General features: G+C 32.8%; 52 protein-coding genes and 1 pseudogene (2 of these 53 only partly in view). 27 read left to right on the forward strand and 26 right to left on the reverse strand.

What is annotated here, in order from left to right:
• On the reverse strand, nucleotides 1–299 hold the 5' portion of the coding sequence (gene leuS, locus CFPG_RS03645; RefSeq protein ID WP_012573656.1) for a leucine--tRNA ligase. Its footprint begins 2,458 nt before the window's first position; only the first 299 of its 2,757 coding nucleotides appear in the window; it begins with the start codon at nucleotides 297–299; its stop codon lies off the left edge, out of view.
• 711 nt (nucleotides 300–1,010) lie between these two features.
• On the opposite strand from leuS, the gene sufB reads away from it, so the two are divergent.
• Nucleotides 1,011–2,468, forward strand: a complete 1,458-nt coding sequence (gene sufB, locus CFPG_RS03650; protein WP_012573657.1) for a Fe-S cluster assembly protein SufB — start codon at nucleotides 1,011–1,013, stop codon at nucleotides 2,466–2,468.
• A gap of 2 nt (nucleotides 2,469–2,470) precedes the next feature.
• Here the strand turns inward: sufB and CFPG_RS03655 are convergent, their stop codons facing one another.
• The gene (locus tag CFPG_RS03655) at nucleotides 2,471–3,214 is read right to left on the reverse strand and encodes a lysophospholipid acyltransferase family protein (protein ID WP_041572555.1); all 744 of its coding nucleotides are present in this window, start codon (nucleotides 3,212–3,214) and stop codon (nucleotides 2,471–2,473) included.
• 110 nt (nucleotides 3,215–3,324) lie between these two features.
• Here CFPG_RS03655 and CFPG_RS03660 point away from each other — a divergent pair, with 110 nt between their 5' ends.
• The 10 genes from CFPG_RS03660 (at nucleotide 3,325) to CFPG_RS03705 (ending at nucleotide 16,354) form a co-directional block, all read left to right on the forward strand.
• Nucleotides 3,325–4,716 carry an aspartate kinase gene (locus CFPG_RS03660; protein ID WP_012573659.1) on the forward strand — a complete coding sequence of 464 codons (1,392 nt, stop codon included), beginning with the start codon at nucleotides 3,325–3,327 and terminating at the stop codon, nucleotides 4,714–4,716.
• Between the two features lie 81 nt (nucleotides 4,717–4,797).
• Entirely contained in the window at nucleotides 4,798–6,564 is a 1,767-nt protein-coding gene (locus tag CFPG_RS03665) for a phospho-sugar mutase (RefSeq protein WP_012573660.1), read from the forward strand.
• 50 nt (nucleotides 6,565–6,614) lie between these two features.
• Entirely contained in the window at nucleotides 6,615–7,367 is a 753-nt protein-coding gene (gene sufC, locus CFPG_RS03670; RefSeq protein ID WP_012573661.1) for a Fe-S cluster assembly ATPase SufC, read from the forward strand.
• Entirely contained in the window at nucleotides 7,351–8,700 is a 1,350-nt protein-coding gene (sufD, locus tag CFPG_RS03675; RefSeq protein WP_012573662.1) for a Fe-S cluster assembly protein SufD, read from the forward strand. The genes sufC and sufD overlap by 17 nt, the downstream gene beginning before the upstream one ends.
• The gene (locus tag CFPG_RS03680) at nucleotides 8,688–9,926 is read left to right on the forward strand and encodes an aminotransferase class V-fold PLP-dependent enzyme (protein ID WP_012573663.1); all 1,239 of its coding nucleotides are present in this window, start codon (nucleotides 8,688–8,690) and stop codon (nucleotides 9,924–9,926) included. The genes sufD and CFPG_RS03680 overlap by 13 nt, the downstream gene beginning before the upstream one ends.
• A gap of 28 nt (nucleotides 9,927–9,954) precedes the next feature.
• The gene (gene mutL, locus CFPG_RS03685) at nucleotides 9,955–11,703 is read left to right on the forward strand and encodes a DNA mismatch repair endonuclease MutL (protein WP_012573664.1); all 1,749 of its coding nucleotides are present in this window, start codon (nucleotides 9,955–9,957) and stop codon (nucleotides 11,701–11,703) included.
• On the forward strand, nucleotides 11,700–12,404 hold the full coding sequence (locus tag CFPG_RS03690) for a CDP-alcohol phosphatidyltransferase family protein (protein ID WP_012573665.1): 705 nt from the start codon (nucleotides 11,700–11,702) through the stop codon (nucleotides 12,402–12,404). The genes mutL and CFPG_RS03690 overlap by 4 nt, the downstream gene beginning before the upstream one ends.
• A gap of 193 nt (nucleotides 12,405–12,597) precedes the next feature.
• Nucleotides 12,598–14,370, forward strand: coding sequence for a heavy metal translocating P-type ATPase (locus CFPG_RS03695; RefSeq protein WP_265347972.1), 1,773 nt, complete (start codon nucleotides 12,598–12,600; stop codon nucleotides 14,368–14,370).
• Nucleotides 14,371–14,456: 86 nt separating this feature from the next.
• Entirely contained in the window at nucleotides 14,457–15,581 is a 1,125-nt protein-coding gene (gene dnaN, locus CFPG_RS03700; protein ID WP_012573667.1) for a DNA polymerase III subunit beta, read from the forward strand.
• Nucleotides 15,578–16,354, forward strand: coding sequence for a 3'-5' exonuclease (locus CFPG_RS03705; protein WP_012573668.1), 777 nt, complete (start codon nucleotides 15,578–15,580; stop codon nucleotides 16,352–16,354). Before dnaN ends, CFPG_RS03705 begins: the two co-directional genes overlap by 4 nt.
• A 15-nt stretch (nucleotides 16,355–16,369) precedes the next feature.
• Here CFPG_RS03705 and CFPG_RS03710 read toward each other — a convergent pair whose 3' ends face one another.
• The 3 genes from CFPG_RS03710 to CFPG_RS03720 are packed head-to-tail and all read right to left on the reverse strand — an operon-like array spanning nucleotide 16,370 to nucleotide 19,607.
• Nucleotides 16,370–17,821, reverse strand: a complete 1,452-nt coding sequence (locus tag CFPG_RS03710) for an MFS transporter (RefSeq protein ID WP_012573669.1) — start codon at nucleotides 17,819–17,821, stop codon at nucleotides 16,370–16,372.
• Nucleotides 17,822–17,858: 37 nt separating this feature from the next.
• Nucleotides 17,859–18,527: a bifunctional 4-hydroxy-2-oxoglutarate aldolase/2-dehydro-3-deoxy-phosphogluconate aldolase gene (locus tag CFPG_RS03715; RefSeq protein ID WP_041572424.1), complete on the reverse strand. Its 669-nt coding sequence runs from the start codon at nucleotides 18,525–18,527 to the stop codon at nucleotides 17,859–17,861.
• A gap of 33 nt (nucleotides 18,528–18,560) precedes the next feature.
• Entirely contained in the window at nucleotides 18,561–19,607 is a 1,047-nt protein-coding gene (locus tag CFPG_RS03720; protein ID WP_012573671.1) for a sugar kinase, read from the reverse strand.
• A 301-nt stretch (nucleotides 19,608–19,908) separates the two neighbouring features.
• On the opposite strand from CFPG_RS03720, the gene CFPG_RS05535 reads away from it, so the two are divergent.
• Together CFPG_RS05535 and smpB are read left to right on the forward strand one after the other, a co-directional pair.
• Nucleotides 19,909–20,286, forward strand: coding sequence for a hypothetical protein (locus CFPG_RS05535; RefSeq protein WP_265347974.1), 378 nt, complete (start codon nucleotides 19,909–19,911; stop codon nucleotides 20,284–20,286).
• Between the two features lie 10 nt (nucleotides 20,287–20,296).
• On the forward strand, nucleotides 20,297–20,758 hold the full coding sequence (gene smpB / locus CFPG_RS03730) for an SsrA-binding protein SmpB (RefSeq protein ID WP_012573673.1): 462 nt from the start codon (nucleotides 20,297–20,299) through the stop codon (nucleotides 20,756–20,758).
• 357 nt (nucleotides 20,759–21,115) lie between these two features.
• Here the strand turns inward: smpB and pyrI are convergent, their stop codons facing one another.
• The 7 genes from pyrI to CFPG_RS03765 form a co-directional block, all read right to left on the reverse strand.
• Complete coding sequence (gene pyrI / locus CFPG_RS03735; RefSeq protein WP_012573674.1) at nucleotides 21,116–21,574, reverse strand: aspartate carbamoyltransferase regulatory subunit; 459 nt, start codon at nucleotides 21,572–21,574, stop codon at nucleotides 21,116–21,118.
• A 283-nt stretch (nucleotides 21,575–21,857) separates the two neighbouring features.
• Nucleotides 21,858–22,436 (reverse strand): GTP cyclohydrolase I FolE, encoded by a 579-nt coding sequence (gene folE / locus CFPG_RS03740; protein ID WP_012573675.1) that lies wholly within the window; start codon nucleotides 22,434–22,436, stop codon nucleotides 21,858–21,860.
• A 64-nt stretch (nucleotides 22,437–22,500) separates the two neighbouring features.
• A complete protein-coding gene (locus CFPG_RS03745; RefSeq protein ID WP_041572427.1) occupies nucleotides 22,501–22,692 on the reverse strand; it encodes a hypothetical protein in 192 nt (63 codons plus the stop codon).
• Nucleotides 22,693–22,943: 251 nt separating this feature from the next.
• A complete protein-coding gene (locus CFPG_RS05175) occupies nucleotides 22,944–23,372 on the reverse strand; it encodes an SPOR domain-containing protein (protein WP_012573676.1) in 429 nt (142 codons plus the stop codon).
• 21 nt (nucleotides 23,373–23,393) lie between these two features.
• Nucleotides 23,394–24,149, reverse strand: coding sequence for a triose-phosphate isomerase (tpiA, locus tag CFPG_RS03755; protein WP_012573677.1), 756 nt, complete (start codon nucleotides 24,147–24,149; stop codon nucleotides 23,394–23,396).
• 15 nt (nucleotides 24,150–24,164) lie between these two features.
• Nucleotides 24,165–25,229, reverse strand: coding sequence for a chorismate synthase (aroC, locus tag CFPG_RS03760; RefSeq protein WP_012573678.1), 1,065 nt, complete (start codon nucleotides 25,227–25,229; stop codon nucleotides 24,165–24,167).
• A 49-nt stretch (nucleotides 25,230–25,278) separates the two neighbouring features.
• Entirely contained in the window at nucleotides 25,279–26,454 is a 1,176-nt protein-coding gene (locus CFPG_RS03765) for a MalY/PatB family protein (protein WP_012573679.1), read from the reverse strand.
• A 186-nt stretch (nucleotides 26,455–26,640) separates the two neighbouring features.
• Here CFPG_RS03765 and CFPG_RS05540 point away from each other — a divergent pair, with 186 nt between their 5' ends.
• From CFPG_RS05540 to CFPG_RS05550, 6 genes and pseudogenes are all read left to right on the forward strand, one after another.
• Complete coding sequence (locus CFPG_RS05540) at nucleotides 26,641–26,850, forward strand: hypothetical protein (RefSeq protein ID WP_265347975.1); 210 nt, start codon at nucleotides 26,641–26,643, stop codon at nucleotides 26,848–26,850.
• 105 nt (nucleotides 26,851–26,955) lie between these two features.
• Nucleotides 26,956–29,403, forward strand: coding sequence for a bifunctional aspartate kinase/homoserine dehydrogenase I (thrA, locus tag CFPG_RS03770; RefSeq protein ID WP_012573680.1), 2,448 nt, complete (start codon nucleotides 26,956–26,958; stop codon nucleotides 29,401–29,403).
• 145 nt (nucleotides 29,404–29,548) lie between these two features.
• On the forward strand, nucleotides 29,549–30,757 hold the full coding sequence (locus CFPG_RS03775; RefSeq protein ID WP_012573681.1) for a cofactor-independent phosphoglycerate mutase: 1,209 nt from the start codon (nucleotides 29,549–29,551) through the stop codon (nucleotides 30,755–30,757).
• Nucleotides 30,758–30,859: 102 nt separating this feature from the next.
• Nucleotides 30,860–32,173 carry a threonine synthase gene (thrC, locus tag CFPG_RS03780; protein WP_012573682.1) on the forward strand — a complete coding sequence of 438 codons (1,314 nt, stop codon included), beginning with the start codon at nucleotides 30,860–30,862 and terminating at the stop codon, nucleotides 32,171–32,173.
• A 552-nt stretch (nucleotides 32,174–32,725) separates the two neighbouring features.
• Nucleotides 32,726–33,463, forward strand: a pseudogene (gene trmB / locus CFPG_RS05545) (tRNA (guanosine(46)-N7)-methyltransferase TrmB); the annotation flags it as partial.
• Nucleotides 33,464–33,529: 66 nt separating this feature from the next.
• Nucleotides 33,530–34,858, forward strand: coding sequence for an ATP-binding cassette domain-containing protein (locus CFPG_RS05550; protein WP_265348065.1), 1,329 nt, complete (start codon nucleotides 33,530–33,532; stop codon nucleotides 34,856–34,858).
• Between the two features lie 42 nt (nucleotides 34,859–34,900).
• Here CFPG_RS05550 and glgP read toward each other — a convergent pair whose 3' ends face one another.
• Nucleotides 34,901–37,465, reverse strand: coding sequence for an alpha-glucan family phosphorylase (gene glgP, locus CFPG_RS03795; protein WP_012573684.1), 2,565 nt, complete (start codon nucleotides 37,463–37,465; stop codon nucleotides 34,901–34,903).
• A gap of 26 nt (nucleotides 37,466–37,491) precedes the next feature.
• Nucleotides 37,492–39,147 carry a glycogen/starch synthase gene (locus CFPG_RS03800; protein ID WP_012573685.1) on the reverse strand — a complete coding sequence of 552 codons (1,656 nt, stop codon included), beginning with the start codon at nucleotides 39,145–39,147 and terminating at the stop codon, nucleotides 37,492–37,494.
• A gap of 104 nt (nucleotides 39,148–39,251) precedes the next feature.
• On the opposite strand from CFPG_RS03800, the gene CFPG_RS03805 reads away from it, so the two are divergent.
• A complete protein-coding gene (locus tag CFPG_RS03805) occupies nucleotides 39,252–40,040 on the forward strand; it encodes an amidohydrolase (RefSeq protein ID WP_012573686.1) in 789 nt (262 codons plus the stop codon).
• A 135-nt stretch (nucleotides 40,041–40,175) separates the two neighbouring features.
• Here the strand turns inward: CFPG_RS03805 and dxs are convergent, their stop codons facing one another.
• Both dxs and CFPG_RS03815 read right to left on the reverse strand, forming a co-directional pair.
• Nucleotides 40,176–42,074, reverse strand: a complete 1,899-nt coding sequence (gene dxs / locus CFPG_RS03810) for a 1-deoxy-D-xylulose-5-phosphate synthase (protein WP_012573687.1) — start codon at nucleotides 42,072–42,074, stop codon at nucleotides 40,176–40,178.
• A gap of 252 nt (nucleotides 42,075–42,326) precedes the next feature.
• Entirely contained in the window at nucleotides 42,327–43,751 is a 1,425-nt protein-coding gene (locus tag CFPG_RS03815) for a CCA tRNA nucleotidyltransferase (RefSeq protein WP_012573688.1), read from the reverse strand.
• Nucleotides 43,752–44,361: 610 nt separating this feature from the next.
• Between CFPG_RS03815 and CFPG_RS03820 the strand changes: the two genes are divergently transcribed.
• Both CFPG_RS03820 and ispF read left to right on the forward strand, forming a co-directional pair.
• Entirely contained in the window at nucleotides 44,362–44,982 is a 621-nt protein-coding gene (locus CFPG_RS03820) for a fumarylacetoacetate hydrolase family protein (RefSeq protein WP_012573689.1), read from the forward strand.
• 32 nt (nucleotides 44,983–45,014) lie between these two features.
• Complete coding sequence (gene ispF, locus CFPG_RS03825) at nucleotides 45,015–45,518, forward strand: 2-C-methyl-D-erythritol 2,4-cyclodiphosphate synthase (protein ID WP_012573690.1); 504 nt, start codon at nucleotides 45,015–45,017, stop codon at nucleotides 45,516–45,518.
• A gap of 559 nt (nucleotides 45,519–46,077) precedes the next feature.
• Here ispF and CFPG_RS03830 read toward each other — a convergent pair.
• Entirely contained in the window at nucleotides 46,078–46,263 is a 186-nt protein-coding gene (locus tag CFPG_RS03830; protein ID WP_041572428.1) for a hypothetical protein, read from the reverse strand.
• A gap of 191 nt (nucleotides 46,264–46,454) precedes the next feature.
• On the opposite strand from CFPG_RS03830, the gene CFPG_RS03835 reads away from it, so the two are divergent.
• The 3 genes from CFPG_RS03835 (at nucleotide 46,455) to CFPG_RS03845 (ending at nucleotide 50,199) form a co-directional block, all read left to right on the forward strand.
• Nucleotides 46,455–47,327 carry an electron transfer flavoprotein subunit beta/FixA family protein gene (locus CFPG_RS03835; RefSeq protein WP_012573691.1) on the forward strand — a complete coding sequence of 291 codons (873 nt, stop codon included), beginning with the start codon at nucleotides 46,455–46,457 and terminating at the stop codon, nucleotides 47,325–47,327.
• A 3-nt stretch (nucleotides 47,328–47,330) separates the two neighbouring features.
• The gene (locus CFPG_RS03840; RefSeq protein ID WP_012573692.1) at nucleotides 47,331–48,350 is read left to right on the forward strand and encodes an electron transfer flavoprotein subunit alpha/FixB family protein; all 1,020 of its coding nucleotides are present in this window, start codon (nucleotides 47,331–47,333) and stop codon (nucleotides 48,348–48,350) included.
• 139 nt (nucleotides 48,351–48,489) lie between these two features.
• Nucleotides 48,490–50,199: an acyl-CoA dehydrogenase family protein gene (locus CFPG_RS03845; RefSeq protein WP_012573693.1), complete on the forward strand. Its 1,710-nt coding sequence runs from the start codon at nucleotides 48,490–48,492 to the stop codon at nucleotides 50,197–50,199.
• Between the two features lie 1,094 nt (nucleotides 50,200–51,293).
• Here the strand turns inward: CFPG_RS03845 and CFPG_RS03850 are convergent.
• On the reverse strand, nucleotides 51,294–51,698 hold the full coding sequence (locus tag CFPG_RS03850; protein WP_012573694.1) for a hypothetical protein: 405 nt from the start codon (nucleotides 51,696–51,698) through the stop codon (nucleotides 51,294–51,296).
• Nucleotides 51,699–51,888: 190 nt separating this feature from the next.
• On the opposite strand from CFPG_RS03850, the gene CFPG_RS05340 reads away from it, so the two are divergent.
• Nucleotides 51,889–52,206: a hypothetical protein gene (locus CFPG_RS05340; RefSeq protein ID WP_083754409.1), complete on the forward strand. Its 318-nt coding sequence runs from the start codon at nucleotides 51,889–51,891 to the stop codon at nucleotides 52,204–52,206.
• 859 nt (nucleotides 52,207–53,065) lie between these two features.
• Here CFPG_RS05340 and CFPG_RS03855 read toward each other — a convergent pair.
• The 8 genes from CFPG_RS03855 to CFPG_RS05565 all read right to left on the reverse strand — a co-directional run bounded on the left by CFPG_RS03855 (nucleotide 53,066) and on the right by CFPG_RS05565 (nucleotide 56,637).
• The gene (locus tag CFPG_RS03855; RefSeq protein ID WP_041572429.1) at nucleotides 53,066–53,278 is read right to left on the reverse strand and encodes a hypothetical protein; all 213 of its coding nucleotides are present in this window, start codon (nucleotides 53,276–53,278) and stop codon (nucleotides 53,066–53,068) included.
• A gap of 400 nt (nucleotides 53,279–53,678) precedes the next feature.
• A complete protein-coding gene (locus CFPG_RS03860; RefSeq protein WP_265347977.1) occupies nucleotides 53,679–53,969 on the reverse strand; it encodes a hypothetical protein in 291 nt (96 codons plus the stop codon).
• Nucleotides 53,970–54,186: 217 nt separating this feature from the next.
• The gene (locus CFPG_RS03865; protein ID WP_265347978.1) at nucleotides 54,187–54,582 is read right to left on the reverse strand and encodes a hypothetical protein; all 396 of its coding nucleotides are present in this window, start codon (nucleotides 54,580–54,582) and stop codon (nucleotides 54,187–54,189) included.
• 200 nt (nucleotides 54,583–54,782) lie between these two features.
• Complete coding sequence (locus tag CFPG_RS03870) at nucleotides 54,783–55,028, reverse strand: hypothetical protein (protein WP_265347979.1); 246 nt, start codon at nucleotides 55,026–55,028, stop codon at nucleotides 54,783–54,785.
• Between the two features lie 2 nt (nucleotides 55,029–55,030).
• On the reverse strand, nucleotides 55,031–55,252 hold the full coding sequence (locus CFPG_RS03875; protein ID WP_041572432.1) for a hypothetical protein: 222 nt from the start codon (nucleotides 55,250–55,252) through the stop codon (nucleotides 55,031–55,033).
• 389 nt (nucleotides 55,253–55,641) lie between these two features.
• The gene (locus tag CFPG_RS05555) at nucleotides 55,642–55,779 is read right to left on the reverse strand and encodes a hypothetical protein (RefSeq protein WP_265347980.1); all 138 of its coding nucleotides are present in this window, start codon (nucleotides 55,777–55,779) and stop codon (nucleotides 55,642–55,644) included.
• A gap of 320 nt (nucleotides 55,780–56,099) precedes the next feature.
• Nucleotides 56,100–56,261: a hypothetical protein gene (locus CFPG_RS05560; RefSeq protein ID WP_265347982.1), complete on the reverse strand. Its 162-nt coding sequence runs from the start codon at nucleotides 56,259–56,261 to the stop codon at nucleotides 56,100–56,102.
• 202 nt (nucleotides 56,262–56,463) lie between these two features.
• Nucleotides 56,464–56,637, reverse strand: coding sequence for a hypothetical protein (locus tag CFPG_RS05565; protein WP_265347983.1), 174 nt, complete (start codon nucleotides 56,635–56,637; stop codon nucleotides 56,464–56,466).
• Nucleotides 56,638–57,468: 831 nt separating this feature from the next.
• Between CFPG_RS05565 and CFPG_RS03885 the strand changes: the two genes are divergently transcribed.
• A protein-coding gene (locus CFPG_RS03885; RefSeq protein WP_012573696.1) for a recombinase family protein crosses the window boundary here: on the forward strand, nucleotides 57,469–57,671 show its start. Its footprint extends 421 nt past the window's final position; only the first 203 of its 624 coding nucleotides appear in the window; it begins with the start codon at nucleotides 57,469–57,471; the stop codon falls past the right edge of the window.

A 57,671-nucleotide genomic window follows, 5' to 3' on the forward strand; every position in this document is an offset into this window, starting at 1 on the left:
GTAGTTATAGACGGATGCTGACCTGTTTGAATAGCGTATTGTTCGGCTGGAAGTCCATAAGCATCGTAACCCATAGGATGCAATACATTAAAACCTTTTAATCGTTTGTAACGGGCATAAATATCAGAAGCAATATATCCAAGTGGATGACCGACATGTAACCCTACACCAGACGGATAAGGAAACATATCCAATACATAATATTTCGGTTTATTCCTATCTATATTTACCTGATAAGTACGATTTTCTTTCCAATATTTTTGCCATTTTTTTTCTATAGCATCAAAATCATATTTCATAGCTTCTTTGTAATAAGTCTTTATTCAAGCATATTAACATTATGTTAAATAACATATCCCACTCCCAAAGTGGTCTAACCTCCAAGTTACAAGTTAGATTTAGATGCAAAGCAAAAAAACATATTTGACATTTGCAAGATCTATCGATGTTAAAAACATTCGAAATTATCTTCTAATATACCTCACGAGAAAATTCTTCCCGTTTTCTTTCCTCGATGTCATCTATGGAAGTATAGAAGACGCTTTCACTCCCAATGCATTAGTTATATTTATACTCCTCAGCTAGATCTATACTAGATTCTATGACCGTACTTAGAATAGATACAGAGATTATCGTACACATCTGAATAAAATTACAGTGTATAAAAAGTCTCTAACTTGAACAACATAAGAGAAATAGATTTCCTACACTTGGCTGTGAGTTCCTTGTTTGATCTTCCCTCCATATCCCTTACATTTCAGAATCTCTTGTTGATACATTGATGATGTAACTTATCCTACGGATAGAGTAAACTGGTTACGAACCAGCATTTCCAATGAAAAATTTAGAACAGCCACTTTGTGCCACTATCACTTATACTCCTACTGTAACAAGAGTACTTAGTGGTGCAAACACCCATCAATCTCTCCAATAAAATAAGACATCATTGTTTGAAACAAAAAATGACTAATTTTGGATGTTTCAAGCCAATCATTTAGAAAAGTTTTTCCATGCCAGATAAAGAAAATCCAAATGATACAATGTTGCAAACATTTGCAGATAAAGACTATGAATATGGTTTTACTTCAAATGTAAGTACAGAATTAATCCCTTACGGATTAAGCAAAGATGTTATTTGTCTTATCTCTGCTAAAAAAAACGAGCCAAAATGGTTACTCGATTTTCGCTTAAAATCTTATTATTATTGGTTAAGGCAACAAATGCCTACTTGGACACATCTCAAGATCCCACCTATCGACTATCAAAACATTATTTATTATGCTGCTCCTAAACCCAAAGGAAAATTACAATACCCTGATGAAATTGATCCAGAATTGATTAAAACATTCAATAAATTAGGGGTTCCCTTACAGGAACAGAAAATTTTTTCTGGTACAGCTGTAGATGCTGTAATGGATAGTATTTCAATTAAAACAACTTTTAAAGAAAAATTAGCAGAAAAAGGCATTATCTTTTGTTCTTTTAGTGAGGCAGTTCAAGAATATTCCGATTTAGTAAAAAAATATTTAGGTAGTGTAGTGCCTTATCGTGATAATTTTTTTTCTGCATTAAATTCAGCTGTATTCAGCGATGGCTCATTCGTATTTATTCCTAAGGGAATAAGATGTCCAATGGAATTATCTACATATTTTCGTATAAACGCTATGAATACTGGCCAGTTCGAACGAACTCTAATCATAGCAGAAGAAGGTTCTTATGTTAGTTATTTGGAGGGATGCACAGCCCCTATGCGGGATAAAAATCAATTACACGCTGCTATTGTTGAAATAATTGCATTGGATCATGCTGAAGTAAAATATTCAACTGTTCAAAATTGGTATCCAGGAGACAAAAATGGGAAAGGCGGAATCTACAATTTTGTAACTAAACGCGGGATTTGCAAAGGAGCATTTTCCAAAATTTCATGGACACAAGTAGAAACCGGTTCATCTATTACGTGGAAATATCCAAGTTGTATTCTTGCAGGAGACAATTCTATCGGTGAATTCTATTCGGTTGCCGTTACCAATAATTACCAACAAGCAGATACTGGAACTAAGATGATACATTTAGGTAAAAATACTCGCAGCAGAATTGTATCCAAGGGGATTTCAACAGGAAAAAGTCAAAATAGTTATCGTGGATTGATTCATATTAGTAAAGAAGCAAAAAATGCACGCAATCATTCGCAATGTGATAGTTTATTACTAAGTGATACTTGTGGGGCACATACTTTTCCTTATATGGATATCAAAAATAATTCAGCAGTTGTAGAACACGAAGCCACAACTTCTAAAATTAGCGAAGACCAATTGTTTTATTGTAACCAACGAGGTATTTCCAAGGAGAATGCGATAAATCTAATAATAAACGGATATGTTGAAGAAATACTAAATAAACTTCCCATGGAATTTGCAATGGAAGCCCATAAACTATTACAAATTACTTTAGAAGGAAATGTAGGGTAAGACTACTCACTCCTATATTGTTCCCAGAGTGAAGATTCTATCTTCTTCCAAGCTTTATCGCTCAGTAAATGAATATTGGGTGCCATTGGTATTAAATCTGCCGTGCTAATGGGGTCATGAATTATTATTTCCATTCTATGAGGACAAATAAAAATAGTATTCCGAGGCATCACTTCATATGAACCATTAAGTGTAATTGGGACAATTGGCAATTGGAGATCCAATGCTATGCGAAAAGCACCATTTTTAAATTTTCCTAATTTACCTGTTGCTGTACGAGAACCTTCCGGAAAAATAGCAATAGAAGCACCATTTTTAAATTTCTCTTTGGCTTCATAAATAGCTTTTACTCTTGTCATTGGTGATGAGTCATCCACAAAAATAAAACCAGACAATTCACAAGCCTTACCTACAAAAGGTATCTTCCGCAAACTCCGTTTCATAATCCATTTGATTGGAATACCCAGATAACCAAAAATTAGCCAACAATCATAAATTCCCTGATGATTAGCAACAAAAACATAAGATTGATTTTTCTTCAATTTCTCCTTACCAGTTACTTTTATTCTACAAAAGGTAATTATACAATTAAATCTCGACCATATCTTACATGGGTAGTAGCTAAAAACCTTTTCACTACCTAGCAAGCATCCTATTACAGTAACAATAGCCACTATTATAGTGAATAATAAAAATAACGGTAACCAAATAAAAATTTGATACAAAGAAATGAAAAACTTTCTCATAGCTACTATAGCATAAAACCACAATATAGTTCCTACAGGTTTACTATAAATAATTAAATTTACAAAAAATTATGAATGGAGTTTTACTAAAAAACTTTTAAAAGTCAAAAATGTTTACAGTAGAAAAAATTGGCGGAACGTCAATGTCACATTTTGAAAGATGTCTAAATAATATCATCAAACGTAACCGAACAAAAGAGATAATGTACAACCGTATTTTTGTAGTTTCCGCCTACAATAATGTAACAAATTGGTTATTAGAACATAAAAAAACAGGAGAACCAGGTATTTATACTTATTTCCTTAACAATGAAGAATATGAAATAGCTCTCGACACCTTCTATAAAAGATTACTGAATATCAATCAATCATTAGAATCCATTGGTCTAAATTTAACAGAAGCCAATAATTTTATTAAATATCGTATAAAACAAGCAAAAATATATCTATCCTCTATGCATCAAGTAATTGCATCAGGGTATGTAGAAAAAATTAATATTTACTTGGCAGCAAGGGAAATACTGGCTTCTTTGGGAGAAGCCCATTCTGCTTGGAATTCGGTTAACATTCTAAATAACAATAGTATTAATGCCACATTCATAGATTTATGTGGTTTTGACGACAATGAATTTTTGACTATTGAAGAACGAGTCCATAAAGCTTTTGAGGGAATTGATTTTTCCAAAACTCTTTGTATAGCTACTGGCTATACAAAGGGTGTAGAAGGAATTATGCGAGTTTTCGACAGGGGATATTCTGAAGTTACTTTCAGTAAAATTGCAGTAGCAGTTAAAGCAGATGAAGCAATTATTCATAAAGAGTATCATCTCTCAAGTGCTGATCCTAATATAGTAGGAGTAAACAAATCCATCCCAGTGGGAAGAACTAACTATATCATTGCTGATCAACTAGCAGATTTAGGTATGGAAGCTCTTCACCCAAGAGCAGCCAAACCATTAGAATTAGCTGGAATAAAAATTCGAATCAAAAACACATTTGAACCAGATCATCCGGGAACTATTATTTCCAATGACTATATTTCACCCAACCCTAAAATTGAAATTGTCTCTGGCACTGATAAAGTAATTGCTTTTGAAGTTCATGACCCTTTAATGGTAGGTGAGGCAGGATATGATTTGAGAGTTATGCAAATCATGAAAGAACATAACATCAGTTATATTCTTAAATCTACCAATGCCAATAGCATTACAATAGTTGTTTGGGATAAACCTAGTACATATATCATGTTAAAAGAGATGGAGAAACAAGTTTATCAACTAACTATTCGTCCAGTAGCAATTGTATGTGCAATGGGCACTAATATTGCTCATCCGGGTTTTCTATATAAAGGAGCGAAAGCATTAAGTGACCAAAACATCAACATTGAATGCTTTGGTCAGTCACTCATGCAAGTAAATATGCAATTTGTAATTCCTCGCAACCAATATGCAGAAGCCGTCAAAGCATTGAATATGGCTCTTTGTCTGAACAAGAATGATTAAAACGATTTTTCTATTGCTTTGATCAACAAAGTATAGAAAGCATGGTTTTTATGTTATATTTGCGTATTATAAAACTTTTACATGAATCACAATTTTATGGATAACTCTTTAGTAGAGCAAGTGAGAATGAAAGCAATTGGATGGCTTTCAAGCGATTACAATGAAGAGACTCGCAAAAAAGTGAAAGAACTTCTAGAAAAAGAAGATCCGACTGATTTAATAGAAGCTTTTTATAAAGATTTAGAATTTGGCACGGGAGGACTCCGTGGTATCATAGGAGTTGGAACGAACCGAATGAATATTTATACAATAGGATTCGCTACTCAAGGATTAGCAAATTATTTAAAAAAAGAGTTTGGTCGATTGGCAGAAATTAGTGTTGTTATCGGTTACGATTGTAGGAATAACAGTCAATTATTTGCTAAACGAAGTGCAGAAATTTTTTCTGCAAATGGGATTCGTGTTTATTTGTTCTCCGCATTACGTCCCACACCAGAGATTAGTTATACTGTCAGGTATTTGAGATGTCAAAGTGGTATTTGCATCACTGCATCACATAATCCCAAAGAATACAACGGTTATAAAGTTTACTGGAACGATGGAGCACAAGTAATCGATCCACATGATAAAAACATTATTGAGGAAGTAAATAGGATTACTCCGGAAGATATTAAAAAGTTAAACGAAAATTGCTCACTAATTCAATTAATAGACAATAAGATTGATGAGAAATATATCAAAGACTTATTAAATATTTCCATTTCTAAAAATGCTATTCTCCGAAATAAGGATATCAAAATTGTTTATACACCTCTCCATGGGACAGGTGTTACTTTAATTCCACAAGTTTTATCACTGTTGGGTTTTAAAAATATTATCCGTGTTCCAGAACAAGATATCGTTAGTGGGGATTTTCCAACCGTACAGTCTCCTAATCCAGAAGAAGCGTCAGCTTTACTATTAGCAATAGAGAAAGCAAAAGTAAATGGTGCAGATATCGTAATGGCTTCTGATCCAGACGCAGATCGCATGGGGGCTGCTATTCGTAATGAAAAAGGAGAGTTCATTCTTCTAAATGGCAATCAAACATTGTTAATCTTTATTTACTATTTAATTGCTCGATGGAAAGAACAAGGGAAACTCAAAGGAAATGAATATGTAGTCAAAACTATTGTATCTACTGATACAGTTAAAACAATAGCTGAAACTAATAATGTGCAATTATATGATGTCTACACGGGGTTTAAATGGATTGCCAATATTTTGAGACAAAACGAAGGAAAGAAAACTTTTATTGGAGGTGGTGAAGAAAGTTATGGATTTCTTGCCGAAGATTTTGTTCGTGATAAAGATGCTGTCAGTGCTTGTATGTTATTTGCAGAGATTGCTGCATGGGCAAAAGATAATGGCAAAACAGTTTATGAATTACTTCAAGACATTTACGTAGAATACGGTTATTCGAAAGAAGTCTGTATTTCTGTAATTAAACAGGGGAAATTAGGAGAAGAGTCTATTGTAGTAATGATGAAGAATTATAGAAATAATCTACCAACTGAATTGGCAGGATCTAAAATAATTCTTGTCAAAGATTTTTTACAATTAACAGAAATGCGTATTATGAATGGAGCAAAGCAATTGAATAAATTAGATATGTCGACTGTTTCCGATGTATTGCAGTATTTCACGGAGGATGGCACAAAGGTCTCTATTCGTCCAAGTGGAACAGAGCCAAAGATTAAATTCTATATTGAAATACACAGCAAAGTAAATTCTCGTCAAGAAATTGCAATGGCAGAAACAGCTGCAAAAACCAAGATAGAGGCTATTCGCAAATCATTAAAATTGTAGTGATTTAGATTATTTCTCAAAAATAAATTAACCCTGGTTATCGAACACGTATGCTGGTAATAGAAAATTTGCACGCTTCCGTCAATGGAAAAGAAATATTAAAAGGTCTGAATTTAAATGTACATGCAGGAGAAATACATGCAATTATGGGCCCAAACGGTTCAGGGAAAAGTACGTTGTCGGCAGTACTAGTTGGAGATCCAGCCTATAAAATTGTCGAGGGGAAAGTCATTTTTGAAGGGGAAAACTTACTGAAACTTTTGCCTGAACAACGTTCACACTTAGGATTATTTTTAAGTTTCCAATATCCAGTAGAACTACCTGGTGTAAGTACAATAAATTTTATACGTACTGCAGTAAACGAACATCGAAAACACAAAGGAGAAGAAACTCTTTCTGCTGGCGAGTTTCTAAAAATTATGCGTGAAAAACAATCTATCGTTCAATTAGATAAAAATCTAGTAAATCGTTCAGTAAACGAAGGTTTTTCAGGAGGAGAAAAAAAACGTAACGAAATTTTTCAAATGGCAATGCTTAATCCAAAATTAGCAATTTTGGATGAGACAGATAGTGGTCTAGATATTGATGCTCTCCGTATTGTTGCCAATGGAGTTAATCAACTAAAATCATCAGATAACGCAATTATTATAATTACACATTATCAACGTTTATTGGAATATGTTCATCCTAACGTAGTTCACGTGCTGTACAATGGTAGGATCATCAAAACCGGGGATGCATCTCTAGCGTTAGAGCTAGAAAAAAAAGGATATGATTGGCTAAAAAATGAGACGATATATTGATTTTTTTAAGACTCAAAAGGTAACAATAGAAAAATTTTGCAATTCTCTCTTAAATTCTCATCGAGAGAAAGCACTTGAAAACTTTCAACATTTAGGGTTTCCCCCAAATGTAGAAGATCATCGATGTACAAATATCGATGTTGCTACATTATTAAAAGAGAACTCAAGACTTTATTTAGATTTATCAGGTAAAAAAATTAACCCCAATACGACTCTTTATTACAATGTTCCTCAGCTAATTTCTTGCATTCAACACTTCGTAATAAATGGGTATTTTTTGGAGCACGAAAGAAAAAAGAACGAGGATAAACAAAAATTGCCAGAATGTTTTTTTTCTGGGAGCTTGAATACATTTGCCAAACAATATCCGGATATATTTTTAAAGTATTATAACCGTCAATCCAGTTTTCAAGGAGATGGATTATCTGCTTTCAATACAATGTTTATTCAAGACGGATATGTATTATATATTCCGAAAAATGTTATTGTTAAAACACCTATCCAACTAACTAATATACTTAATAGTAAAGTTGATTTAATGGTTAATAGAAGAAATTTGATCATTCTTGAACAAAATGCACAAGCAAAATTGTTAATTTGCGACCATACTACTAATGAAAACCCAACCTCTGCGTTTGTACAAATTACTGAAATATATCTTGAAGAACGATCTGTACTCGACTTTTATGAATTGGAAGAGAGTAGTAAAAAAACAATTCGTCTAACTCACAATTTTGTTTGTCAAAAGGAATCTTCTAAGCTAGTAATAGATACTATTACATTAAGGAATGGTATCACACAAAATAACTATACAATAGACTTGAAAAAGGAAAATGCAGAAACTTATATTTACGGAGTAGCTATTGCTGACGAAAAACAGAAAATTGATAACTGTACACTTATTTATCATAATGCTCCAAAATGTTATAGTAACGAATTATTCAAATATGTACTGGACGAAGAATCAATTGGCGCTTTTGTTGGAAAAATTGTTGTCAGTCCTAACGCTTATAAGACAAAAGCTTATCAAAGTAACCGTAGTATACTAGGTAGCAATACTTGCCAAATGCATTCTAAACCTCAACTGGAGATTTACACTGATGATGTAAAATGTTCGCACGGAATGAGTATAGGTCATTTAGATGAAACTGCTTTATTTTATATGCGATCACGAGGTATCCCTGATAATGAAGCTCGTTTTTTATTAAAAACAGCTTTTGTCTCCGATATTTTGGGAGGAATTAGTATAAAAGGTTTGAAAAAACGACTACAATTATTAGTAGAAAAGCGTTTTAAAGAAAGATTAATAAAATGTCAAAGATGCACGCATTAGATGTCAACAACATACGCAAAGATTTTCCAATTCTATCACGAGAAATTTATGGGAAACCATTAGTGTACTTAGACAATGCAGCTACTACCCAAAAACCTTTAGTGGTAATTCAAAAAATAAATGAAGTGTACACAACAATTAATGCTAATATTCATAGAGGAATTCATTATTTGAGCCAATTGGCAACAGAATCGTACGAAGAAGCAAGAAAAACGGTTCAGAGATACATTAATGCTCCGAATTCTAACGAAATTGTATTTACACGAGGAACGACTGACTCTATTAACTTACTAGCAAGTAGTTTTTGTCGTTCGCAATGTCACAAAGAAGATGAGATTATCCTAACGGCTATGGAACATCATGCGAACATTGTACCATGGCAAATTCAAAGTGATATTAATGGTATTAAACTAAAAATAATACCCATTACAAAAACAGGAGAAATCCGATTAGAAGATATTGAATGTTTAATTTCTCTCAAAACAAAACTCATTGCTGTAATATCAATATCCAATGTTCTAGGTACTATTAATCCAATTACCGATATTATCCAATTAGGGCATAGTTATAATATTCCAATAATGATTGATGCAGCTCAATCTGTACAACACGTATCGACAGATGTCAAATTATTAGACTGTGATTTTATGGTTTTTTCTGCACATAAAATGTATGGTACACCTGGAGTAGGTGTTTTATATGGCAAAGAAAATTGGTTAGATAAACTTCCTCCCTATCAAGGTGGAGGAGAAATGATTGCGGATGTCACTTTTGAGAAAACTATTTTCAATGAACTTCCTTTTAAGTTTGAAGCAGGAACTCCTAATTATGTGGGAGTAATTGCTTTGGGTGAAGCTATCCGATATATCGAAAAAGTAGGTCTTAACAATATTTGTTCTTACGAACAATTCTTATCAAACTATGCAACCAATCAGTTAGAACAAATACCTAATATAAAGATTTTTGGTACTTCTCAACATAAAGGTCCAATTATTTCTTTTTTAGTTGATAATATTCACCATTACGATATGGGAATATTGCTTAACCAATTAGGAATTGCTGTAAGAAGTGGTCATCATTGTGCTCAACCACTTATGAACACTCTAGGGATTGACGGAACTGTTCGTGCTTCTTTTGCTTTTTACAATACAAAAGAAGAAATAGATATTTTAGTTAATGCTCTCCGACATATTATTTCTATTTTTTCTAAAAGAATCAGGACCTAAACTCACTAATTTCAGTATTAGCATTTCTATGGATATTATTCATTTATTGCCTGACTCTATTGCTAACCAAATTGCTGCGGGAGAAGTTATTCAGAGACCTGCGTCAGTTGTAAAAGAATTAATAGAAAATGCAGTAGATGCAGCAGCAGACAATATTCAAATAATCATCAAAGATGCTGGACGTTCACTAATTCAAGTAATAGATAATGGGCAAGGTATGTCAAAAACAGATGCCCGCCTTTCATTCGAAAGACATGCTACTTCCAAAATTCATAGTGCAAAAGATTTATTTGCACTACGGACAATGGGCTTTCGGGGAGAAGCATTGGCTTCTATCGCAGCAGTTGCTCAAGTAGAATTGAAGACTCGTCGAAAAGAGGATGAAATAGGAATATTTATTCGAATATCTGCTTCTAAAGTAGAAAAACAAGAAACTGTTGCAATTCATTCTGGAAGTAGTTTTTCCGTAAAAAATCTTTTTTACAATATACCCGCTCGGAGAAAATTCCTCAAATCTAATGAAATAGAATTTAAAAATATTTTAGTTGAATTTGAACGAGTAGCACTGGTTAATCCTCAAATTACTTTTACCCTCAGGCATAATAGTAGAGAAATCATTTCACTTCCAATCTCAAATTTGAAGCAACGGATAACCAATCTAATGGGAGGGAAAATAGCACAAAATTTGCTCCCAATAAATATTAACACTTCGTTTATTCAAATTTACGGATTTATAAGTGTACCTACAGCAAGTAAAAAAAGAGGTGCTTTGCAGTATTTTTTTGCAAATGGCAGATATATGCGTCATGCTTATTTTCACAGAGCAGTAATTCTAGCTTTTGAACCTTTTATCCCTATTGGAGACCATCCTAACTACTTCCTCTACATAAAAATCGACCCTGCAAGTATTGATATTAATATCCATCCAACTAAAACAGAAATAAAGTTTGAAAACGAACAAATGCTCTTCCAAATAATTTTCTCTGCAGTGAAGGAAGCTATTGCAGTTCCTACCTTAGAATTTGACCAAGAGAAAGTAATTGATATACCAAGCTATAGAGGAAAAGAAATACAAATAACTCCTCCTATAATTCAGATGTATTCGGATTATAACCCTTTTAGCGATAAATATGTGTATGAAAATTCACAAATAAATTGGAAACAATCATGTCTTAAAAATCAAACCAATAATACTGAAGGTACTGCTGAACGTATAAAAACAACTTATTTACAGTATAAAGGAAAATATTTAATTCTTTCTCTCAAATCTGGGATAATATTTATAGACCAGCGAAGAGCACATATTAGAATTCTTTTTGATGACTATATAAAGCGGATAAACCATAAACAAGGAATTTCCCAAAGACTTCTTTTCCCTGAAAAAATTTCTTTTACACCTAAAGAAATAACTATATTACCCTATATTTTAGACGATTTAGCATTCATTGGTTTCGATTTGAAAGATCTGGGAAACAATATTTATTCAATTAATGGCATCCCAGCTGGATCGGAAAACATAGATATAATTGCAACTCTTCAAGAAATAATAGATAAAATTCTCACTACAAGCTGTGAAATTAAAGAAGAAATAACGGAATCCTTGATTCTTGTTTTAGCTCAAAAAACAGCTATTAATTATGGAAATTTTTTTTCAGAAGAAGAAATCCATACACTAATTGCAAGACTTTTTTCGTCTACTTCGCCAAAGTATACTCCGGATGGTAAATTAATTATATTTATGCTATCGGAAGAAGAATTAAATAAACGATTTTTATGAATTATATTCCTAATATAATTACCTGTTTGAACCTATTGTTTGGATGTATAGCTTCTGTGATGAGTCTGGATTTTGCAGATCAAAAAAAAGCATTTTTTTTTATTCTTCTTGCCTGTATTTGCGATTATTTAGACGGATTATCTGCCTTTTTACTAAAAATTCAATCTAAATTAGGTGCAGAATTAGACTCCTTAGCAGATATAGTTAGTTTTGGAATAGCTCCTTCGTGTATTGTTTACACTTTTTTAAAATCAATCAATAATTCTGTAATTACACCCTATTGTGCTTTTCTATTAGCTATTTTTGCAGCATTACGGCTAGCACACTTCAATATTGATACTCAACAAACAATTTCTTTTTTAGGCTTACCTGTTCCGGCTTCAGCTCTGTTTTGGGCAGGACTTATACCCTCTTGTCATATTTTTTCTTTTAACTATTATTATTCTACTACCATTACTATTTTGACACTTCTATTAGTATTTATTTTCTGTTTCTTAATGGTTTCTTCTTTGCCAATGATTTCTCTCAAGTTTAAAAAACCCCTAAAATGGAAAAATAACGTTTACTCCTTTTATTTGATATTTATTTTTATTGCCCTTTATATTTTATTTCTAGTATTCAGTATGCCTTTTTTAGGAATTAGTTTAATAATTGTTTTTTACATCATACTGTCTATTATAAATAGTATAACCAAGTTTTAAACTTTATATATTTTTATTTACTCCATCTATAAATATGAAATTACCTTTAAACAATAACAATTTCTTATACTTAATAAATTTAACAATAGTAGTATTTATACTAGAAATATTTTCACATTTTGGGATAAATATCCCATTCCCTTATTCTCCTATCATATACAGCATATTTATCTTAACCTCCGGATGGAAAATTTTGATAAACGGGATAGAATCATTATTTAAATTCAATTTTGGAAGTATTAATCTCCTAATATTAATAGTTATACTTGCTGCCTATTATCTTGGAGATTATACAGAAGCAGCAGCAGTAATTGTATTGTATGCATTAGGAGAAAAATTGGAAAATACTGGAATTGAAAATAGCTTGTCTACAACCAATCGTTTGATTAATAATATTCCAAAAACAGTATTAGTTAAAAATGTAGGCTATTCTATTCCAATAGACACAATAAAAGTGGGGACTATTATCCAAATAGAACCGTATAAGCAAATTCCTTTAGATGGAATTATAGAAAAAGGTGAAACTCTAATAGATGAATCTTTTATTACAGGCGAACTACTTCCTGTATTCAAAACTAAGGGAGACAACGTTTTTGCCGGAACATGGAATAAAAATAGAGAAGGATCAAAAAGCAAAGGAAACGATGAATTTATAGAAATTCGCACTACAAAAGAATACAAAGATTCTATTTTTTCAAAAATCGTTTCACTTGTTAAAGAACCCCATAGAAACCAATCAAATGCACAAAAATTTATAGAAAAATTTGCAAGAATCTATACACCAATTGTTATTTTTTGTGCCATATTATTAATTGTAATACCTGTATTTTTTCTACATAGAAATTTTCAACAATGTTTACATCAATCCATTATGTTATTAATTATTTCTTGTCCATGTGCATTGGTTATTTCAACACCTGTAGCAATCTATGCAGCACTGGGCAATGCTTCCTCTAAAGGAGCTTTAATAAAAGGAGGCAAATTTCTTGAAATTCTTGCTCTTATAAAAGTTGTAGGATTAAATAAAACAGGGACCATAACTTATGGGAAACCAATTATTTCGGATATAATTCCATTGAATGGAATTAGTAAAGAAGAGTTATTTAATTGTAGGGCTAGAACAGAATTACTTTCTAAATATCCTCTTGCACAAACAATTGTAAAAACTTCAAAAAAAGAAGATTTTATTCCTCACAAAGGAATAATATTTGAAAACATAGTCTGTGAAAAAGGCAAATCTCAAGGTACAATTTGCAAAGGAAAATTAATTTTAGTCGGTAAGACTTTTATTGAAAAAAATTATCTCATAGATAAAGAAACAAGAGAAATTATTAATAAGTTGTCTATAGAAGGTAAGACAAGTGTTATTATTAGTTGTGAAGAAAAAATAAAGGGTATATTCGGATTAAGTGATGAAGTGAGACCGCACATTGATGAAATTATTAATGAATTGCAAAATATGGGTATAAAAATAGTAATAATAACTAGTGATAATCAACAATCTACACAATATGTAGCTGATAGATTACATATTAAAAATGTATTTGGTGAACTTTTACCCTATGACAAAGTGGAAAGAATTAAAGAATTAAAACAAAGATATAAATATGTTGCAATGATTAGTGATGAGGTTAACGATTTACCAGCTTTGGCTTCTTCTTCAGTAGGTATTGCTATTGGTACATCCGGAAGTGATAAAGCAATTGAGGTTGCCGACATTGTTTTGATGAACAACAAATTATCTTTATTACCTTTTCTTATCCGTCTTGCTCAAAAGACACTAAAAACTATTCGATGGAATACATTCGGAGCAATTGCGACAAAATTTATCTTTATCCTACTAACTTTTATAGGTTATAATAATTTAGTGCTAGCAATTACAGCTGATGTAGGAATAACATTAGTTGTGGTCCTAATTAGTTTAAGACTAATTCAATACCGCTTTCATGATACTACAAACAAATGAAATAGAAAAACTCTTGTGCTTAAATAAATATTTTTGCATATTTAAGGAATTTATACATAAATTTGCCCTAAATATAAAACAGGAATATGAAATTTATCATACCAGGTAATGTATTGCTCGGTTATTTACAAACAGTCGGGAAAGTTATTGCAACTAAAAATATTATTCCAATTTTAGATTGTTTTTTGTTCCAACTATCAGATAATCAATTAACTATTACAGGAGCTGATGCCGAAACACGAATTACCACTACTTCCGAAGTACTCAATGCAGAAGGAGAAGGGAAATTTGCCATCCCATCTAAAAATCTACTGGATGCACTAAGAGAACTTCCAGATCAACCCATTACTTTCGTAATAAATGAAACGAATAACGAAGTATTGATTTACTACGAAAATGGGAAATACAGTTTCATTGCCCAAAATGGAGATGAATATCCTACAAGCAAACCTTTGCAAATAGAAGTTCATGAATTAATTATCAAAACAAAAGACTTATTGAACGGTATTTCCAGTACTCTCTTTGCGTCCGCTCATGACGAGCTCCGCCCGGTTATGAATAGCATATTTTTTGATATGGATCCAGAGCGTGTCATTTTTGTTGCTTCCGATGGACATAAATTAGTCCGTCTCAAAAATTCAAGATTATCTGGAAATAAATCTTCTTCATTTATCCTCCCTAGAAAACCAGCTAATCTATTAAGAACTATTCTTCTACGTGAAGAGGGTGAAACAGTCATCAATTTTGATCTCAATTATATTCATATTATTTTGCCTCATTTCACACTAATAAGTCGTTTAATTGAAGGACATTATCCTAACTACAATGCAGTCATTCCAAATGAAAGCCCATACAGAATAATTGTAGACAGATTAAACTTTCTCAATGCTCTAAAACGTGTTACCCTCTTTTCTAATCCGGGTAACAGTTTGATCAAACTGCAAATATTGGCTAATAAGATTTTTATTACAGCACAAGATATTGATTATTCCATCGCTGCTGAGGAATTAGTTCTTTGCAATTATGAAGGTAATGAAATAACTATTGGTTTTAAAGGAACTTACCTGATTGAAATGTTAAACAATATTTCATCAAATGAAATCATTTTCGAACTGGCAGATGTAACACGAGCAGGCTTAATTTTACCTAAAGAAAATAAAGAAAATGAGGATTTATTAATGTTATTAATGCCAATGATGCTAAAAGAATGAAATTGAACTTGAAAAGGCCTATCGTCTTTTTTGATTTGGAAACGACGGGAACAAACATTATTTCAGATCGTATCGTGGAGATTTCTTATTTAAAAGTGATGCCTAACGATGAAAAAGAAATTAAAACACGAAGAATTAATCCAGAAATCCCCATTCCAAAAGAAGCAAGTGATATACATGGTATTACAAACGAAGATGTAAAAAATGCTCTCCCATTTAAAGCAATAGCTAAATTATTGGCATCTCAAATTGAGGGATGTGACTTAGCAGGTTATAACTCTAATCGTTTCGACATTCCTATTTTAGCGGAGGAATTTTTACGAGCAGGAATAGATGTCGATTGGACGAAACAGAAATTCGTAGATGTTCAAACTATTTTCCACAAAAAAGAACCACGTACTTTACTAGCTGCACTCAAGTTTTATTGTAATAGAGACTTGGAAAACGCACATAGTGCTGCAGAAGATGCGAAAGCAACTTATGAAGTATTAAAAGCTCAATTGGATAAATATCCTGACCTGCAAAATGATATCATTTTTCTTTCCAACTATTCTTCTTTTAATAAAAAAAATGTTGATTTTGCAGGACGTATCGTATACAACGAAAAAAAACAAGAACTTTTTAACTTTGGTAAATATAAAGGACTTCTTGTAGAAGAAGTCTTACGTGAAGACCCTTCCTATTACAATTGGATTATGCAAGGAAACTTCTCACTTTATACAAAAAAAGTTTTCACTAATATCAAGTTAAGACAGGCATTCGGAAATAAATGAATTTAATTTTATATATTAACCAATAATTGGTTTATATACAGGGACGAGTATTTTCATAATGACCCAGCTAATTAAATAAGCAATTGCACAAGTACAAAAAATAATAAAATATCCTGCTGATTCTCCTTTAAATCCTCCAAAAATTATTTGATTATTACTAGCATAATCAAATAATTTTCCTGCTGTTTTTTGAATAAAAAAAGAACCAATTCCACCAGCCATCCCTCCAATACCAGTGATTGTCGCAATAGCTTTTCTAGGGAACATATCTCCAGTAATTGAAAAAATGTTAGCAGACCAAGCCTGGTGCGCAGCACCAGCAACTCCGATAAGAATAACCGGCAACCAATATGTATATGTCCCCAATGGTTGAACAAACAAAGCTACAAGTGGAATGAAAGCAAATATCAACATTGCTTTCATTCTACCAGCATATGGATTCATTCCTTTTTTTTCTATAAAAAAAGTGGGTAACCATCCTCCAACAATAGATAACATAACAACCATATAAAGAATTGTAAGTGGAAATATTTGAGCTTTACCTTCTAAACCAAATACAGTTTGCAAATACTTTGGTATCCAAAAAAGATAAAACCACCATACACCATCGGTCATAAACTTACCCACCGCAAATGCCCATGTCTGTTTAAACTGGAAACAACGCAAAAAAGATAACTGCGCTTCTTGCATCGTTTCAACAATATCTTCCGAATATTTATCCTGCCGAATATATTCCAATTCGGCTCTATTTACTCTCGGATTCACCTCTGGTTTCTTATAAAGAAATATCCAAAATCCCATCCAAATAAATCCCAAAAAACCAATGATAATAAAAGCCATTTCCCAACCCCATATAGAGGAAATATAAAGAATGACAGCTGGAGCTATCATTGCACCTATTGTAGCCCCAGAATTAAAAATACTCGTAGAAAACGCTCTATCTTTTTTAGGAAAATATTCAGCTGTAGCTTTAATGGCCGATGGAAAATTACCAGCCTCTCCAAATGCCAAAACCAAACGAGCACAAAGAAACAAGGTGACACTTATAGAAATTATTGACTCAGCATTAGACTTTTTAAGCACAGCAATAATATCTCGCGTCTTGTCAAAACTGACAAACCATTCTCCACCTACTTCACCCAAAGTAATTACAGCACAAAATGCATGCAAAAAGGCACCTATTGACCATATTCCAACTGCCAAAAGGAATCCCTTTTTAGTACCTAACCAATCTATGCAATGTCCTATAAACAACATACTCACAGCATAAAATAACGAAAACCAAGCAGTGATACTACCATAATTATCATTTGTCCAACCAAATTCCGGTCCAATATATTTAGGCCAAGTTAACGACAAAACTTGCCTATCAAGATAATTAATAGTAATAGCCCCGAAAAGCATTACACAAACCACCCACCGATATTGTGTCTTCTTTTCATGTAAATATTTATTAATTGTTTCCAAATAAAGTGTAGATAGTTAAATATTAATACAATTTTAGTTACTCCATTACCTCATTAAAAATTTTCAATGCATAACTGCACATCTCACTAATTTTATTCCATTCTCTATTTACAATAGTTTCTTTTGGAAAAAAACTAGATCCTATTCCTACACAAGTTGCTCCTGCACTAAACCAAGATTTAATATTATCTTTTTCAGGTTTTACTCCACCGGTCACCATCAATAGCGACCAAGGCATAGGGGCTTTTATACTTTTTACAAAAGTAGTCCCTAATAAATCTCCAGGGAAAATCTTACATAAATCACAACCTACTTCCTGAGCTAATCCAACCTCGGAAACAGAACCACAACCCGGAATATAGGGTACCAACCTTCTATTGACTACTCGCGCCACATCGGAATTAAACAGAGGACTTACAATAAAATTTGCCCCCAATTGGATATAAAGTGAAGCTGTAGGAGCATCCACAATTGAACCTACGCCTAAAATCAGTTCAGAACATTCTTTATTTACAAATTTACTTAATTCACCAAATACTTCATAAGCAAAATCTCCTCGATTAGTAAACTCAAATACCCGTATCCCACCTTTGTAACAAGCTTTTACTATATTCTTCGTTATCTCAATACTACTATGATAAAAAATAGGTACTATACCCGTAGCAGACATGGTGCTTAATACTTGTATTTTACTAAACCTTGCCATTTTTATTATATATATATATATACCTAAAATATCTTATCGAGAAATACGTCCCAAACCATCACCTTTCACTAGTTGTTCCACTTCTTTAAGAGTTACAATGTTAAAATCTCCATAAATTGTATGCTTCAAAGCAGAAGCAGCTACAGCAAAATCCAAAGCTTTTTGATTATCAGTAGGATAAGAAATCAAACCATAAATCAATCCTCCCATAAAAGAATCTCCTCCTCCTACTCTATCTACAATATGGGTAATATCATATTGTTTGGATTGATATAATTTACCTTTCTCAAACAAACATCCTCCCCATACATTATAATTGGCATTAATAGAAGCACGTAATGTAATAATTATCTTTTTTACCTTTGAAAACTTAGTTTGTAACTTTTCGCAAACTGATTTAAATGCTTCTGCATTTATTTTATCTTTAGCTTTTTTTACATCAACCCCATTTGGACAAATACCAAACACTTTTTCTGCATCTTCTTCATTTCCTAAAATGATGTCGCATCTAGATACAAGCTCAGGCATTACTTCAGAAGCAATTTTACCCCATTTCCACAAATTTTTCCGATAATTCAAATCACAAGAAACAGTTATTCCCAATTCATTAGCTACTTTAATAGCTTCTAAACAAACATCGGCAGCCCCCTGTGATAAAGACGGTGTGATTCCTGTCCAGTGGAACCATTTCGCTTCTTCAAAAATCTCTCGCCATGTAATTATACCTGGATGAATATGTGCAAAAGTCGAAGATGCTCGATCATATATCACTTTGGATGCTCGAGCAACAGCACCAGTTTCCAAAAAATAAATACCCATCCGACCTTCCCCTCTATCTCTAATAATATAATTTGTTCCAACATTATACTTTCGTAATTCAGCAATACACCAGTCGGCAATATCATTTTTTGGCAACAAAGTAACAAATTCAGTTGGAATACCATAATTAGCTAATGAAACAGCCACATTTGCTTCTCCTCCACCAAAGGTAGCATTTAAAGTAGCAGACTGTACAAATCGTAGATGATCAGGAGTAGCTAACCGGAGCATAACCTCTCCAAATGTTATTACTTTTTTCATTACTTCTCCAAGTTTTAATTCTTTTTTTGTTAACGTAAATATATGTAATTTAAGAAAAAATTACACCATAATAATGTTTGCCGTTTATAATTTTTTTCTAAAAAATTGTATGCTAAAAAATCTCTTTATTTTGCTTTTTCGATTGATCATAAACCCTTCTTTTGAATGGAAAATTCTGTACAAAAAACAAAAAATCAAAAATAAAAATCTTTACAAAAATTATTTATTCTTAATTATCTGTCTAATAACTCTCACATCTTTTATTAGTACGTGGATGATAAAAAAAAATTTAGATATACAGTTGATACTAAAACTAATTCTTAAAGAAACATTAACCTATGGAGGTGAATTTTACATAACATCGTTTGTAATGTCAGAGCATTTATTCCCATATTTCGGATTAGAAAAAAACAAATCATTGGCTAAACAATTTACTGCATATGCATCTTCTATGTTATTTGCCGTAGCTATTTTCGAATCTTTATTCCCTAATTTTCCCCCTTTGAAATTTTTTGTTCTTTACACAATTTATATTCTTTGGACTGGAGCAAATGAATTTCTAAGCATACAAGAAGATCAATTAATTAAATTCGCTTTTTTTGCAAGTGTTCCAATAATATTTACTCCCATTTTAATTCACTGCTTAATTAATTGGTTAATACCGGGAATGAAAATTTAATTGTAAAAGAATGATTTTTTCAAAAAATATAGTTATCAAAAACAAAAAAGCTTCATTTAATTATGAATTTATTGAAACTTTTATAGCAGGAATCATTCTTACCGGAACAGAAATTAAATCTATTCGTCTTGGGAAAGCCAGTTTAGTGGATAGTTATTGTTTAATAATTAAAAATGCATTATGGATACGCAACATGTATATTGCCGAATATTTCTACGGTACATACAATAATCATGAAATGAGAAAAGATAGAAAACTATTATTAATCCGGGGAGAATTGAAAAGAATTGAGCAGTTTACTAAAAAAACAGGCTTCACTATTATTCCTACCAAACTTTTCATTAACGAAAAAGGATTAGCAAAATTATGCATTACTATCGCTAGAGGGAAAAAGATTTATGACAAACGACAATCTCTTAGAGAAAGAGATGATAAAAGAAGTATGGATAAAGTTTTGAAAAAACAATTATAAATCTGTTTGAAATAATCGAAACAATACATTTATCAACCAAGTATTGTCCCAAACAATCAATCCTAAGCAAGGATTGAAAGAAGTGAGAAACTCTCCTAAGAGAGTACCCTACTTCCCCTACTTCTTTCTAAGAATTTCTAAAATTAAGTATTTATATTTAGTAATCTTAAGTCAAAAAAGATTAACTGGTTTATTTACTTTTAAGTAAAGTAATGCCAAATCACAAGGATTTTCCTAAAACCTACCAAACTTATATATAAGTTATATGATATATCTACGATTTTTTCAATTTTTTCCTACTTATATCCTTCCTCTCACAAACTATAATAATAACATTTTTATACCATGTTATTAACATCAACACATTATAATCTCCTCCTTTCTAATTCTCATTTCACAATAATAACATTGAATAATTATCCCATCTTTATCTATAACTTCAAAACACGTTTCCATAGGTTCATTATTCGTAATACAATTAGGATTATTGCATTTAGTTAAGCCTTTAAGTTCATCTGGAAGATGTATTAATTTTTTCTCTACAACCTCATAATTGTGTATAATACTTAATTTCACACAAGGAGCGACCAACGCAATTCTATTGATTTCATCTTCTTCAAAAAATTTATCAGCTATCTTCAAAATCCCTTTTGTCCCCATCTTTTCACTATTTAGACCGTATCCAATAGTTACTGCTGCTTTTAATCTATCTATTTTCAAAAGAGATACTACTTTAAATAGCTGTTCAGAAGGAATATGATCTATTACAGTTCCATCTTTTAAAGCTGCAATTTGCAATTGTTCTTTACTTTCCATCAATATTTTTGCTTACTTGTTAAATCAAATAATTTTAATGCCACAAAATATTCGAACTAATAATCTACTGCTATTTTCAAAATTTCATTTTCTAATTTTTGATCAATTTTCATTATAGTTAATGGTTACCAAAATACAAACTAAAAAATTATTTGACAAATTCTTGAGAAATTTTACCCAATCATCAAAACAAAATTATTTACAATTTGAAGACTCAAAGACTAACATTTATAAAGCCTTGTAATAGGGTTTTACTAGATGGAAGATAAGGCAATAAAAATCACTAATTTTTGATGAGTTTTATAAACTCTTCTCTTGTCTTTGCTTGATTGAAAACTCCTGTAAAATCGGAAGTAGTTGTAATTGAATTTTGTTTTTCCACTCCACGCATTTGTATACACATATGTTGGGCCTCAATTACCACCATTACACCTAAAGGATTAAGAATTTCCTGAATACAGCTTTTAATCTGCGTAGTCATTCGCTCTTGAATTTGCAATCGTCTAGCATAGACATCTACTACACGTGGAATTTTACTTAAACCACTTACCACATTATTAGGGATATAAGCCACATGAGCCTTCCCAAAAAAAGGAAGCAAATGATGCTCACATAACGAAAAAAAATCAATATTTCTAACAATGACCATTTGCCTATAATCTTCAACAAAAATAGCTGAAGAAAGTATTTCTTCAGCACTTTGAGCATATCCTTTAGTTAAATACATTATTGATTCAACTACTCGTTTTGGAGTATTCAATAGTCCTTGACGTTTAGGGTCTTCCCCTAATAATTTTAATATCTGAGTATAGTGAAAAGCTAATTTCTCTTCCTTTCTCAATTCTTCAGCAGTCCGTTTCATGTATTATTGAAGTATTACTTTAATAAAATATTACAATAATATTTTATTAAACTGTATACAAGGATTAAACATTAAACAATATTACAGCCCTTAATTTATCAATACCATCAATTCCTCCTATATCGGAGAGCGCGATTATTGGGTCTTCCATTATATTTGTGTTACTCTTTGCTATTTTAAAAATGCGAATAAGATAAATAGCTTCACTTTTGTCTAGCCTGATTTTTCCTGTTACTACTGTAACAGGAAATCTCACCTCTGCCGGTTATAATTACTCAATCGCTGCCATTCAGATGATCGAAAACAATTGTTGAAATCAAAGTCATAATAGCACAGGACCAATTCGCTTGAAATATCGCCCTAGGTTCAAAATTTTCTCCGAGTACAAATAAAAACAAATGAGTAGTGATTAGTGATTTTTATCTTCTACTTGTTCCTATCAATTAAATTAATCCTTTATTAGTTTATATGTAACTTATTATATATAAAAGTTATTACGTATACAGTTTAACTATCATTAACAATAATAACACACATTTCTTTCCCAAATTTTGGAAATTCTTTTTGCAATCGTTTCTTAAACGAATCTGCTTTATCTCTATCTGCAAAATTACCTACTAATAGTTTCCAGTTCGGAGATTTATAAACTAAATAAGTAGGTAAACTAGGGAAAACATTCTTTATTAATGCCTGTTTAGAAGACGCTTCCACTCGTGCTTTACATGGATCATTACTCATAAATACTTGGATACGAAATCTGGAATAGCCACTAGGAGTAGTACCAACTAAATTCATAACAGCTGAATCTGCTCTAATACAAATAACTCCTCCAGAAGAATCAAGATTGGTTTGCAAATCATCTATAATAGAGTTTCGAGATTGCAAATAGTCGATCATAAATACCAAAAGTAGAAATAAGAAAACAACTCTATTCATAATGGGGTGGGTGGATATAGCTCAAAATGCTTCGATAATTGACAAAAATGTATCTACTTTGAGAGATGCCCCTCCAATTAATCCGCCATCCACATCCGGATTAATAAACAATTCTTTAGCATTACCAGCATTACAACTTCCCCCGTAAAGAATTGATGTTTCATTTGCAATAGCTTGCCCATAATTATCAATCAATATTTGACGAATGAAAATATGCATTTCTTGCACTTGAACCGGAGTAGCTGTCCTTCCTGTACCAATTGCCCATACTGGTTCGTAAGCTAAAATGATTTTTCTGAAATCTTCAGCTGAAAAATCAAATAAGCTTTCTTCTATCTGCTTCCTCACTACAATATTCTGTTTACCAGCTACTCTTTCTTTTAATACTTCACCTATACAAAAAATAGGGATAAGATTATTTTCCAATGCCATCTTCACTTTTTCTTTCAAAATAATATTAGTTTCTCCATAATAAGCACGTCGTTCGGAATGCCCCAAGATAACATATTGAACACCAATAGATGCTATCATAGCGGCAGAAACTTCTCCCGTATAAGCACCAGAAACTCTATCTGCATTATTTTGTGCTCCCAATTTTACAATTTTCGTATTAATCGTTTCGAAGATGGCAACAAGATGAGTAAAAGGTACACAGATAATTACGTCACAATTTACTTTTCTCTCTTTTAAAGCTAATTCTAGTTCCTTTGCTAAAAAAACTCCTTCTTGCAAAGTCTTATTCATTTTCCAGTTCCCCACTACAATGTTTTTTCTCATAAACTTAAATTTATTTTAATAATTATATAAATAATAGTCGAGAATAGTCATAGCCGCCATAGATTCTACAATAGGTACCGCTCTTGGTAAAACACATGGGTCATGTCTCCCTTTAACTTCCAATTGAATTTCATTCCCATCTTTATCTACTGTGAGTTGTCCTTGCAACAAGGTTGCAACTGGTTTAAAAGCTACACGAAAATAAATATCCTCTCCACTAGAAATACCTCCCTGTATTCCTCCAGAATAATTGCTTTTAGTGACAATTTTTCCATCCTTATTCCGATAATAAAGGTCATTCGCCTCTGAGCCTTTTCTATGAATTCCATTAAAACCCATCCCGTAATCAAATCCTTTGGTAGCGTTAATACTCATCATGGCATTGGAAAGAGCAGCACTCAATTTTCCAAAAACAGGATTTCCTAATCCTACAGGAACTCCGTGACAAATACATGTAATCACTCCTCCGACAGTATCGCCTCTCAATCTAACACTTTGGATCAATGCTATCATTTGTTTAGCAATTTCCAAATCAGGGCAACGAACCGCTGTTTTTTCAATATTACTAAAATCAACTTGTATATAAGATTTACTCAAGCAAATATCACCTACCTGTGAAACGTAGGCTGTAATTTTTATTCCTTTTTTTTGAAGAATTAACTTAGCAATAGCTCCTGCAACAACCCTTGCTATTGTCTCCCGAGCAGATGAACGTCCTCCTCCTCTATGATCATAATGTCTATATTTTTGAAAATAAGTATAATCGGCATGAGAAGGTCGAAAAACATTTTTCAAACTATCATAGTCCGAAGAATGTTGATTATTGTTCCAAACAATAAAACCAATAGGTGTTCCAATTGTTTTTCCTTCATATATGCCAGATAAAAACTCAACTTTATCTGATTCATTTCGCGAAGTAGTTAGTTCGGATTGCCCTGGCCTACGTTTATCTAATTCACCTTGAACAAACTCCATATCTAATACAATGCCAGCGGGACATCCATCTATTACCCCTCCAATAGCAGTGCCATGAGATTCTCCAAAAGAAGTCAATTTGAATATATTTCCAAAAGTATTCACCAAATACTAATAATAACTACATTTTATATATACCAAAAATAACCAATAATTAACCACTCTTCAATGCATTTTTTAAATTATTAAGAGCCTCAATCAAAATACTTTGCGGACATCCTACATTCATTCGCATGAATCCAATTCCTTCCTTTCCAAATACCTCTCCATCATTTAAGGCCAAATTAGCTTTCTCTATGAATAAATTATTTAATTCTTTCTGACTTAATCTTAATTCCCGACAATCTAGCCAAACCAAAAAAGATGCTTCAGGCATAAACATTTTTACAATAGGAATATACTTTTTCAAAAAGGAATCAACAATTCTTATATTATTTTCTATATACTGAAGCATTTGCCTTTTCCATTCCGAACCATTGACATAAGCAGCCTGAGTTGCTGAATAAGAAAAAATAGTTCCTTCATCTAACCCACAAGCACGAAGAAAAGAGTAAAAAATATTTCGAACTTCTTTGTTTAGTACAATGGCGTACGAACTTACTATTCCAGCGAGATTAAAAGTTTTAGTTGGAGCCATAAATGTAATACTATTTTGTTCTGCATGTTTGGAAACCAGAGCAAAAGGTGTATGTCTATGTCCAAATATCGCCATATCAGAATGTATCTCATCGGAGATTACAAGAATGTTTTTCTCGAAACAAATTTCTGCCAATTCTTCTAAAATTTCTTGCTTCCATGAAATTCCTATCGGATTATGAGGATTAGATAATATCAATAAGCGACAATTTTTATCAATTATCTTTCGCAAACCATCTAAATCCATGCGGTATTTCCCATCCTCCTCTATCAAGGGATTATTAACTACCTGCCGATTGTGCATTTGCGTAACTAAACGAAATGGGTAATACACTGGTGGTTGTATAATAACTTTATCTTTTGGATTAGTAAAATTAATTATTGCAAAGGCAATTCCCTTCATTACTCCGGGTATGAAAGAAAACCATTCTCTCTCAATTAACCAATGATGATGTTCCAATATCCAATCTTTTACAGATAAAAAATATTTTTCTGGGAAGATAGTGTATCCGAAAATTCCTTGCTTACAACAATCTATAAGTGCATCAATAATAAAATCTCCACATCTGAAATCCATATCGGCAACCCAAAGTGAAATCAGATCTGTCTTTCCAAAACGCTCCTGTAGTGCATCCGTCTTTAATGCACCTGTCCCCTTACGCTCTATTTTTTCATCAAAATTATACTGTACCATAATTTCAATATTTACTGAATTTTTCAAAATTGTTAGGTGAGGTTCATCTTCTATTTTGTTTAAACTCTTTCTTTAAGTGTACACGTTTTTATCTTTACTTGGCAGCAAAATAAAACCCTTTCAATGTTTTTGCTAAAATAGATGCTGCAGAGGACAAGAAAATAACAACTCCAGAAAAAAACAATCATGGTAAGACAACTTCATCCAGTTTCATCACAGCTAGCTTCAGTTGAACTACTATCTACTATCCAAATATGGCTTAACAACTCCCATACAATTCATATCAAAAAACGCTTAAAAATAACACCTTTTTTTGAAAATTTATTAATTGTATGTTCCGAAACAATATCTACTTTTGTAAGATACCCTGTTGGGGCAATTGATTTTTTACTATAACCCAAATAACCCAAAATAAGCAGTATTCACTAACCGGTGAAAAGTTGGTCAACAAGGAGAAATAATCACAATTTACACTGTTAATCAATTGAAAAACAAGCAATTATGAAAGTATTGAAGTTTGGAGGAACATCTATAAGTTGTGAGCAGAATATTTTAAACGTAAAGAAAATAATAGAATCAATAGACGAACCTGTTATAGTAGTTTTATCTGCATTAGGAGGAATTACAGACCAATTAATAACCACTGCTAATATGGCTTCAGTAGGCGACAATGAATACGAAGAAGAACTATCCAAAATAACCGCTCGACATCTGAATCTTATCGAAGGAGTAATTTCTTGTTCTCAACTCTGTGCGGTAGAAGTACAGAACAAAGTAGTTCATTTACTAAATGAACTACTTAACATACTCAAAGGAGTATATCTTATCAAAGATTTATCAATTAAAACTTCTGACGCAATTGTGAGTTATGGAGAACGTATATCTTCTCTAATTTTATCATATGTAATAAAAGAAGCTAAACTATTTGATTCACGCAAATTCATTAAAACAGAAAAACATTTCAACAAACATATTGTAGATTTCGAATTAACTAATTGGTTAATCAAAAATACTTTTGTTCCATTACCAAAAATATCGTTAGTACCCGGCTTTATCTCTTCCGATAAAGAAACTAATGAAGTAACCAATTTAGGCCGTGGAGGTTCGGACTACACAGCTTCTATCTTGACTGCTGCCCTCGATGCTTCTGTTTTAGAGATATGGACAGATGTAGATGGATTTATGACTGCTGATCCAAAGGCAATTAGTTCTACCTATGTAATAGAACACCTTACATTCAATGAAGCAATAGAATTATGTAACTACGGAGCTAAACTGATTTATCCTCCTACAATTTATCCTGTATATCACAAAAACATTCCAATTCGAATTCTTAATACTTTTAATCCAAATACATCAGGAACTTACATTTCCAACGAACAAAATTCAACTGTAAGTGGTAAATCTTTGATAAAAGGGATATCATCAATAGATGATACTTGTTTGGTTACCGTGCAAGGCTTGGGAATGATAGGTATTATTGGCATTAACTACAGGATATTCAAAACATTAGCTGATAATGATATCAGTGTATTTATGATATCTCAAGCAAGCTCAGAGAATAATACTTCTTTCGCCGTTCGCAATGCAGATGCTGACCTTGCCGTGAAAGCATTAAAAGAGGAGTTTGCATTGGAACTTGAACAAGGAGAAATAAGCGACATAAAAGCTGAAAAAGAATTGGCTACTGTCGCAATCGTTGGCGAAAACATGAAACGAACACCAGGCATTGCAGGCAAGCTATTTGGAACATTAGGACGTGCAGGTATCAGTGTAATTGCTTGTGCCCAAGGTGCTTCTGAAACTAATATTTCTTTTGTTATCAAATTACAATTTTTACGCAAAGCTCTTAATTCCATTCACGATTCTTTCTTCCTGTCCGAATATAAAGTATTAAATCTTTTTATCATAGGTGTAGGAACAGTAGGTGGAAAACTGTTAGAACAGATTCGTATTCAACAGATAACCTTAATGGAACAAAACAGTTTGAATCTACGCGTAGTAGGCATTGCTAATTCCAAAAAATGTTTGTTCTGTAAAGAAGGACTTAATCTTGATACCTGTATATCAGAATTAAAAGAAAATGGAGAAGATAACTCCCCTAACCACTTGCGCAAAGAAATCCTAAAATTGAATATATTTAATTCTGTGTTCGTAGATTGCACCGCTAGCAAAGATATTGCAGGACTCTATGCATCCTTATTAAAAAATAATATTTCAGTAGTTGCTGCAAACAAGATCGCAACGTCATCCAAATACAATGACTATTTAAATTTGAAAGAAACAGCTCGTCAACGAGATATAAAATTCCTATTCGAAACAAATGTAGGAGCTGGATTGCCAATAATCAATACAATAAACAATTTGATAAATAGTGGTGATCGCATTCTGCGAATGGAAGCCGTCTTATCTGGAACTCTTAATTTTATCTTCAATACTTTGAGTGCAGAAATTCCATTCAGTAAAGCCATCCGTATGGCAGAAGAAGCTCATTATTCTGAACCAGATCCTCGTATAGATTTAAGTGGTAGTGATGTGATCCGCAAACTCGTTATTCTTACACGAGAAGCTGGCTACAAGGTAGAACAAGAAGATGTCCGAACCAATTTATTTATCCCTAAAAAATACTTTGAAAGTTCATTGGATGATTTCTGGAAAAATATTAAAGAATTAGATGCAGAATTTGAAACCATGAGACAACAAGTAGCATCTGAAAAAAAACGCATTCGATTAGTTGCAAAAATGGAAAAAGGCAAATGCGAAATTGGACTACAAAAAGTAGATAATCATCACCCTTTTTATGAATTAGAAGGAAGTAATAACATTATCATGATTTCCACCAAAAGATACAATGACTACCCAATGATTATTAAAGGTTATGGTGCAGGTGATGATGTAACTGCTGCAGGAATATTTGCAGATATTATCTCCATAGCAAACATACGTTGAAAGCTTTGCCAAACACTATTAAAAAATAAAAAACTATTAATACTTCATTTTACAACCAACTAAAATAGCTATTTCACTTACACCTTACATCAACAAAGTAATTCGTATCGTAACAAAAAACTAAAAAAGTATATTATTGTAAATAATGAAAAGTATTATTATAATAGGAGATGGAATGGCAGACGAACCTATAGATATATTGGGAGGGAAAACACCACTGCAATATGCTCATACACCTTATATGGATAAAATGGCAAAACAAGGCATTACAGGAAGATTACAAACAATACCTAAGGGTTTCCATCCTGGAAGTGAAATAGCCAATCTTTCTATACTTGGATACAATTTATCACAAATATATGAAGGACGAGGTGTACTAGAGGCTGCTAGTATGAGCATTACATTGCAACCTAATGAACTAGCAATGCGGTGTAACTTAATATGTATAGATAATAATCTAATAAAAAATCATTCGAGTGGACACATTGATACTAAAGAGGCAGATATTCTAATCCGTTTTCTGAATAAAAAATTAGGCTCAAAACAAATAAAATTTTATACAGGTGTTTCATACCGCCATCTTCTACTAATTAAAGGTGGGAATAAATACTTGAAATGCACTCCTCCTCACGATGTGCCATTACACCCTTTTCATTCATTGATGGTAGAAGCAATGGTACCGGAAGCTGAAGAAACTGCCACTTTGATTAACAATATGATACTTCATTCGCAAAAATTACTAAAAAATCACCCAATAAATCAACAACGGGAAATTGTAAGTAAAGATCCTGCTAATAGTATTTGGCCATGGTCGCCAGGGTACAGACCGGTAATGAAAACAATGCAAGAAATGTATGGATTTAAAAAAGGTGCTGTGATATCAGCTGTAGATCTAATTCACGGTATTGGAATTTATTCCGGATTAAAAAATATTTTTGTTAAAGGTGCTACAGGACTTTATAACACCAATTACGAAGGGAAAGCCAAGGCTGCTATAGAAGCACTTAAAACAAACGACTTTGTTTACCTTCATGTAGAAGCTAGCGATGAAGCAGGACATGAAGGTAACGTTATGTTAAAAGTAAAAACGATAGAGGACATAGATAATCGCATTGTACGCCCAATTTATGAAACATTGCAACAATATGACAATTTAACAGCTATCGGTATCCTTCCTGACCATCCAACCCCTTGTGCTATTCGCACTCATACCAATAAACCTGTTCCTTTTCTTATCTATAAACGTGGGAATCAACCGGATTCTGTCGAAAAGTTCGATGAATTTTCTGTAGAAAATGGTGCCTTTGGTATATTAGAAGGTAATTCTTTTATCAAAGAATTATTTAAAGCATGAAATAATTTTCGTGATTACACAAAGCTTCCTGTACCTACTACAGGTGACAGACAAATTAAACCAATATTATAAAGCGTATAATAAAAATTATAATACATGAAGATGAAATATTATAGCACGAATAAACAAGCTCCTCTTGCTTCACTGCAGCAAGCAGTAATAAAAGGATTAGCAGAAGACAAAGGATTATATATGCCAGAAAATATTACTGCGTTAGATAGTCATATAATAAGCAGTATGAAAAATATGAACCTCCAACAAATAGGGAATATAATAGCACAGTCTTTTTTCGGCGATAGCATAGAAGCTGACGTTTTGAACAACATTGTAAATGAAACACTTCAATTCGATATACCTCTCATAAATCTACATGACAATATATATAGCCTTGAGCTTTTTCATGGACCTACACTAGCATTCAAAGATGTAGGTGCCAGGTTCATGGCACGTTTACTCAAATACTTTATCAAAAAAAAAGGAATAAAAGATATAAATGTATTAGTTGCTACATCGGGAGATACAGGGAGCGCCGTAGCAAACGGATTTTTTGGTGTAAAAGGTATTAACGTATATATCCTCTATCCTAAAAAAAAAGTAAGTGATATACAAGAATATCAATTTACTACACTAGGGGAAAATATTTTTGCATTAGAAATAAACGGGACTTTTGATGACTGCCAAACACTTGTAAAAAGTGCTTTTATGGATAAAGAACTAAACTCAAAGAAATGTTTAACATCTGCGAATTCTATCAATATAGCACGCTTTCTTCCCCAATCTTTTTATTATTTTTATGCTTATGCTCAATTAGACAAAATAAATAAAGCAAAGAAACTAGTAGTTAGTGTTCCTTGTGGAAATTTAGGGAACCTTTGTGCCGGGCTAGTAGCCCATAAAATGGGGCTACCTATTGAACATTTCATTGCCGCTAATAATAAAAATAATGTATTTTCCAACTATCTAAAAACAGGTGTATTTATTCCAAAACCATCTGTTAGTACCTATGCTAATGCCATGGATGTAGGAAATCCAAGTAATTTTGAACGTATTACAGATTTATTTAGCATCTATTCTAGCCCTTATCAAGCTATTACTAAACAAATTTCTGGACATAGTTACAATGATACACGTGTTGCCAAAACAATGCAACATGTGTATGGTACATATAACTATATACTTGATCCACACGGAGCTATTGCTTATCAAGCTTTAATAGAAGATGAATCTCTCAAGATCGACAAAAGTGGTGTTTTTTTAGAAACTGCACATCCAGCCAAATTTAAAAACATTGTAGATGATATACTAGGAATTGATATAAATGTTCCTGATGCATTACAAACCTTCATGAGGGGTAAAAAACAAAGTATTGAATTAGAAAAAGATTTCACTGAGTTTAAAAACTATCTCTTACATTAACAATAAATAGTAAGAAGGATTCACAGAGCATTTTATACTTCAATTGCAAATTGAATTTTTATTTTTTTTGTAAACTGACACATTGAATGACTTCCATCCTTCGGTGTATTTTTGATTGCCAAGGAATTCTTTTAGAGACAATGGCTATTTTGCGAGAGACATCTTCTCATTTGCTGGCTACAAAACGTAAGGGGGTATGTTTTCTTGTTTTTTAAGTTTTACTATGTTTTTATTTATAAATCAGATGATTCAACTATACTTGATTTTCATATATAAAAATCATTACAAGTGATTTTTATATATAATTCCAATCGAACTCTTAAATGAAAGAATCACACCCCATTCCACTTCTTCCCAAGCTAACTACTACGAGTATCAGGAAAGCAAAAGATAAAAGTAGTTTTTTATACTGTTTGGAGTTTTTATTTGCTTATTAGAATTCCCACACATATCGTTTATTCAATTAGTATTTCCAATGAAATCAACAACATATCAACTATCCAATTTAATTTTTCATATGATAGAAATCTACAAAAAACCATGTAAACAACTATGAGAAAAAACAAACTACAAAAATTTAAAGAAATAGAAAAATTTTCGCATGTTTTTCAATATCCTTACATCACTCTACAAAAAAAAAGCTTTGAAATGAAAGGGAAATGGTGTGAAAAGTTTTTTCAAAACAACTATCCAATTGTTCTTGAACTTGGATGTGGGAAAGGTGAATACACAGTTAGTTTAGCAAAAATGTTTCCAAAAAAAAACTTTATTGGAATAGATATTAAAGGAGCAAGAATCTACTCAGGAGCTAAACAAACATTAGTGGAAAATTTAGATAATGTGGCATTTTTGCGTACTCGTATAGAACTTATCAACCATTTTTTTACACAAAATGAAGTATCGGAAATATGGCTTACTTTCCCCGATCCACAACCCAAAAAAACAAACAAAAGACTTATATCTGCTCGTTTTATACAAAATTATAGTAATATTTTAAGAAATAATGGAATCATTCATTTGAAAACGGATAGTTATTTCTTGTTCAATTATACCTGCGAAATAATTAGAGCTAATAATTTCCAAATATTGTTTCAAACAGACGATTTGTACCAAAATTGCCTAACAAACAAAGTGCTTTCTATTCGAACTTTTTATGAACAACAATGGATTGACAGAGGATTGAAAATCAAGTACATTTGTTTCCTTTGCCAACAAAGGAAGAATTATATTGAACCAAAAATAAATATCAAATTGGACAACTATCAAAGTTATGGTAGGAATAATCATTCTATTTCCAAAAAACATTTTCTCACCCTACGGAAAGTAGTACCATGTATTCACAACAAACTACCTTTTTTGAGATCTCTTTTTTGGAAAATTAATAAGGGAGAAACATGGTCCATCATTGGAAAAAATGGAAGTGGAAAAACATTACTAGCAAAAATTGCAGCTGGCAAATATAGCCTTGCTGGAGGAGAAATCACCTATTGTTTTTCAGAAAAACCAGAGAAGGCAATCAAAATAATCAGCGTCCAATCAGTATACTCACTTGCCGATTTTTGTAAATCTTACTACCAACAACGTTTCAATCATACAGAAACAGACCATTCTCCTTTGGTTACTGATTTATTCTGTTTCGAACAAATAAAACAGATCTTTGATATTGAAAAATTAATGTCTAACAAACTTATTCATTTGTCAAGTGGTGAACTTTGGAAACTCTTGATTGCAGGAGTCTTACTTGAACATCCTAGTATGATTATTTTTGATAATCCTTTCGTTGGTTTAGATATTAATGGACGTCGACAACTAAATGAAATTTTTTACCTTTTATATAAAAAAGGTATTCAACTAATATTTTTGACACCATCTTGTAACGATATCCCTTCGCTTACATCTCATATTTTGGAAATAAATAAAAGCTCAGCCTCTACTTTTAAAACAAGTAAATGGAAACCACAAAAAATAAAAAATAAAGAAATTCTATCTGTTGATTGGCATTTATTCCCTCCATCCATTTTCAATAACTCAAAAGTGATAGTAAAAATGGAAAACATAGATATAGTCTATAAAAAGAAAACCATTTTACAAAATATCAACTGGGAAATAAAACGAAATGAAAAATGGGCTCTTTTAGGTGTTAACGGTTCTGGAAAATCGACTTTAATTAGTTACATCTGTGCAGATAATCCTGCTTCATATAATAAAAAACTGATATTATTCGATCGCAAACGCGGTACAGGCGAAAGTATCTGGGATATAAAAAAACGAATTGGTTTTACCTCTCCAGAAATGCATCTTTATTACAGAAATTCTATCACTTGTAGACAAGTGATAGAATCTGGATTTTTTGATAGTGTTGGCTTGTGGCACAGACGCACTGAACAACAAACCATTCTTACGGACTATTTATTTGATTTGTTTCGTATTGATTTTTTGAAAAATTGCTCCTTTTTACGAATTTCCTCTGGAGAGCAAAGATTAATACTTTTTGCTCGTGCATTGGTCAAAAATCCAGAATTATTAATTTTAGACGAACCTTTTCATGGACTAGACGATGAGAATAAACATCGATGCTTGCAAATCATAGAAGCATATAATAAACAACCAAACAAATCACTTATTTTTATCACCCACCAACCGGAAGAAATCCCTCCCAGCATTAATTTATTTTTCCATTTGTAAAAGTCTTCTCACGTTTTAAATTGAGAAGACTTCTACAACTTTCTATATGTGAACCCATTTTACATAAGCGAAATCCATTCGATGAGGCAAATCCTTGTTAAAAGGATGGATCCTAACCCCATACTTGATAGTACCAGGATGAGAAACCGGTAACTTAACCGTAAAATATAATTTACTCCCCTCAACTTTCTCCAAAGTGCCAGCTTCTATTGTAATTGATTCTTCACCTACCCCATCCTCTCTTAATTGGACAATTTCCAATCCTAAATCAGCACGAAGATCGTGCTTATCTATTACCATATCCATTGAAATAGCACTACCAACTTCTATTCCTTGATTAAAAATACCTTCATCATAGTTAATAGAAACCACTTCAATTTCACTCCAATGATCTGCAACTTCTTCTTTCCATGCTGCCAATTCCTTAGCTTTAGAAAAATTATCCCGTTTCAACTTTTCAGAACGATTAGCAAGGTTATTATAATAACGTTCAATATAGTCATCAAACATGCGTTTAGTTGTATAATAAGGAGCAATTTGAGCAATGGATTTCTTTATATACTGTATCCATCCAACAGAATAACCCTTACTATTTTTAGCATAATAAAGTGGGATAATTTCATTTTCTAACAAGGAATAAATAGTAGCTGCATCCAACTGATCTTGAAATTCATTGTTTTCATAAGTACACTTATCAGTCAATGCCCAACCAGCACCTTCTCGGTAACCTTCATACCACCAACCATCCAAAACTGAAAAATTCAATACACCATTCATTTCTGCTTTTTGTCCAGATGTACCAGATGCTTCCAAAGGTCGAGTAGGAGTATTCAACCAAATATCTACTCCAGAAATCAAACGTTTAGCTAAACGCATATCATAATTTTCAAGGAAAATGATTTTGCCTAAAAATTCAGAACGACGAGATATGTCTACAATACGTTTAATTAAATCCTGTCCTCCCCCATCGGCAGGATGTGCTTTCCCAGTAAATATAAATTGAACAGGATAGTACGGATTATTTAGAATTTTAGCAAGTCTATCCAAATTGGTAAACAATAAGTGTGCCCGTTTATAAGTAGCAAAGCGCCTTCCAAAACCAATCAAAAGTGCATTTGAATCAATTCTATCTAATATAGAAACAACCTTAGAAGGATCACCCTGATTTTTTAACCAATTATCCTTGAATGAATCTTTAATATAATTCACCAATCGTTTCTTCAATGTTGTGCGAATATTCCATATTTCTTCATCTTCTACCTGATAAATTTTCCCCCAAGTTTTAATATTAGACTGATCTTTATAAAAGGACTGATCAAAATGTTTCTCATAACATCTACGCCATTCAGAAGCAGCCCACGTAGGCATGTGAACTCCATTAGTTACATATCCCACATGTAATTCTTGCGGATAATAACCTTTCCATAATGGAGCAAACATACGTTTGGATACTGTTCCATGTAGTTTAGAAACCCCATTAGCTTCTTGACAAGTATTCAGTGCAAAAACACTCATAGAAAATTCTTCCTGACTACCAGGATTAGTTCTACCCATATCCATAAAATCTTGCCAACTGATACCTAACTTGTCAGGAAAATGATCCATATACTTGCGAAATAAATTTTCTTCAAAATAGTCATGCCCCGCTGGTACCGGAGTATGGCAAGTATACAAAGCAGAGGCTCTTATAACTTCTAGAGCTTGATTAAAAGTCAATTTACTGTTTTGAATATAATCTACCAAACGCTGAGCATTAATTAAAGCAGCATGTCCCTCGTTACAATGATATAACTGTTTTTTTATACCCAGCTTATTTAATAACATAATCCCACCTACACCCAAAAGATATTCTTGTTTGAGACGGTCTTCTTTACTTCCACCATATAAACGAGAAGTAATGCAACGATCCCATTCACTATTTTGTTCCAGATCAGTATCTAACAAATACAATTTAATACGACCCACATTCACTACCCATACATATGAATATACAACGAATGAATTGTAAAAAACATCCAAAACTAGTGGTTGGTCATTTTTATCCATTACCTGCCTAATGGGAAGCTGATCAAAATGTTGTGCTTCATAATTAGCAATTTGCTGTCCATCTATAGACAGAGACTGTGTGAAATAACCATAACGATACAAAAAACCTATTGCAGTCAGATCAGCACGAATATCGCTGGCTTCTTTTATATAATCACCTGCTAAAATTCCCAACCCTCCCGAATAAATTTTCAACACATGGCTCAAGCCATATTCCATACTAAAATAAGCAATGCTCGGTATATTTTTGTTATAAGGTTCATTCATGTAATCCTCGAACGTACTATACAACATTTTGATTGATTCCATCAAAGAAGAGTCTTTTGTAATAGCTTCCAAACGAGAAAATGGAAGACTTTGCAGAAATAGGACCGGATTCCCCTCTACCCTATTCCAGAGTTCTTTATCTATAAAAGCAAACAATTCCATTACTTCATAGTTCCAAGACCACCATATATTATGTACAATTTCATCCAATATTTTTAATTCATTAGGCAATTTGAAATGAGCATTACACTCCTTCCACACAGGTTCATTTGCACAATTTGCTCTGATTCTCATAATTTTTTTTCTATTTAAATTATTAACTACAATTTCCTTAAAGCAACGTCATAAGCTTGCAAATAATATTTGATGAAATGAGACCAAAATGCTTTCTTCGATAGAGCACAGGAGGTTCTTTGTATATTCAATATTTGACTGGAATCATATTTCGTAATATATTTCACGATTATATTTTTAATAGCTTCAGCTGTTTCAAAATAATTATCATCTGTCCTCTCTACAACTGCAACCCCCAAATCTAGAGTATCACTTTTTGCTCCTTTTGATTTTGCCCATATACCAAATCCTGTAAGATTGGTCGTGATAGTTGGAATATGAAAAGCTATACTTTCTAATGGCGTATATCCCCATGGTTCATAATAAGAAGGGAATACTGTTAAATCCATCCCTATTAATAAATCATAATACACCATATTGAAAATACCATCTTCACCATTCAAATATGAAGGGACAAAAATAATTTTCACTTGACTATCATCCTCATTTGTAAAATTCAAATAATAAAGATATTCGCAAATAGGATCATTACACAAAGGCCCCACTAGCTCATGTGTAATAAAAGGACGAGGCAAAGGGAATTGAGAAGAAACAGCGTTTTCTAAACGTTCCTTTAAATCCGCCCTAGCACCCTGCAAACATGCAGGAACCAATACAAAAGCAATGATTGGACGATCAAAATAAGTTTTTTTTAGCCTATAAATAGTTTCAATAAAAACATCAATTCCCTTGTTTTTATATTCGTATCGTCCAGCAGTTGCCAACAAAAAAGCATTTTCAGGAATGGATAACCCTATTAATTTTTGAATAACATTGATAAGTACACTACGCGCCTTCACCTTTTTTGTTTCAAACATTTTTCCTTTTGGAACAAAATCAGAATCAAAACCATTTGGAATAATTATATCAGGTTTCTTTTCTAACAATTGAGTACATTCCTTTCCCGTAATCTCACTTACAGTTGTAAAGCAATTAGCATAAAAAGCTGCTAGTTTTTCAAGAGTATGTTTACCTTTTATATTCAATTCAGAAGCCATCTGATCACCATTGTAATTGGATAATTGGCCATACAAAGGTTTGTTGTTAGCACAAATAGAACGACCAATAGAAGTCGCATGAGTAGTAAAAAGCGTTGCAACAGTCGGAAGATATTTATGAATATAAAGCACTGCCATTCCAAGCATCCATTCATTCAAATGAGCAATTACTTTTTTACCCTGTAATTGCAAAAAATGATAAAGGCTTTCTATCACTTTACTAGTAGCATAGGCAAACATACAAGAATCATCGTAATCTCCATAAGCAACAGTGGAATCAATATGATATTTTTCCCACATTTGAAAATAGATGATATCTTTTTCTTCGTAGAAAGGCAAAAAATCAACTAAAATAGTAATTGGTTTGCCAGGAATATTCCAATAACCCACACGTACCTTTAACCCTTCCTGCTCGTTAGCATACTTTCTCCATGAATCTAATATTGTTTCACTTTCAATAAATTCAATATTACTTTCTTTTTTATGTAAAAAAGGGCCAATAAAAAAAATCTTATCTTTTTTAAAAAGGTTCAGTAGAGTCCGCACTCGTGTCGACAAAACAGTGTAGATCCCTCCTACCTTGTTACAAACTTCCCACGAAGACTCGAAAATATAATCAGGAGCCAACATCTCATGAAACGCCATATAAAACTATTTTTTTATAAAAAAATTAAAGATATGAATTCTACTTAAAAAACAAAACAGCTTAAATTCCTATAATTAACCCGAATTGTGATATTTTTACTCCTATGAATGTGAATGGTCTTCGTATCAGTATTATCCAGTTGGAAATTATTTGGGAAGACAAAGAAAAAAATATAAAAAATTATCAGTCTTTTATTTCTCAATTAAAAGGTAAATCCGATTTAGTCGTTCTGCCAGAAATGTTTGCTACAGGATTTTCTGTAAGTGCAAAACATCTACCAGAAACTAACACAGATAAAATTATGCAAACCATTCTCTCTTGGTCAAGAGTATTTGATCTAGCTATTTCTAGCAGCTTTTTAGCAAAAGACAAAGATGGTAATTTGTTCAACAGAGGATTTTTTGCTACTCCAGAAGGAAAAATTCATTTTTCAGATAAAAGGCATCTCTTTAGAATGAGTGAAGAAATTCATCTTTTTAATCCAGGGGAAAATTATAACATTATTCCTTATAAAAACTGGAATATTCGATTAATCATCTGTTATGATTTGCGTTTTCCCGTTTGGACCCGGAACAAAAATAACGAATACGACCTTTTACTCTGTGTAGCTAATTGGCCTAAAACTCGAAGTAATTCATGGGAAATCCTATTGAAGGCCAGGTCCATTGAGAATCTATGCTACACCTGTGGGGTAAACCGAATTGGACACGATGGAAATAATATTTCTTACCAAGGCGGCTCCATGCTTTTAAATTTTAAAGGAGAAATAATTTTAGAAGCAGGAAAAGATCAAGAATCAGCTCTCACAACTACTATTTATAAGGAAAAATTGCAAGATTTTCGAAACAAATTTCCTATATGGAAAGACGCTGATTCATTTAATTTTTCATAATCATAAAACTTTTTCTATCTGATACTCCCAATATTTATTTTTAATTTCACACAAATGAAATATAGCAAAGGCGAGTAGATGTTCCCTGTTCAGGACAGAGGGGGAGATCGGATGAATGGAAAAATCTACTTAATATTACTTTTCTTCAATTAAACATTTAACAATACTTTTGATATCCATGCCACATAGTTTATATAATTCAGCAATAGTACCATGTGGAATAAATTCATCAGGAACACCTATTTGTTTAATTTTTGGATCATATCCATTTTGAACCATAAATTCAATAACAGCTGTTCCCAGCCCCCCCTTAATAGTCCCATCTTCAATAACAACTACACACCGATAATTCTTACCTATCTCATGCAATAATTCCTCATCAATCGGCTTTAAATAAATCATATCGTAATGAGCTACACTAATGCCTAATTTTTCAACTAAACGGATAGCCTTCCTTGCCAAATTTCCGATAGTACCAATACTTACAACGGCAATTTCTTTCCCTTCTTTAAGTTTACGTCCCTTTCCAACAGGTAATGCTTCAAATGAATATTCCCAATTCTTCAATTCTCCATATCCTTTCGGATAACGAATAACAAATACCCCCTTAGCATTAGGTTGTATAGCTGTAAACATTAGATTTCGCAGATCTTTTTCATTCAATGGAGCCGTAATTGTAATATTTGGAATACAACGCAAATAGGCTAAATCTAATACTCCATGATGCGTAACCCCATCTTCACCTACCAATCCGGCTCTATCCAAACAAAGTATCATATTCAGATTTTGTAAAACTGCATCGTGAATAATATTATCATAAGCCCGCTGCATAAAAGACGAATAAACATTACAGAAAGGAATCATACCTTCTTTTGCCAATCCTGCTGCAAAAGTAATAGCATGTCCTTCTGCAATACCTACATCAAAAGTCCTATGTGGCATCTCCTTCATCAAAAAGGTCATAGAGCACCCACTAGACATAGCAGGCGTAACTCCTACAATATTATTATTCATTCGAGCTAACTCAACCAAAGTATGCCCAAATACATCTTGATATAAAGATGGGAGATTTTCTGACCAAACCTTAATGCGTTCTCCCGTTTCAGGATTAAATTTACCCGGTGCATGCCATACATCTGCTTTGTTTTCCGCTGGCCCAAATCCTTTTCCTTTTACAGTGCAAACATGCAATAATTTAGGACCTTTCATACTTTTAATATCTTCAAAAACCTTAACTAACTCCTTAATATTGTGACCATCTATTGGACCAAAGTAGCGAATGTTAAGTCCTTCAAAAATATTATGTTGTTTCGTCAAAAGTGCTTTCAAACTATTGGTAAAACGAAGAATGAACCCCCTTTCTCTCTCTTTGATAATACTATATTTTTTAAGAAAATTATATAATTTGAAACGAATGGTATTATAGGTATACGAAGTAGTAATTTTAATAAGCGACTGGCTTAGTCCCCCTACCGAACGGTCTATAGCCATATTGTTATCATTCAGAACTATCAATAAATCATTTGGGTTAGAAGAAACATTATTTAATCCCTCAAACGCCAACCCTCCAGTTATGGACCCGTCTCCAATAATTGCTACTATCTTCCTATTTTCTCCCTTCAACCAAGAAGCAATAGCCATTCCTAATGCAGCAGAAATAGAATTGGAAGCATGACCTGCAATAAAAGCATCATATTCACTTTCTTGAGGATTAGGGAAACCGCTTATTCCTCCTAACTTACGAAGTGTATGAAACGATTCCCGCCTTTCTGTCAGTATCTTGTGACCATATGCTTGATGTCCTACATCCCATACAATTCTATCATACGGAGTATTAAATACATAATGCAGAGCGACTGTCAATTCCACTGTCCCTAAATTAGAACCTAAATGACCTGGATTTTCTGACAAAACTTCAATAATATATTCTCTCAATTCCTTACATACTTGCTCAACTTGCTCTATTGCTAATTTCCGTAAATCTTCTGGAGAATTTATTTTAAATAATAACGAATAATCTGAAATCTTCTTCATTGAAAAAATTATTATATAAAATCAATAGATAATTCTAACTTATGTAGAACAATATTATGGAATAATTTTCATTCAAATTTTTCATCACAAACAATTAGCGATAATAGGTTTTTGTAAAAAAAATGATTAGTTGATCAGAAAAAAACCATCTAATTTTTTTGACTTTAAATTCACACAATATTTCAAAAAAAGTATCTACTAATCCAGCCGAAATGACAATATGCCTAAATTATCTGCACAAATTGTTAAAAGTTAATCCTCTACAATTCCTCTCTGTTTTGCTAAATTGATTAAATAATTATGAGCAGCTTCATATTCATTTGGAATCTCTCCATCCAATATAGCCTCCTTGAGTGCCAATTTTAACTCTCCTATTTTTTTACTTGCAGGCAAAGAAAACATTTTCATAATCTCCACTCCATCTATTGGAGGTTGAAAATTTCTCACCCTATCCTTTTCCTCTATACTCTTCAACTTATTTCGTACCAGCTTGAAGTTATAAAGAAATTGTTTTACCTTTCCCAAGTTTTTAGAAGTAATATCAGCTTCACAAAGCATCATCAAATCATCAATGTCATCGCTTGCTTCAAATAACAAACGACGAATAGCCGAGTCCGTTACCTCGTTATCTGACAATACAATAGGACGCATATGTAGAAAAACTAGCTTTTCCACGTATTGAAGATTATTATTGATTGGCATTCGCATACGCCTAAAAATTTTTTTCAACATTTCTGCTCCTTTACACTCATGCCCATGAAAAGTCCACCCGCATCTATAATTAAATCGTTTAACAAGGGGTTTACCAATATCATGGAGCAAAGCTGCCCAACGTAACCATAACTTATTACTCACTTTAGCAAGGTTATCAACAACAGCTAAAGTATGATTAAAATTATCCTTATGACCAATACCTTCTCTAGTCTCTATCCCTTTGAGAGCTGTAAGCTCGGGAAGAATGAGACGTAATAAACCAGTTTTCTCCAAAAGTTCAAAACCCACCGAAGGGCGAGGAGAAAGAATAATTTTGTTCAATTCATCCACTATGCGTTCTCTTGAAACAATATTTATCCTGTTACAATTATTTCCTATAGATTCAAAAGTCTTTGATTCTATAAAAAAACCTAATTGCGAAGCAAAGCGAATTGCTCGCAACATTCGTAAAGGATCATCTGAAAAAGTAATATCTGGATCAAGGGGTGTTCTAATAGAACATTCTTCCAAATCAGTCAATCCATCAAAAATGTCTATCAACTCTCCAAAACGATTTTGATTAATACATATTGCTAATGTATTAATCGTAAAGTCCCTACGCTTTATATCGTCTTCCAAAGATCCTTCTTCCACTATAGGATTACGAAAAGCCCAACTGTAAGATTCTTTTCTTGCCCCCACAAATTCTATTGCTATATCCCTATATTTTAATTGAGCTGTACCATAATTCTTGAAAAGAATAAGACTGGCTGACCCTAAACTCTTAGCAACTTCTTTCGCTAAAGAAATTCCGTTACCTACGCAAACAACATCAATATCTTTAGATAAACGATGAAGAAATATATCACGAACAAACCCACCGATAACATATGCATCCACTCCCAAAGTATCGGAAGTAGAAGTCAAAACTCTAAAAATAGGATTGGTTTGAAGTTTTTCCCTTGAAATTTGAATGCTGCTCATAACATCCGTATTTTACGAAAAAACCATAGAAAATTGATATCTAATAAAAAAACGTCAGAACTTCCTAAAATTATCATGGTTAACGAAGCTAATTTATTCAAATTAGGAAGAACATCTAACCTCTCAAAAAAATAAAGGATACAAAGTATAAAATAATATATTCACAAAATACATAACAAACTTTGCATTGCATTTGTTGATTTATGGCATATATCCAGATATCCTTCTTAACATATAAGAAAAATATGCTATAATCCAATAATATTTCTCTTATTCATCAGTACAAATATTATGTATGGAGATAAAACAATAAATTTTTCACCACTTCATTCTAGTAAAACAAAAAAATAAACGCAAATAAAATCCATTTCAAAAGTGAGAAAGCATTCTTTCTAGAGATCTATTTGCTGAATTCTTTTTTCAGACATATCACAACAACAATATATATATAATTCTATAGCAATGTTACTCATATAGCAATGTTACTCATATATTTGTATCGTTTTGCTAAAAACAAAACGTTTTGAAAACTTTGGTCTCTCAAATGAGTTAAAGATGCAACCATCTTTTGAAAACTCTCATTATAAATGTAGAAAAACTAAAATAATCTATGAAAATTATTTGTGTGGCTTTAAATTATACTTCTCATAATGATGAAATACATAAGGATAAATTGACAATAAAAGAACCAATCATTTTTATGAAGTCTGATATCTCTTTGCTGAAAGACGGGAACCCGTTCTATATTCCTAATTTTTCATCAGAAATTCAATACGAAACAGAAATTGTAATACGAATTGATCGTCTGGGTAAAAACATAGCCCGCCGATTTTCTCACCGTTACTTCAAAGACGTCACGATTGGTATTGATATAACAGCAAGAGATTTGCAACAACGTTTTAGAGAATCGGGGTTACCCTGGGAGCTTTGTAAATCCTTCGATAATTCAGCAGTAGTTGGTACATTTATTAAAATAGAAGAACTGAAATGTAATATAAATCAATTGCCATTTCATTTAAATATTAATAATAATACAGTTCAAAAAGGAAATACATCAAACATGATATTCAAAGTAGATGAAATTATAGAATATGTAAGTCAATTTATTACACTCAAAATTGGAGATTTGATCTTCACAGGTACACCAGTTGGCACCGGAAATTTAAATATTAATGACCATTTACAAGGATATATTGGGGACAAGATGCTGCTCGACTTTTATGTAAAATAAAAAAATATGCACTTGATTTCATTTAAAGAAATATGAAAATACGTATAGGATTCGGATATGATGTACATCCGTTAGTGATGAACTATAATCTATGGTTAGGTGGAATAAAAATACCCTACGAAAAAGGTCTGAAAGGACATTCGGATGCCGATGTACTCATTCATGCTCTTTGTGACGCCCTATTAGGTGCTGCTGACATAGGTAACATTGGAACAAATTTTCCCAATACAAATAAAAAACTTAGAAATATTGACAGTAAAATCTTGCTAAAACAAACGATGTCCTTCATCTATTCTAAAAATTACGAATTAAACAATGCAGATATCACCGTTTGTATCGAACAACCCAAGCTTAATCCCTTTATTCCACAAATGAAAACTTGTCTTGCCGAAATTATGCAAACTGATAAAGGAAACATTTCCATTAAAGCAACCACTTCTGAAAAAATGGGCTTTATTGGAAGAGAAGAAGGGATAGCAGTTTTTGCTACTGTACTTATAACACCAATAAATGAGATAGGAATAAGTTGCCAATAATCGCTGTCTTTTCTATCGCACTGGAAAGCAGACTTCTATCCAGATTTCTTCCCACAATCGACTTACTATACTTGCATAAGTGATTCAATGATATCAGATATGTATCACATACATACTAAAGTACATCCCCCACTACGAGCCCATTCCATTTATTTGATTATTACTACAATAATTCGGAATCAATATTAAATCCAAACAAGAAATCGTACCTACTATTATGTACTCGTACGAATGATATTTCTATCCTTGATAGAAATATAGAAACCTAAAAATTGCATATGTCCATACTGCAAGAAATCAAAATAATGCTTGCAATGATTAAATTTTTAAGAAGCCGAAAACACTGTTTAATTCTGCAAATTTATAAACTATGTCTGTTATTCAGTATCACTGCGCTTTTACTTTATTATGTACAAAGCCACAACAAATAATCCAACTTGTTTTTTTAATAAATTTTACGAACCGTTAAAATTTTTATATTTCTATAGTTAATAATAAATATTTTTCTCGATATAATGATCATACACCGAGAAAAATCAAAACTATAACTCACTTATCCTCATAATATATAGCTATCTATATGTTTCCGATTTACCTTACGAAACCATACTCTATCTTCCTGCGGGGTCTTTTTCAATTGGGGATAATTCCTAACCGTTATTTTCCCGAATTGGCTTTCACTAATTTCAGTTCTCAAGCTCATTAGAACTGTCCCAGTTTCCAATAGATCAACATTTATATCCATAACTTCGCATGAGATAAGAATGAGTTAAATAATATTCGCTTTCATTCGCTTAAAATATCTTAACAATCAAAATATATTTCAAAAGCATTACAAACAGCTCTTTGTTTATCATTGATAAATATCTACTTTTACAACCTTCTCCTATTTTAATAGGAAGTATAGGAATACTTGAATTATTTATTTATTATATCATGAGCCTAAGAATTATTGTATTAGCAAAACAAGTACCTGACACACGTAATGTAGGAAAAGACGCGATGAAAGATGATGGAACGATTAACCGCTCTGCATTAGCTGCCATATTCAATCCAGAAGATTTAAATGCTCTTGAACAAGCTCTTCGTTTGAAAGAACAGTATTCTGATTCTACCATAACTTTATTAACAATGGGGCCGCCTCGTGCAGCCGAAATTATTCGCGAAGGGTTATTTAGAGGAATCGATAACGGTTATCTTCTCACCGACCGTGTCTTTGCAGGTGCAGATACACTAGCTACTAGCTATACTTTGCACATGGCTATCAAGAAAATTGGCAACTTTGACATAATTATCTCCGGACGTCAAGCGATAGATGGAGATACAGCACAGGTAGGTCCACAAGTAGCCGAAAAATTAGGTATTCCCCAAATTACTTATGCTGAAGAAATTCAATCAGTTAAAAATGGCAAAATTTTTATAAAACGCCGTTTGGAACACGGAATAGAAATAGTGGAAGGGAAATTACCTATGTTAGTAACGGTTAATAATTCTGCTCCTGAATGCCGCCCGAGAAATGCACGACTGATTCAGAAATATAAGTATGCAAAAACTCCTTCTGAAAAGGAAACAGAAAATAGAATTTACGTAGATCTCTATAAATCTCGTCCTTATCTTAATTTAATAGAATGGAGTGCTTCCGATATAGGAGTCGACAATAAACAGTGTGGACTTTCAGGATCTCCTACAAAAGTAAAAAAAATAGAAAATGTTGTTTTTCAAATAAAAGAGAGTAAAATACTTGATTCTTCTGATATACAAATAGAAGAACTGATAGTAGAATTAATGACCAATCATACAATCGGATAATTTATGAATAATTTATTTGTATATCTTGAGATAGAAAACAATATAGTAGAGGACGTCAGTTTAGAACTACTTACCAAAGGTCGTTCGTTAGCAAATCAATTAAAATGTCAATTAGAGGCTATTGCTGCTGGAAACCAGTTAAACAAGATTGGAGAACAAGTATTTCCTTACGGAGTAGATATGCTACACATCTTTGATGATGCCCGCCTATATCCTTATACATCTCTCCCTCATACTTCTATATTGGTTAAACTCTTTAAAGAAGAAAAGCCACAAATAGTCTTGATGGGAGCTACAAACATTGGCAGGGATCTGGGACCACGTGTTTCTTCAGCTTTGTCCAGTGGATTAACAGCTGACTGTACATCTTTGAAAATTGGCAATCATGAGGGGAAAAAAGAAGATAAAACTTACGCTAATCTCTTATACCAAATTCGTCCAGCTTTTGGAGGCAATATTGTAGCAACTATTATTAATCCAGACAATCGGCCACAAATGGCAACTGTTCGTGAAGGTGTAATGAAAAAAGAAATTTACAATGTCTCTCATAGAGGCAAAATAGTCATCCATGAAACTGCCAAATATGTTTCCAATTCTGATTTTGTAGTGAGAATTGTTGAGAGGCAGATTGAATCTTCAAAGACAAACGTCAAAAATGCCCCTATTATTATTGCTGGTGGTTATGGAATGGGTTCGAAAGAAAATTTCGGATTGCTCTATGATTTGGCAAACACCATTGGTGCTGAAGTAGGAGCTTCCCGTGCTGCTGTAGATGCTGGTTATGCTGAAAATGAGCGACAAATTGGACAAACTGGAACTACTGTTCATCCCAGATTGTATATTGCTTGTGGTATTTCTGGACAAATCCAACATATTTCTGGTATGCAGGATTCTTCTATGGTTATTGCTATTAATAATGATCCAAATGCACCCATCAATGCTATTGCTGACTATGTAATCATAGGAAATGTTGAAACCGTTATTCCAAAGATGATTCAGTATTACAGAAAGAATAGTAAATAAATGTAAGGAAATAGAATACAAAAAAGTTTCTATAAAAAGCCAAAGGTGAAATTTACATCACCAAAAATTATAAATCAAGAGACAATCTACTCTAAAGTATTTTACTGAAGAAACTATGAGTTAAATATTATAAAAAATTATGGCAAATTTTTATCTAGATAATCCATCTTTAAAACATCATCTCTATCATCCTTTGATGAAACGTATCGTTGAATTAAAAGAGCGAAACTTTACAGATAAAGATCAATTTGATTATGCACCGATCGATTTTGAAGATGCAATGGATAGTTATGAAAAAGTAATGGAAATTGCAGGGGATGTAATTGGTAATGTTGTTGCTCCTAATGCAGAAGATGTAGATCGTTTAGGTGGCAAATTAAAAAACAAACGCGTACAATACGCTCCAGGTACAATACAAAACTTACAAGCAATCACTCAAGCCGGCTTGATGGGACTCTCTATGCCTCGCATCTTTGGTGGTTTGAATTTCCCGATGGTTACTTTTATCATGGCTTCAGATATAGCAGCCCGTGCTGATGCAGGTTTTTGCAACCTTTGGGCATTACAAGACTGCATTATAACTTTATACGAGTTTGGAAATGAACAGCAACACAAGCAATTCATCCCTCGTGTTTGTGCTGGAGAAACCTTATCCATGGATCTAACTGAACCAGATGCCGGTTCCGACTTGCAAGCAGTAGCATTAAAAGCCACCTACGATGAAAAAAAAGACTGCTGGAGACTAAATGGAGTAAAACGATTTATCACTAATGGAGATGCTGACATACATCTTGTACTAGCTCGTTCGGAAGAAGGAACAAAAGATGGTAGGGGGCTTTCCATGTTTATTTATGATAAAAAAGATGGAGGAGTCGACGTTCGAAGAATTGAAAACAAAATGGGTATCAAGGGGTCTCCTACTTGCGAATTAACTTACAAAAATGCTAAAGCGCAATTGTGTGGAAAACGTAAATATGGCTTGATTAAATATGTGATGTCTCTGATGAATGGTGCTCGCTTGGGTATCATGGCTCAGGCAACCGGACTTTCGGAAGCCGCTTACCGTGAAGCAATAGTATATGCCCGAGAAAGGAAACAATTCGGAAAAACAATTATTGAATTTCCAGCAGTTTATGAAATGATTTCTAATATCAAGGCAAAGTTATACGCCTCCCGTTCTATCCTTTATGAAACTGCCCGTTTTGTAGATATATATAAAATATTGGAAGAAATCGCTAAAGAGCGCCCGTTAAATGATGCGGAAAAATTAGAATTAAAAAAATATAAAAGGTTATCCGATGCTTTTACTCCACTTGGCAAAGCCATGAATACTGAATATGCCAATCAAAATACTTATGATTGTATCCAAATTCATGGTGGTTCGGGTTTTATGAAAGATTATACTTGTGAACGTTTATATCGTGATGCTCGCATTACTAGTATTTATGAGGGAACTACACAATTGCAAGTTGTAGCTGCTATCAGGCATGTGTTGACTGATACCTACCTAACTCAGATTGAAGAATATCAAGCGATACAACTAAAACCGGAGCTAAATAATCTGAAACAAAGATTATCGAAATCAGTAGAAATCTACAAACAATTGGTTAAAAAAGTTGCTTCCACAAAAAACGCGGAACTTATTGATTTTCACGCTCGCCGTTTGGTAGAATGTGCAGGACACCTTATATTGAGTTATCTGTTATTATTGGATGCCAATAGAAATCCTGCAGAATTCGCTCATTCTGCAGAAGTATATGCCAATTATGGAGAGGCAGAAATAAAGAAAATTCAAAATCTTATTAACCGTTTCAATATTGAAAACATAAGTTTTTATAAACAGTTGTAAATAGACTAGATTGCTAAAAATATATTGCATTTTCAAAAATCCAAATAATTTTAGAGAATGTGATATATTTTTTAAATGCTGAGTTCTAATTCACAATAAGGTTTAGTTATATAAAATCCGTTCCCTCCCTTTTGTAAAAAGTGTTCGCTGACATTCAATTTTCCCTGTTTTTTCACCAGTTTTGTCCAAATTTTATATTGAGATAATGTAAAGTAGCCAATTATCCGACTTCAACAGTTTATTTGATATTTTTCCAATGAGAAGACACTATTAGCAAGTTGCGAACAAACACATGTTGAAACATTCCAGATACAATAAATCTCTTTCCCATATTATCTGTATTATTAAAATACTTTCATTATTTCTTCTTTCTATAATAATATTTCTGAATTTCACCCGTATTTTTCCCAAAATACCTCACTATAAATCATTCCCATTAATCAAAATTTCAGAACATCTACTACACATATCATCCAAAATATGTGATTGATTTTATTCCTCTGCAATGGATATTTCTTCATCTCATCTCCCATTCTTCTTTATAGGAGTGCTTAAACCATACCCGTCCTGCACAGTTCTGGTAACTGTATTCAGCTTTTTATAACAGAAAACTCCATATTCTGATTGGGCCCCTTCGATTATCCTGTTTCAAGAAAATAGAGGGTTACTTTTTGAAAAGTTATCCAATCTGTCCTGAAATATCTCTTTCTTATCATAATAGATGTCCACTTTGAGTAACTTCTTGATGAATAAGAATATTCCATTCGTCAACCATTTTTTACAGTCAATTCAATTAATTAAACTCTCCAATCCCTGAGTTTTTCTTATTACATCTGTCCTGCTTTCAAGTTCACCTTTCCTGAGAAAAATGCAATCAAAACTACCCATCATATTGTTTATATCCTTTATTTCATTATTACAGATTTGTAATCTCATGTCTGTTAATTTTTTCAAGAATTCTATCTATGTCTTTCACCAGAGGACTTATTTCAGATAGCAGTTTCTTATCATTGGATAAGCAAGGGTTTTATATTCCTTTATAATTTCATCCACTTCATTCTAAAACCATCGCACAGAGAGTCTATATTTTGTTGTTAAAGAATCTCTTTTTTTGTCATAGTAAACATATTCCATAATTCGCCGTTGAATTTCCCCATCTGACTATCATATTTATCATCATCCATCAAATTGTTATATCTATCAATCTTTTCGTAAAGACGATTCATAGAAATCAGATTTTTGAGTTTTGGATTTTTTCCTAATTTGCACTCAACAGCCAGTTTTCTTTTGTTAAGTTTAGGTATTATTATTGTTTTTATATGCTCTTTGCCGTATAGATTATTTATCCTGTTAGCAATATTCACTAGTTCGTCATTATAGTGGACGATTTCTCCATTGTCAATTTTCCGTATTACTTCATCCATATCATTTATCAGAAAATTTCTTTCTGAGACCAATTCGTTTTGATCGTCAATTAATTTTTGTTCTTCTTTTTCCAAATCATATACTTCATCCTGAAGCTTACTAGCAATACTATAAAGACTTTGCTAGCTATTTTTAGAAGGTGGAGTACTTCTGCTGGCTTTTGGAAAAGCAGAGAAAGTAAACAGTAATAAGAATAACAGGATTTTGTATTTCATACAATGCTTTTATTTTTGCAAACAGATATATAATAAATTTAAGATTTTCATGAAACTAAATACTTCAAGTTTACGTGGATTCATGTTAGGTATTTTTAGGCTCACAACACTAGTTATCATGTGGATGTCTTTGTTTCGCATGTTCTATTCGATGGTGTATGGCATTGCTGGTTTGATAGACAGCAGCTACCATTATGGAGTATATGAATGTTGGAATAGAGAATCGTACTTCAGCTTCTCCTGTGGAATCTTTTCAGCTCTCCGTCATAATAATACCGGAGCAATAGTTGTTTCTGCATTACTGGCTTCACTGAAGCTTTATGGATGGATTTACTGTTGGGATAAACGGTACGTCATTTGCCAGTGAATGAAAGGAAAGTTCAAGCAAAAAAACAAGCACCTACTTTGAGCTACCACAAAACTATGATTCAAATATGACTAATCATCGATTGATGTTCATTTCCGATATATGCCCATAGTATAGATTATAGGTGATTTGAATAGTCATCTATTTTAGAGATGTATCCACATTGTCTTCTTGTAGGCTATTTCTTTTATTTAAAAGTTGATTCATACATTCATCCAATTCTTCCAGATTTTTTGGGAGGTTAGCTATTTTTTTGTTAAAGCTGTCTACTTTGTTATAATAGACATCCATTTGCTTAGTAGCCTCTTTATCAAAATCGTTCCATTTTTTAACTATTTCATAGAGTTCATTCGTATGAACTATATCTTTTCGTATTGGATTTTCGTCCAGTTGGCAGTCAATAACTGATTTTCTGCGATTGAGTTCATCAATTTTACTTTTAAAATCAGGATATTTACGAGAGAGAGTACTTATTCTTTTACTGATATTTTTTTATTCTACCATTGCAGTATTGAATTTTGTTAAATTCAACCTTCAGAAGAATGTTGTTTATGTTTTTTGTCAGAATATTCATCTCCGATATCATTTTTTTACGATCGGTAAGTAAGGTTTTCCATTGAATTGTGATTCGATTCACTTCCTTTCTCATATTGTCAATATTCGCTTTGAAAGCGTCATATTTCGTATCGTTATTGTCAATATTTGTTTGGAAAGCTCCATATGACTGGGCAATGACATTGATATTTTTGTTGGAAAAGAGTGTTCCAAAAACTATAATAGAGAAGACTAATAGAAGTTCCGATGTTTTGGCTAAAGACTCTTATTTTTTATAAGACTGAATAGCAGTTTCCTTCCGGTCTTATTCCTCCTCCGTATACTTGTCTTTTTTTAGATAGCTACATTTCTCTTTGATTTCTTTCAATGCTTCCGTTGTAAAATCGTGAAAGTTCCTTGTTTTTTCTTTCTTCTCACGGAAGCAACTAGCAAAAGCAATACGTACAAGTAGGATTGTACATAGGATTGCACAGAAACAACCAGCGAAGGTTACGGCAAAAATTTCTAATTGATTCATAGTTTTAATGATTATTTATTGTTCTTAGTTATAATTAGTCCTATTCACATTTGCTGTAGCCGCATTCCATGCAATGAATGCAGCCTTCTTGATAAATGACTCGATCACTTCCACATTCTGGACAGACATCTTTTCCCATATTCATTCTGATAGATATGATCTAAGTTGAGTGATTGTATAATTTGGAAAGCGTGAATATTGCTAGAAGATTCCAAAAGATTTCAAGATATGCTTCGCAATAGCAAGAGATAGGAGTCATTCAGATTGATTTGTTTTCCTTCTAATAGTTTCTGCTTTATCTCTTCAATACATTGCAAGAAAACTTTCTTGACTACTTTTTTTCGTCTCTCCGGTACTTTTCTATACGCTAGAAACTATATCGCCGGTGCTAATCCTTGTGTTACTTTGTTTTTGCATAATGAATTGTTACGATGCTACAGATTACAGTTAGTATACCCAGTCCCCATAGACTCCAATTCAGTTTTATAGCATCTTTGGCAGATTCAATATCACAGTGTATACTGTTCAGTTCTTTATAGATCAAAGCTAGAGTAGCTTGAGAATCTTGCGAATTATCTCTTACAAGACTTTTTTCTGTAGCGTTCATCTGATCAGGGGAGGATGAACTAACGGATGGAAAAGTTGCTTCCATGCCCAGAATGAGCGATAGCAACAGAAAGATTTTCTTCATTTGTACTTAAGATTTAATTATAGTGGAATAGCTATTTATCTAAAAACTATTTATCTAAAAAAAACAAGAAGAACAGAAAAGAGTTTGCTGACTTTCTTGCGAACGAAACGAAAAGATAAAATATTATCTCATTAAAATGTCTGCATGGAGATGATAAAATACTTGCACCACATTGAGAATAGAACAATGCAACATTCAGATCATCTTGATAAGTCTTTTAATCGATTACTATTTGCGATATATTGCTCTGTCTGTATTCAACCCATGCTTTCTTCTGTGTCCCTCCTCTGTTTACTGGAGTATATCCCTTGGCTTTCAAGCCAGAGACAATATTGTTTATAATATCAACAGCATCGATGGGTGGCTGAACTATCCCTCCTATGTCCTTACAAATAATCCTCACATTGCCATCGGTATGGTTACAGGCATCAAAACAGGTTTTATTAGGATGACTATCACTGTAATAATAACCATCCGCTCCTCCATATGGATCAATTAGATAGATATTAATACTATTATAATGCTCGGACGAATTTTTCTGAATATCTGTTGCTTTTACTCCATAGCATGCTATGCTGAAGAGAAGTAGTAGTGTGATTCTTAGTTTTTTCATGTTCATAGTTATATTATGATGTGTCCTATTATAATATCTGGCGTATCATCTCCTCTGCTGGATTTTCACACTTTACGTCGTGGAACCAGTTCTCTTTTATTACCATAACCATATTTATTTATTCACAAAGTTATATGTTATCTGTGTCTTAGAGGAGGATAAATCCCTCTTCCATTCGTTTCGTGTATAGAAGGACTATTCTATCTATCAATCCATACACAGTCCTTTTCTGTTATGCTCGGATAGTCATCTGTTCCTTTGGTAAAATAACACGAATCGGGTACAGGTTCTATTTTGTACCTAGTTCCATTTGGGAGATCTTCCCAGGGGACTTGTATGTAGTTATCTTCATAAGCAGCATGTTGTGCTTTCACAATGAAGGGATTAACAAATGGTATTCCCCAGAAATTCATAACTGTCATCAAGATAAGCATTAATTTTTTCATATTCATCTACCTGAATAATGTGAGTAATGAGAACTATGGGAATAGTGCGAAGAGTGAGAGGAATGTGAAGGACTCCAATTGTCTTGTGCATCACCTCCCATCCTTAGGATAATATTATTTGTAGTTTCTTTCTTCATTGCTTTAGCCTTATTCCATTTGAACAGGAACCCACTAATAGCGAAAGCTGCACAAACCACATAATACAGAATTCTTTTAGACTTCATGATCGTTAGTGTTTATTAGTTATAAAATCGATTAGACATTCGTCTACTCTGAAGTTAGCACAACGACGGTATCTCTCATTACGATATCTCTCATTACAGCATACTTATATGCTTTCATTGATAAGCAGATAAGAACAAGCAGAGACAGTATTATACTTTTTTTATCATTCTATCTTAATTGATTTAATATCTGCCTGAGCTAGAGTAAAGCTTGTACAAGAATATGAACGATGGTAACATCCTTCATAATAGCAATAGTCTGGAGTGAAATGAACACCACAGTCAGTAAAGAAAGCATAAAGCAAATTAATACATGCTTCCCGTTAATGTCATTAACATCTTTGTTGTTGTCATTGAACCACTTGAGCCTTATTTTTACATTAGAGCCTTCAAGGTTTGCATAGTATGTTGCATGTCCCCCATTCTGACTTATTATAAAACTCTCTTCCATTTGTCATCTTAATAGTTAGCTCATTATCCCAAAACCAAGCTCTATCTATCGTTGTCTCTAGTGCAGGATGACGCATATAGATTACTGTCCACCAGCTCCGAGCGGAGCTATCAAGAATAGAAATATGGCAATTGTTAATGTTAGTTTCTTCATCTTAGTTTATTCTATTTTTATTGATTTAACGTCTTTTCCAGCTACGGTAAACAAAACCCATGAGTGTGTGGGGGGGGACGTAAGAGTATGGTGCCACCATTGACGACTCTTCGTGATACTCATAATGACGAGTATAATTGACACAACATTCGTCGAAGAAATCTCTCAACTTGTGATAAACCATAGCTCCGTTAATATCTGCACATTTCTTGTTGTAATCATAATCCCGTCTACACGTGATCACTACGTCTTGTCCTTAATCCATGCATTATAGGTCGAGCTATCCCAATCTGTCTTGATGTAAAAATGTTGTCCTTTGGTCATGTCGATAGTCAGCTCGTTATCCCACCATCTTGCTATAGTGATATCTATTCCATAGCGATCATGATAGCATGGATGTTTCATATGGATCGTCGTCCCGTTGGCCAAGTGAAAACCGAAGCTTAATAAGACGAAGATCAACAGTAATATATTGAGTAGTTTTTTCATAATATGCGAAACTCAAGCAGTAAGATTACTGCTATTCACATATACATAACAGGAAGCAGCACCTACCAAAATTTTAGTAGATAAAGTCTCTTTTTATCGCCTACTTGTCTGGATTTTTCTAAGGAAACACAGGTAAGGTTATTATTCCCTTACTATCTGCGTACTTAAGTAAGAGGTATCCGCACTCAACAGTAAAAGCTGTGGATGCTATGTCCTTGATTGTTTGCCACACTCCTGCTTGGGCAAAAAGGATACTACAGGACAGGATGGTTGTTAAAACTAATTCCTTCATAGATCTGTAGATTTTAATATTAGTTGCACTTGCAAGGATCGTCCTTACAAGGGGCTTCTTTAGGGCATTTTTCTTTCTCCATGATGAACAAATTTATTTTCTTATCTGTTAAATCTTCTGTATGTTAAATTTATTTGATGCAGATCGCTGTTTGTTTTCCAAATATAATCTATTGAATCAAAGAAACGGTAAGGTATAAACTACACCGAACCGTCCCAACTGTCGTAATAAAAAAACTAGAGAGAGGGATGGAAACAATTCTGTCCCATTTTTTTATTATTCATGTTATTTAATTGTATTATAAACAATACATTACATTCTCTTCGTTAAAGCTATTATTTGTAATAGGAGCATATTGTCATAGTCAGCATTACGTCTATGAATTCAAATTTTCATAATATGTCAAACCTTTTTCATTCCTGAAAGAGCGAGATCCTTAGGGTAACCCTCCTAAATAAACACCCCCTACCTTCATAAGTATTTCATACTAGCCCCCCTATACCTTATTTCACAACATTAAGAAGTACGTGTGGGAAATGAGCGGACAAAAACACCACACAGCATCAGCAAATGGGAAACCGCCCGCACATAACTGCGCTAAAAGGGTTTCCTTTGATTTCCGACAGGAGAAACGTACTTAGGTTCACTTTTTGGGGCGACTCTGAAAACAAGCTTTTTTGTCAAATAGCTTATTGTCATATTGTCAGTATCCTAAAAAACACGGTTCTACGATCTCATTCCTTATTTTTTTACATATACTATAGCAAGTATAGCAATTTATGTGTTTCGTAATTATAAATATTAAGTCTAACTATTAAAACCATCGAATGTATGAATGTTGTGTATCTAAGAGTAAGTACTTGCCATCAAGACGTAAATAATCAGATGATGGGGATAGAAAAGTACATGGAAGAACATCAAATGACGATTGACCGTGTAATCGAAGAAACTGTTTCAGGGAAAATAAAGGCAAGGGATAGAAAACTTGCTTCTGTTATGGACGAACTTAAAAAGGGTGATACCTTGATTGTAAG

It is taken from the genome of Candidatus Azobacteroides pseudotrichonymphae genomovar. CFP2 (assembly GCF_000010645.1).
Lineage (GTDB): Bacteria > Bacteroidota > Bacteroidia > Bacteroidales > Azobacteroidaceae > Azobacteroides > Azobacteroides pseudotrichonymphae.

Bases quoted from the DNA above. Each gene is read 5' to 3' on its own strand.
- CFPG_RS03840 (WP_012573692.1), top strand. From the start codon at position 47,331: ATGAATAATTTATTTGTATATCTTGAGATAGAAAACAATATAGTAGAG.
- tpiA (WP_012573677.1), bottom strand. From the start codon at position 24,149: ATGAGAAAAAACATTGTAGTGGGGAACTGGAAAATGAATAAGACTTTG.
- sufD (WP_012573662.1), top strand. From the start codon at position 7,351: ATGAGACGATATATTGATTTTTTTAAGACTCAAAAGGTAACAATAGAA.
- smpB (WP_012573673.1), top strand. From the start codon at position 20,297: ATGATTTTTTCAAAAAATATAGTTATCAAAAACAAAAAAGCTTCATTT.
- CFPG_RS03680 (WP_012573663.1), top strand. From the start codon at position 8,688: ATGCACGCATTAGATGTCAACAACATACGCAAAGATTTTCCAATTCTA.
- CFPG_RS03660 (WP_012573659.1), top strand. From the start codon at position 3,325: ATGTTTACAGTAGAAAAAATTGGCGGAACGTCAATGTCACATTTTGAA.
- CFPG_RS03720 (WP_012573671.1), bottom strand. From the start codon at position 19,607: ATGAAAAAAGTAATAACATTTGGAGAGGTTATGCTCCGGTTAGCTACT.
- pyrI (WP_012573674.1), bottom strand. From the start codon at position 21,574: ATGGAAAGTAAAGAACAATTGCAAATTGCAGCTTTAAAAGATGGAACT.
- thrC (WP_012573682.1), top strand. From the start codon at position 30,860: ATGAAATATTATAGCACGAATAAACAAGCTCCTCTTGCTTCACTGCAG.
- CFPG_RS03820 (WP_012573689.1), top strand. From the start codon at position 44,362: ATGAAAATTATTTGTGTGGCTTTAAATTATACTTCTCATAATGATGAA.
- CFPG_RS03775 (WP_012573681.1), top strand. From the start codon at position 29,549: ATGAAAAGTATTATTATAATAGGAGATGGAATGGCAGACGAACCTATA.
- dxs (WP_012573687.1), bottom strand. From the start codon at position 42,074: ATGAAGAAGATTTCAGATTATTCGTTATTATTTAAAATAAATTCTCCA.
- CFPG_RS05560 (WP_265347982.1), bottom strand. From the start codon at position 56,261: ATGAAACATCCATGCTATCATGATCGCTATGGAATAGATATCACTATA.
- CFPG_RS03690 (WP_012573665.1), top strand. From the start codon at position 11,700: ATGAATTATATTCCTAATATAATTACCTGTTTGAACCTATTGTTTGGA.
- CFPG_RS03705 (WP_012573668.1), top strand. From the start codon at position 15,578: ATGAAATTGAACTTGAAAAGGCCTATCGTCTTTTTTGATTTGGAAACG.
- CFPG_RS03715 (WP_041572424.1), bottom strand. From the start codon at position 18,527: ATGGCAAGGTTTAGTAAAATACAAGTATTAAGCACCATGTCTGCTACG.
- CFPG_RS03875 (WP_041572432.1), bottom strand. From the start codon at position 55,252: ATGAAGTCTAAAAGAATTCTGTATTATGTGGTTTGTGCAGCTTTCGCT.
- CFPG_RS05555 (WP_265347980.1), bottom strand. From the start codon at position 55,779: ATGCGTCATCCTGCACTAGAGACAACGATAGATAGAGCTTGGTTTTGG.
- CFPG_RS03655 (WP_041572555.1), bottom strand. From the start codon at position 3,214: ATGAGAAAGTTTTTCATTTCTTTGTATCAAATTTTTATTTGGTTACCG.
- CFPG_RS03865 (WP_265347978.1), bottom strand. From the start codon at position 54,582: ATGAAAAAACTAAGAATCACACTACTACTTCTCTTCAGCATAGCATGC.
- CFPG_RS05175 (WP_012573676.1), bottom strand. From the start codon at position 23,372: ATGAATAGAGTTGTTTTCTTATTTCTACTTTTGGTATTTATGATCGAC.
- thrA (WP_012573680.1), top strand. From the start codon at position 26,956: ATGAAAGTATTGAAGTTTGGAGGAACATCTATAAGTTGTGAGCAGAAT.
- CFPG_RS03815 (WP_012573688.1), bottom strand. From the start codon at position 43,751: ATGAGCAGCATTCAAATTTCAAGGGAAAAACTTCAAACCAATCCTATT.
- CFPG_RS05540 (WP_265347975.1), top strand. From the start codon at position 26,641: ATGGTAAGACAACTTCATCCAGTTTCATCACAGCTAGCTTCAGTTGAA.
- mutL (WP_012573664.1), top strand. From the start codon at position 9,955: ATGGATATTATTCATTTATTGCCTGACTCTATTGCTAACCAAATTGCT.
- CFPG_RS03805 (WP_012573686.1), top strand. From the start codon at position 39,252: ATGAATGTGAATGGTCTTCGTATCAGTATTATCCAGTTGGAAATTATT.
- CFPG_RS03665 (WP_012573660.1), top strand. From the start codon at position 4,798: ATGAATCACAATTTTATGGATAACTCTTTAGTAGAGCAAGTGAGAATG.
- CFPG_RS03835 (WP_012573691.1), top strand. From the start codon at position 46,455: ATGAGCCTAAGAATTATTGTATTAGCAAAACAAGTACCTGACACACGT.
- CFPG_RS03845 (WP_012573693.1), top strand. From the start codon at position 48,490: ATGGCAAATTTTTATCTAGATAATCCATCTTTAAAACATCATCTCTAT.
- CFPG_RS03860 (WP_265347977.1), bottom strand. From the start codon at position 53,969: ATGAAGAAAATCTTTCTGTTGCTATCGCTCATTCTGGGCATGGAAGCA.
- dnaN (WP_012573667.1), top strand. From the start codon at position 14,457: ATGAAATTTATCATACCAGGTAATGTATTGCTCGGTTATTTACAAACA.
- CFPG_RS03830 (WP_041572428.1), bottom strand. From the start codon at position 46,263: ATGGATATAAATGTTGATCTATTGGAAACTGGGACAGTTCTAATGAGC.
- CFPG_RS05340 (WP_083754409.1), top strand. From the start codon at position 51,889: ATGAAACTAAATACTTCAAGTTTACGTGGATTCATGTTAGGTATTTTT.
- ispF (WP_012573690.1), top strand. From the start codon at position 45,015: ATGAAAATACGTATAGGATTCGGATATGATGTACATCCGTTAGTGATG.
- folE (WP_012573675.1), bottom strand. From the start codon at position 22,436: ATGAAACGGACTGCTGAAGAATTGAGAAAGGAAGAGAAATTAGCTTTT.
- glgP (WP_012573684.1), bottom strand. From the start codon at position 37,465: ATGAGAATCAGAGCAAATTGTGCAAATGAACCTGTGTGGAAGGAGTGT.
- CFPG_RS03870 (WP_265347979.1), bottom strand. From the start codon at position 55,028: ATGAAAAAATTAATGCTTATCTTGATGACAGTTATGAATTTCTGGGGA.
- CFPG_RS05565 (WP_265347983.1), bottom strand. From the start codon at position 56,637: ATGAAGGAATTAGTTTTAACAACCATCCTGTCCTGTAGTATCCTTTTT.
- CFPG_RS03855 (WP_041572429.1), bottom strand. From the start codon at position 53,278: ATGAATCAATTAGAAATTTTTGCCGTAACCTTCGCTGGTTGTTTCTGT.
- sufB (WP_012573657.1), top strand. From the start codon at position 1,011: ATGCCAGATAAAGAAAATCCAAATGATACAATGTTGCAAACATTTGCA.
- sufC (WP_012573661.1), top strand. From the start codon at position 6,615: ATGCTGGTAATAGAAAATTTGCACGCTTCCGTCAATGGAAAAGAAATA.
- CFPG_RS03765 (WP_012573679.1), bottom strand. From the start codon at position 26,454: ATGGTACAGTATAATTTTGATGAAAAAATAGAGCGTAAGGGGACAGGT.
- CFPG_RS03800 (WP_012573685.1), bottom strand. From the start codon at position 39,147: ATGGCGTTTCATGAGATGTTGGCTCCTGATTATATTTTCGAGTCTTCG.